Origin of the sequence: Shewanella sp. HL-SH5, assembly GCF_051163755.1 — a bacterium.
GTDB lineage: Bacteria > Pseudomonadota > Gammaproteobacteria > Enterobacterales > Shewanellaceae > Shewanella > Shewanella glacialimarina.
Genome location: NZ_CP195038.1, coordinates 3,048,751 through 3,106,421, shown reverse-complemented (window position 1 = coordinate 3,106,421; position 57,671 = coordinate 3,048,751). Strand labels below are relative to the sequence as shown.

Here is a 57,671-nt window from a genome sequence, read left to right as displayed (position 1 = left end):
TATTTCAAGGTTAAATTATTTGATGGATAATGGAGGGTACTTACCTACAACTTTATTATTAGACACGCCAGGTCAAAACATTGGTAGATATGTAAGAGAAGGTATTACAGAGGATAACCTTTCAGACCCCTCTATTTATGAACAAATATATCAATCACTTAAAGATCTAAAAATAAAATCTAAAGGAAATCATTATCAAATAATTGTTGTTGATAATGATTTAGCTAACTGCCTAAATGAGGGCGATTACCATTTAGTGAAAAGGTTCGATAAAACAGAGCAGTATGGAGATAAAGGGCTTATTAGCGATGCTGTTATTCTACATACCTGATGACCACACATTAACGTACAGGAAAGATTGATTTAAAAGTTTTGAGTTGGTTTATCTGAACCAGAAACAATAAACCAACTCTAGTCAAGCGATTGTCACTGACTGACTGTTATTGTAGAGGATGAGTTAATTTGGCCACTAGTTTAGAATTTTTGCCAAATATAAAGTAATCCTTCAAGCGCTAATCAAGCAAAGCCAGTAACTCATTTTTGTCCAAAAACGAGTTAACTTTTGTTCTGATTTAGCTTTTACTACAATCACAAATGAAGCTAAATCGAAGAGATATAAATGCGGGTGCAAATGAGCCAGCGAGTATCCAAAACAAGGATGTTTTTGTTAAGCCCACATGGAGGTGCTTGCGGCGTCTCGCTGGATTATCTGCACTTGTAGTCAACCTTTGACGCCAATGAAAATTTAACTGAGTTTTAAAATTTAGTCTGGTTAGGGCAAACTTTTATAAAAACAAATCTTCCAACCCTGCTTTTGTTCAGTTCCGAGTTAGCTCTTGTGTTACCACAGCCATCAATGAAGCTAAATCGAAGAGATAATAATGCGGGTGCAGATGAGCCAGCGAGTATCCAAAACAGGACGTTTTGGTTAAGCCCACATGGACGTGCTGCGGCGTCTCGCTGGATCATTTGTACATGGAGTTACATTTAAACCAATTTTGTCCAAAAACGAGTTAACTCTTGTTCTGATTTAGCTTTTACTACAATCACAAATGAAGCTAAATCGAAGAAATAATAATTCGGGTGCAGATGAGCCAGCGAGTATCCAAAACAGGGCGAAGTTTCACTAAGTGAAACATTTCTGAGCGAGAGGCATGGATGCCGAACTGGCTGTTTAACATGGATGTTATTGGTTTTGTTAAGCCCACATGGATGTGCTTGTGGCGTCTCGCTGGATTATCTGCACATAAGCCTGCGGCAGGCAATAAGTACCCATGAAGTATTGGACTAGTTACGCTCACCAGAGTGATTGCAGCTTATGAATTTAGTCTGGTCAGGACAAACTTTTATAAAAACAAATATTCCAACCCGCTTTTGTTCAAAAACCAGTTAACTCCTGCTCTGCAGTCAGCAATTAACCACTTTGATTAATCTGATATGAAAAGTCTGTTTTCAGGCTTTATCAGGTGTTTTTGTATCTAAAGTAAGATTTTATGACATGCTACAGGATATAATCTCCCTCCTTTGAGCATTCGGGGTCAGTTATCGGATCGGCTCAAAATAATAAAAACATTAATTAACCCTACACCCAAGGTAACGAGTTCTATGCTAGAAAAACTATTTAAACTAAAACAAAACAATACCTCGTTAAAGCAAGAAGTGGTTGCGGGTTTAACGACCTTTTTAACCATGGCTTATATCATTTTTGTTAACCCAATGATGCTTGCAGATGCAGGGATGGATCATGGTGCAGTATTCGTCGCAACCTGTTTGGCTGCTGCAATTGGTTGTTTAATCATGGGGTTGTTAGCCAATTATCCTATCGCGCTAGCACCGGGGATGGGGCTAAATGCCTTCTTCACTTACACTGTGGTCGGTGAGATGGGATACAGTTGGGAAACCGCACTAGGCGCTGTGTTTATGTCAGGTGTCTGTTTCTTGGTGTTGTCTCTAGTCAAAATTCGTGAGTGGATTGTTAACAGTATTCCAATGTCGTTACGGTTTGGTATTGCCGCGGGTATAGGGTTGTTTTTAGCCTTAATCGGCTTAAAAAGCGCCGGCATTGTGGTGGCAAGCCCTGCTACCTTAGTGACCATGGGCGATATCACTTCGTTTCCGGCTGTGATGGCATCACTTGGGTTCTTTCTGATCATTGCTATGGTGCACCGTGGCTGGAAAGCGGCGGTTATTCTCAGCATTATGATAGTGACTGTATTAGGGTTGCTATTTGGTGATGTGCAATACAATGGCTTAGTGTCTGTACCTCCTTCTATTATGCCGACATTCATGAAAATGGATATTTCTAGCGTATTAGAAATTAGCATGATTTCAGTGATTTTTGCCTTCTTGTTTGTCGATTTATTCGATACCTCAGGCACCTTGGTTGCTGTGGCTCAACGGGGTGGTTTCTTAGATGACAAAGGCCGTTTACCACGAGTAAAACGCGCCTTAACGGCGGACAGTGTTGCCACCATTACCGGTGCCATGTTAGGTACTTCTACTACTACTAGTTATATTGAAAGTACTGCGGGTGTGAGTGCCGGTGGTCGTACAGGCTTAACCGCTGTGGTCGTCGGCATTTTATTTTTAGCGGCATTATTTATTTCGCCATTAGCGGGTATGGTGCCAGCCTACGCTACATCTGGTGCGTTATTTTATGTCGCTATTTTGATGATGTCTGGTCTTGTTAATGTTGATTGGGATGACTTAACTGAAGCAGCTCCGGTAGTGGTAACCTGTTTATTAATGCCGCTGACGTTCTCTATTGCGAATGCTATTGGTTTTGGGTTTATCTCTTATTTAGTGATAAAGCTATTAACAGGTCGATTTAAAGACTTAAATGCCGGTGTGATATTTATAGCCATTTTATTTCTGGTGAAATTTATTTACGGTTAGTGTTGTGTAAGTAGAGTGATGTTAATTAAGGGTTATGCAATGCATAGCCCTTTTTTATTGCTTATCTCGAATTAAATTCATTTAAGCCGATTCAAATGCAGCTTTATCTAGGAATTTTGTAGCGAATTGGGTATAAAAATAGCTCGTACTATTTATCAATCAAATTTGAGAGAAGCTTAAATGGGTTATCGCCGCGTGGTAGTGAAGTTAGGCACCAGTGTACTGACTTCTGGCAGCAAAAAATTAGATAAAGCACATATGGTTGAGTTGGCCAGACAAATGGCTTATTTAATGAAATCGGGTGTTGAAGTGGTGTTATGTACTTCAGGCGCTATTGCTGCGGGGCGTGAACATCTGCAATACCCCATTTTGCCCGATACCATGGCGCATAAACAGCTGCTTGCCGCGGTAGGGCAAAGCCAGTTAATTCTCGCCTGGTCACAACTGTTTAGTTTGTACGGTTTACACGTGGGGCAATTGCTGCTGACACGGGCCGATCTGCAAGACCGCGAACGCTATTTGAATGCCCGCGATACCTTAAATGCGTTACTCGATAACAATATTATTCCGATCATTAATGAGAATGATGCGGTAGCAACCAATGAAATTAAGGTCGGCGATAATGATAATTTATCGGCGCGCGCCGCATTACTTTGCGATGCTGATTTATTGATTTTGCTGACCGATCAAAAAGGTCTGTTTGATGCCGACCCACGTACTAACCCTAACGCACAATTAATAAAACAAGTGGTGAATATAGACGACAGTTTACGCTTGTTAGCGGGCGGTTCGGTTTCCGGTTTAGGCACGGGCGGTATGGCAACAAAACTTGAAGCTGCTGATATTGCCAGACGTGCGGGAATTGAGGTGGTTATCGCTTCAGGCCATCATCCTGATGTGATCAATAAAGTGGCTATGCGAGAGTCTGTAGGGACACATTTTAGTGCCATAGATACGCCACTTGAAAGCCGTAAACAGTGGATTTTGGCCGGCCCGGCTAGCCAGGGGAAACTGTATATTGATCAGGGCGCTGCTACTGCTGTTATTGAAAGTGGTCGCAGCTTATTGTCTAAAGGCATTGCTCGTATTGAAGGTGATTTTGAGCGTGGCGCAACCGTGTTAATTGTCAATGCTCAGGCAAAAGTACTGGGTAAAGGGATCAGTCGATATTGCGCCGCCGATTTACGTAAAATTTGCGGTAAGCATTCAAATGAGATCGAAGCTATTTTAGGTTATGACTATGGTGATGCCGCGGTTCATCGCAATGATATGGTGGTATTAGAAAACAAGGAAACAGTACATGTCAGCTAATCAAGCGTCAGTAAAACAAGATCAAGTTAATGAGTATCTGGTTAATTTAGGTCAGCAAGCTAAAGCCGCCAGTTTTATCCTGGCCACTTTATCGGCTAAACAAAAAAATCACCTTTTACAAACCATTAGCCAAAGCTTAGCTGAGCATGCAGAGGTTATTTTAGCCGCCAATGCTAAAGATGTTATCGCCGCTAAAGCTAATGGTTTAACTGATGCGATGATCGATCGCTTAATGCTTGATGAAGGTCGCTTAGCGGGCATTATTGGCGATATTGATAATGTGATTGCGTTAGCCGACCCAATAGGAAAAGAAGCTGCAAGTCAGTTGCTTGATAATGGATTGCGACTGACTCAGCGCAGTGTACCTTTAGGTGTGGTGGGAGTCATTTATGAAGCCCGTCCTAATGTGACTGTCGATATTGCTGTGCTTGCTTTAAAAACCGGTAATGCGGTTATTTTACGTGGTGGTAAAGAAACCATTGAATCAAATAAAGTATTGAGTGAAGTGATCCGCGGTGCATTAACTAGCTTGAACTTGCCTGAAGGCGCGGTTCAGCTAATTGATTCGCCAGAGCGGGCCATTGTTAGCGGCCTACTGCGCCTAGATAAATATGTCGATATGATCATTCCTCGCGGTGGTCATACTTTACAGCGTTTATGCGCTGAGCAGTCAAGTATTCCAGTTATTCTTGGCGGTATTGGTATTTGTCATTTATTGGTAGATAAAAGTGCTGATTTAAGTCGTGCTATAGATGTTATCGCTAACGCGAAAGTGCAACGGCCAACCGTGTGTAACGCCCTTGATACCTTATTAGTTGACCAAGCGATTGCCAGTGATTTTGTGCCTAAAATAGCAGCCCATTTACACAGTCTTGGGGTGAGGTTTTACGCTTGCGATCAAGCTCAAGGCTATTTAGAGGGGTTAGGTTTTGATGTCAGCTTTGCTGATGATGAGTCGTTTTCAACTGAGTGGTTATCATTAACCTTGGGTATTCGAGTCGTTGATAATATTGATGGGGCCATTAGCCATATTCGTCAATATTCAAGCGGGCATTCTGAAGCCATTTTAACCGACGATATTCATGCTGCCAGTTACTTTATGAATCAAGTCGATTCAGCGGCTGTGTATGTTAACGCCAGTACCCGTTTTACCGATGGTTCACAATTCGGTTTAGGCGCCGAAGTGGCAGTCAGTACCCAAAAACTGCATGCCCGTGGGCCTATGGCGTTAGATGCGTTAACTACGTATAAGTGGCTAGCGTGGGGCGATTATACCAGCCGTAAATAACTCACTTCAGTTCGGTATAAAGTATAGATGAAAAAAAGCTTACTCAATTGAGTAAGCTTTTTTATAAAGCAGTTGTTCTGTTCTAGAATGCGTAGCTTACAGACGCAAGGAAAGTGTCTTTAGTTTTGAATATACCATCATCAACAGCATAATCGCCGTCTAGATCTGTCATTAAATAAGCCAGTGACAGTCCAAACCCTGCCACTTCAGTCGATACGCCGACAGAGTAATCAGAGTAGCTATCAAAACCTTCGCCATCATCTAAAGCATCACCAAAGTTATAACCGTAATGAGCATCTAAGCTCCAGTTTTCAGTGAATTCCCAGCCGTAGTTTAGCTCCATGTAATGTAAGTCTAAATCACTGCCACCGTAATCATTGGTATACCAATAAGCTGCTCTAAAACCGCTAAAATCTACACCTACAGTGGCTTCTAAATAGTCGAGTTCACTATCACCTGGATAGTTGTAACGGTAAAGTGTGACGTCCCAGCTAGTATTGTCATCAATTTCACCGTAGTAACCGGCATAGATATCTAACTCGATATCTGGGCCATTATAACCTTCTTCATCAAAGTCGACGTTACTTGCCCATGCGCCTACGAAGAAGCCGTTTTCAGCACTCCAATCTACGCCTGCTTGCAGGGCTGGGTCGCCAGCAGTTTGTGACACTCCGCGAAAGCGATAGTCATTTGTAAGTGACACTTCACCTGAAAATTCAGCCATTACAGAACCTGAAAGTACGGAAGCAGAAAGGGTAAGGCCGGCTAATAGCGCTAGTCTGGTTTTTGTGAATGTTTTAGACACGATATCTTCTCCATTTATAGTTATATACTCAGTTTTGTAGGGCAAAACTGGTGGTGCCAACTTTACCAAAAACACATGTTTTGGTTTTATACTCCGTGGCAGGTGTTACAGGTAAATCATCATCTTAGTCTGGTATTTTTATGACCGTAGTCGGGTATTATTTGTGAATCATTTTAACATTTTTTGCAAGATATATTTTACAGGGTTAGCTATGCTAACCCTGAATCGGTGCTTATTGTGCTTCAAAGATGACATACACTTTTTTACACTGGCCAATCACCTCCCAAGTCCCAATGAAACCTGCTGGAATAACAAACTTATCGCCGACAGTAACCGTCAATTTGGCGCCATTAGCATCAGTAATTACGCTAGTGCCTTCAAGAATGTCACAGTATTCATGTTCGGTATATTGCACATTCCAACATCCAGCTTCGCTTTGCCATATGCCAACATTGAATTGCGAACAAGGACTGGCATAATGGTTTTGCACGCTCTGTAATGGGTTGCCTTGCAGTCTTTTTTCATCAGCAAGATGATATTTATCTATTCCTGCCGAAGAGGTCGCAAAGCTTTGTATATCGTTAATCAATTTAGTCATTTAAACTCACCAATTCTTAGTTCATCGTTGGCATAATAAAGGCCGAACCTTCACTAACCACAGCGGCTTTTGGCCATCTTGCGGTAATGGCTTTACGTTTAGTGTAAAAACGAACTCCATCAGGTCCATGCATATGCAGAGGGCCAAACAGTGAACGCTTCCAGCCACCAAAACTATGAAATGCCATTGGCACAGGAATAGGCACGTTAACCCCAACCATACCGACTTCAACATGGTGGCAGAAGTGTCTTGCCACTTCACCGTTTTGAGTAAAGATGGCGGTGCCATTACCAAACTCGTGTTTGTTAATCAGATTAAGCGCCTGCGCATAATCTTTTACGCGAACAATCGCTAAAACAGGGCCAAAAATTTCTTGTTGATATATGGTCATCTCTGGGGTGACGTTATCGAACAAGCACGCACCTAAAAAGTAACCCTGTTGCTGATCTTTTACCGATAAACTTCTGCCATCGGCAATCAGTGTTGCCCCTTCAGCAACGCCTTGTTCAACATAGTCGCGTACTTTTTGTAGGTGCTGAGCTGAAATTAATGGCCCCATATCCATTTCAGGCGTTAAACCGTTACCAATTTTTAGCTTTTCAATTTGAGGGAGCAGGGCTTCAACTAATTTGTCGCCGCTATTGCCAACCGCTAATACGACTGAAATGGCCATGCAGCGTTCCCCCGCACTGCCATAAGCGGCCCCCATAAGGGCTTTAACCGCTTGGTCTAAATCGGCATCTGGCATTAATAGCATATGGTTTTTAGCGCCGCCAAGGGCTTGTACGCGTTTACCGTGCGCTGATGCAGTGCTGTAAATGTATTCGGCGATGGGGGTCGAGCCGACAAAACTTATCGCTTGAACATCTGGATGAGTCAGTAGGGTATCAACGGCTTCTTTATCGCCATTTACTACGTTAAATACCCCATCAGGTAAGCCTGCTTCGGTAAGTAATTCAGCCATACGCAGCACAGAACTTGGATCTTTCTCAGATGGTTTCATGATGAAAGTATTACCGCAAGCAATGGCAATAGGGAACATCCACATCGGTACCATCACGGGAAAGTTAAACGGCGCAATACCGGCAACCACACCTAAAGACTGGTTAACTGTCCATGCATCAACGCCGCCACCCACTTGTTGGGTATGTTCGCCTTTGAGTAAATGCGGAATACCACAGGCAAATTCGACGACTTCTAGTCCGCGAACTAACTCGCCTTTAGCATCATCTAGCACTTTGCCATGTTCACGGGTAATTAACTCGGCCAGTTCGTCAATGTTTTGCTCCATTAACGCTTTGAACTTGAACAATACCCGGGCGCGATTGAGCGGGGTAACCTGTGACCAGGTTTGATACGCCTGTTTTGCTATTTGAATGGCATCGCTGACTTCTTGCTCACACGCTAATGATACATGGCCACGTAATTCACCATTAGCAGGTTCAAAAATCGGCTGTTGGCGTTTGCTTGCTTGTGTGTGCTTGCCATTGACATAATGAGATAGAGTGAGCATAAAAAACCTTTTACATTAATAGATTAAAGTGAATATTGAATTTAAATAAGTTACTGAATTAGCATTTTTTGTTGATAGCGCATGGATTGCTAGTGTTAAATTTAACTAACCTACCGCATGTATCGCATCAGTCAGGCTGTTTACCATGTCATCAATTTGAGATTTTTCGACAATTAACGGAGGTGATAAGGCTAAGATATCGCCCGTCGCCCTGATTAACGTGCCTTGTCTAAAACAGCGATCAAAAATTTCATAACCGCGCTTCCCTATGCCTTTCTCACTGGGGGAAAACTGGATCCCAGCGACGAGCCCAATATTGCGTATGTCGATAATATTAGGCAGGCCTTTTAAGCTGTGTACCGCATCTTCAAAATACTGGCTTAAGTCTTTAGCGCGCTGAAAAAGATTTTCTTGTTGGTAAATATCTAGTGTTGCTAAAGCGGATGCCGCCGCAACAGGATGGCCTGAATAGGTGTAACCATGGAAAAATTCGATCATATTGTCAGGACCTTGCATGCAAGTGTCATGAAGGGTGTTACTGACAATGACAGCACCCATTGGAATAGCGCCGTTATTAATAGCTTTAGCAGTAGTAATGATGTCGGGTGTGACCTGCCAAAATTGACTGGCAAAAGCAGCCCCTAGTCGGCCAAATCCGGTGATTACTTCATCAAAAATTAATAGAATTCCGTGCTTTTGAGTAATTTCTCGTAGACGTTTTAAATAACCCTCTGGCGGTAAAATAACCCCAGCCGATCCAGACATGGGCTCAACAATCACTGCGGCAATATTTTCTGCACCGTGTAAGGTGACAAGCTGCTCTAAAACTTCCGCTTTTTCGATACCATGTTTAGGCAGACCTCGAGAAAACGCATTATTGTGGATGTCTAAGGTATGGGGCAGGTGATCTACACCTTGCAATAACTGACCACTAAAGGTTTTACGATTATTGCCAATACCACCAACAGAAATACCGCCAAAACCGACACCGTGATAACCGAGTTCTCGGCCGATAAAGCGAGTGCGTGAAGGCTGGCCATTTGCGCGGTGATAACACAAAGCCATTTTTAAAGCGGTATCTACTGACTCAGAACCTGAATTAGTAAAAAAGACTTTATCTAGCCCAACAGGACTTAACTCTGCAATTTTGTTCGCCAGTTCAAATGCTAAAGGATGACTTACCTGAAATGAGGGGGCGTAATCCATTTGAGTTATTTGTTTGCTGACCGCTTCGGATATTTTTTTGCGCCCGTGACCGGCGTTGCAACACCATAACCCCGCAGTACCATCGAGTATGGCTTGACCATGATCGTCGGTGTAATACATTCCTTCAGCATGAGTCAATATTCTTGGATTGGCTTTAAACTGCTTATTGGCAGTAAAAGGCATCCAGTAGTTGGCCATTTCTGGTGTTGATGTTTGAGCATTCATTGATTGAGGCGACGTTTGTTGCATTACTAAATCCTTGTGCTTGAGCACTCCATATGACTCATTAGGAGGCCTTTGTATATGATCAATAAATCTACAGGTGGTCAATATTTGCTACGGTATATCAAATATAACGAACACGGAAGCGTTTTTAGTAAAAAATTAAAGTAAATTGGACATTTTTGTAAAATATATTGAAATCTTTTGCGGTTAAGCATAATTTGAAGCATCGATTACAGCGTGTAATTAAAGTTAGGTTGTTTGGCAACTTTTTTATGTAATTTAGCTAAACATGCATATATAGGATGACGAGGTAACAATGAGCTCTCCAACAAATCGTAGCGAATGGGAACAACTCGCAAAAAGTATCACTATTAATGGCAAAGCCATGATTAATGGTGAGTACCAAGCAGCGCATTCAGATGAAACATTTGATTGTATTAGCCCAATTGATGGTCGATTGTTAGCTAAAGTGGCTAGTTGTGATTATATTGACGCGAATAAAGCGGTTGCTAATGGCAAAGCTGTTTTTGAAGCCGGTACATGGTCACAATTAGCGCCAGTAAAACGTAAAGCCATTATGATCCGTTTTGCCGACTTATTAGAGCAAAATGCTGATGAGTTAGCGCTGTTAGAAACCTTAGATATGGGTAAGCCAATTCAGTTTGCTAAATCGGTTGATGTTGCGGGCGCTGCCCGTGCGATCCGCTGGTGTGGTGAAGCCATCGACAAAATTTATGATGAAATTGCCCCCACAGCCCATAATGAAATAGGCATGATTACCCGTGAGCCCGTTGGCGTTGTTGCTGCTATTGTGCCTTGGAATTTCCCAATGATTATGGCGTGCTGGAAACTAGGCCCTGCGTTAGCAACGGGCAACAGTGTCATATTAAAGCCCTCAGAAAAATCTCCGTTAACAGCAATCAAGATGGCACAACTAGCGTTAGATGCAGGTATTCCTAAAGGCGTGTTAAACGTGTTGCCAGGCTTAGGACACACTGTTGGTACAGCATTAGCTTTACATATGGATGTTGATACTTTGGTGTTCACCGGTTCAACTAAAATTGCTAAACAACTGATGATTTACGCAGGGCAATCAAACATGAAACGCGTTTGGTTAGAAGCGGGTGGCAAAAGTCCTAACATAGTATTTAATGATGCGCCGGATTTAAAAGCCGCAGCACAAGCTGCTGCATCGGCCATTGCCTTTAACCAAGGTGAAGTATGTACCGCGGGATCGCGTTTATTGGTTGAGTCAGGTATTAAAGATGAACTGATAAAATTGATCGCCGAAGAGTTAAAATCTTGGCAGCCTGGTCATCCGTTAGATCCTGAAACCGTTACTGGCGCCATGGTTGATGAACAGCAAATGAACAATGTGTTGGATTACATTAAAGCGGGTGAAGATGAAGGTGCCACCTTAGTGCAAGGTGGTAAGCAGGTTATGGCAGAAACGGGCGGCGTGTATGTGCAGCCGACTATTTTTTCTGGTGTAAATAATAAAATGACGATTGCCAGTGAAGAGATTTTTGGGCCTGTGCTGTCAGTGATTGAGTTTGACGGCATGGAACAAGCGATTGAAATTGCCAATGACACCATTTATGGTTTAGCCGCGGGTGTATGGACATCGAATCTTTCTAAAGCGCATAAAACCGCCAAAGCATTACGTAGCGGTATGGTGTGGATTAACCATTATGATGGTGGTGATATGACCGCGCCATTTGGCGGTTATAAACAGTCGGGTAATGGCCGCGATAAGTCATTACACGCATTTGATAAATATACTGAAATCAAAGCAACTTGGATTGTTTTATAATCAACGTGATAAGTCCTGAGCAAACTTAGTTGCGACAAAGCCCTATGATAATCAGTCATAGGGCTTTTTTATTAAGTGAAATTCATCAAAAAGTATCGTAAGAATATCTTAAAAGTATATTAGGATGGCATTGAACAACACACAGGAAGTGACGCTAATGCTTAAACAACGTTTTTATCTTTTAGCTACTATAACCATGGCTACATTTTTAGGATTCATTATTTGGGTCATATACTTAGCTAACACTGGTGGCAGCAGTATTTTCTTCGACATCGTCAAACATATTCCCTATGGCGATAAAGTTGGTCATTGTTTACTATTTGGGGTATTAACCTATCTAGCCAATCTCACCTTACAATTTAAGACCATTCGATTAGGTTCGTTATCGCTTTATCTTGGCAGCTGCTTAGTCGCATTATTCGTGCTGGTGGAGGAAATAAGTCAGGGTTTTATTCCCCGTCGGACATTAGACATAGCCGATTTAGCGGCTGATGGCGTAGGCATAATGGTATTTAGCTACTTTACCTGGTTAACGCATAAATATGTGCAATCTTTGTATCAAGGAGAAAATAATGAGTAATTCAACTGTTTCAACAGCCTGGTTAGTTGAGCATCTAGATGATAAGAACGTTATTTTGCTTGATGCCAGTATGGCGGTGGTATTAGGTAAAGAGCCGTTAATATATGACAGGTTAACGTGCATACCGAACGCGATTAATATGGGTCTAGAGCAAGACTTCTTTAATCACGACTCACAGATGTCCCATGCTATGCCAACCGCAGAACAATTCACCCACGCAGCACGTAAGTTAGGCATTAATCAGGACAGTACCGTGGTGATTTATGACAACCAAGGCATTTATTCTTCGCCGCGGGCCTGGTGGACTTTTAAGGTGATGGGGTTTGATAAGGTATTTGTGCTTGATGGTGGCTTACCACAATGGATGGCTGAAAACCTACCGACAGCCAATCAGTACTTAACCGCCAGCTTAGTCGGTAATGTAAAAGCTCAGCAACACACTGAGTTGGTATGTGACTCTGCTAGCTTGCTGGCTATTGTTAGTGAGTATCCAGTGGCTCAAAGTGGCTCGCTGGTGTTTGATGCCAGGGCAGCATCTCGTTTCGATGGCACAGCGCCAGAGCCTAGGGCGGGTGTACGAAGTGGCCATATACCTTGTTCGGTCAATCTGCCTTTTGCGCAGGTGCTTGATGGAATAAAATTAAAGCCTTCGACAGAGCTGCAAATGATTTTTAATCAGCTTGATGAAAATCACGCCCAGCAGCGTATTTTTAGCTGCGGTTCAGGTATTACGGCTTGTATTTTGATACTTGCATCTACGGTGGCAGGTCATCAACAGTCGATATTGTATGACGGCTCGTGGGCTGAATGGGGGGCAAGTGATCATTTACCCGTAGCGTAATACATAAGCATTTTATATAAAGATCGTAAAAATAATGTCATAAAGAAGTGAAGGCTATGTCTGATGTATTGATCGTGGTGGGTGTTACTTTACTAGCAGGGTTGGCTATGCCACTTGGTGCGGTTATCGCTCAGATGGAGCACATCAAGTCTGATTGGTTGCAACAGGAGTTTCGCCATGGCGTGATGGCCTTTGGTGGCGGTGCGCTGTTATCTGCAGTCGGTTTGGTGTTAGTGCCTGAAAGTGTTGAGGTATTATCACTCCCATTGGCAGTTCTGTTTTTTGGGCTAGGCGCTTTAGCGTTCATGTTGTTAGATATTTTACTGGTTAAAATCAATACCCCAGCCAGTCAATTAAGTGCCATGCTGGCGGATTTTATTCCTGAATCTATTGCTTTAGGCGCTGCATTGGCTACCGGCAGTAAAACGGCCTTTTTATTAGCAGCATTAATTGGATTACAAAATTTACCAGAAGGGTTTAATGCTTATCGAGAGTTAAACCAACATAATCGTTTTAAGCCTAGGTTATTGATAGGTATTTTTGCACTAATTGCTTTGTTTGGGCCTATTGCAGGCATTATTGGTTATGTTTGGTTAGCGGACCAACCTGAGGTTATTGGAGTAATAATGATATTTGCCTCAGGCGGTATTCTTTATTCAGTATTTCAAGATATTGCTCCCCAAGTAAAGTTAGAGCAACATTGGTTTCCACCCTGCGGAGCAGTACTAGGTTTTGGGCTGGGTATGGTCGGTTATATCATGACGCAATAGCCGTCTATGCTAGGTTATGGGCTGTTGATTAGGATAAATCAACAGCCCTAATTCATATTAGAAAATATCTTTAAAGCGATGATATAGCATACCTGCAGCTAACATAGGTGAGCGAAAATGTGGCCCGCCTGGGAATGTCATGTGTTTTATCTTATCAAAAATATCAAACCGTTCGGCTTGCTCAGTGATTGCTTCGGCGATGAGTTTTGCTGCCATATGAGTAGCATTGACGCCATGTCCTGAATAAGCTTGGGCATAGAAAATATTTTTAGCATCAGGCAAACGCCCTATTTGCGGCATTCTGTTAGCACCAATACCTATCATCCCCCCCATTGGTAATCAATTTTAACCCCTTTAAGTTGCGGGAATACATGTTCTAAATTGGGCCGCAGTGCTGCTTCAATATTGCTGGGATCTTTTCCTGAGTAAGTGCATAAACCGCCAAACAATAACCGATTATCAGCGGATAAATGAAAGTAGTCTAAGGCTACTCGCATATCTGCAAATGCCATATTCTTTGGAATAATCGCTTGGCATTGCGCTGCAGTTAATGGCTCTGTTGCCAGTAAGTAACTGCCTGCGGGAAGTACCTTTCCGCCGACATAATCATTCAGTTTATGACCAATGTACGCATTACCGGCCAGCACTAAAAATTGACAATTAACTTCACCTTTAGCGGTTTTAACCACTGGTTTATCGCCTTTGTATATATGTTCTGCTGGGCTGTACTCAAAAATCTGTACCCCCAATTCACGGGCAACTCTTGCTTCACCCAGCACTAAGTTCAGCGGGTGTAAGTGGCCACTGCCCATGTCGACTAACGCACCTTGATAGAAATCCGATTGGATAACGTCACTGATGTGTGCTTTATCAAGTAATTGAATATCATGCTGATAGCCCGCTTGTTTTAAGTCGGTAAACTCTTGCTCTAACTCATGCATGTGCCGAGGTTTTACGGCTAAGTCACAATAACCCATTTGTAAGTCACATTGGATGTTGTGCTGTTGTACGCGTTGCTTAACAATTTCAACCGCTTCAAAGCCCATTTGCGTGATGGCGTTGACGCCCTCAGTGCCGATGACATTGTTAAATTGGCTGGCATCATGCCCAATACCACGAATTAGCTCTCCGCCGTTGCGCCCTGACGCTCCCCAACCGATGCGTTTCGCTTCTAAAACCGCCACACTAAAGCCTTTTTGAGCCAGTTCTATTGCAGTATTAATACCCGTAAACCCCCCACCAACAATACAAACATCGACAGAGATAGATTCTGTTAGTTGTGGATGGTCGAATAGTTCTTTCGCACTGTGGAAGTAAAAAGAATCTGGGTATTTATCGCTATGGATCGGTGAGGGCTGTGACATAGCGTCTCCAATATAAAGGCTAATGATTAATGAGTTGTAGGGTCTATCTATCGGTAATTTTTAATCGACAGATTGTGCATTTTATTTAACACTGAATTAAGCTAGAATACAATTCCTTTCACGTTAGTAAATACAATGATAAATTGCTGTGACATATTCGATGTCATCTAGTGTCATTCGAAACGGCTATTATTTTTCAGGAGTCAGAAATTGGATATAGGGGCAAGCTTAAAAGCTGTTCGGAAAATGCGCGGTCTTTCCCAGCGCGAGTTAGCTAAGCGTGCAGGCGTGACCAATAGTACTATTTCAATGATTGAAAAAAACAGTGTTAGTCCTTCTATTAGTTCCTTAAAGAAGGTTCTCGCTGGGATCCCTATGTCATTGGTTGAGTTCTTTTCTATTGAGGAGGGCACTGTCGGTGAGCAAAAAGTCGTTTATCGCTCTGAAGAGTTACTCGATATTGGTACCGGTGATTTAGTTTATAAGCTTATTGGTAGAGACTTTCCAAATCGTGCAATGTCACTGATGTATGAAACTTATCCACCCAAAACAAGTACAGGTGATGAGATGCTACAACATCGTGGTGAAGAAGGGGCTTATATTCTAGAAGGTAAAATTGAACTTACCGTTGCCGATGAGACCTTTGTGCTGCATAAAGGCGATAGCTATTACTTTAATAGTGAACTGCCACATAAGTTCGCAAATCCCTTTGAAGAGCCATGCCGCTTGGTCAGTGCAACCACACCGGGTGATTTTTAGTATTTTCTGACTGATTGCAAAGTAGTGCGCATTACTTTGCAAACCTTTTAAGTCTGTTTTTGGGCTATAAATACGCTGCAATCTAATCCTGCAATGTAAATAATATTAAGCATAATATTGTTCTCTATATGAAACTTTGTTTTTAAAAAGCATCCAAATCCATATTGAAATTGATTGTGCCAAGATATTTTTATTCTGGTTTACAACTGTTTATTCCTGTTTTTACTGCGCTTGCTTGACTAGGTGATGCTGGAACTATAAAAATTTATCCAGTTGTATTATTGCTATTGCCTAGTGTTAAAATTAAGTGTAGTGTGTGAAAAAACGAACACAAATTATTAGTTAATTAAATAGATTATATATTGTGGAAATATCACAATTTTGAGTGTTTAATGATCAATACTTTCCAAGTGTTTGAAAGAAATGCTGCATATTTGCAGTTCAACAGTGTAGGTGTGATATGTCTTTGTCAAAAGTCCCAATGATTGGGGTAGTGGCATGTAATCAACAAATAGGATTACACCCATTTAATATTGTGGGTGAAAAATACCTACTCAGTGTCGTTAACGGTGCGAAAGGCTTTCCTTTAGTTATCCCCTCTTTGGGGGTAGCCGTACCCACCGCAGAATTACTTTCTCGCCTAGATGGTATTTTATTTACCGGTTCACCATCTAATGTGGAGCCACATCATTTTCAAGGCCCTGCTAGTGCAGAAGGCACTCACCATGATCCTAAGCGCGATGCGACTACATTACCCCTAATTAAAGCAGCCATAGATGCGGGCGTGCCTGTGTTCGGAATTTGTCGTGGTTTTCAAGAGATGAATGTGGTTTATGGTGGCAGCTTGCACCAAAAACTGCATGAAGTTGGCCAATTTATTGAACACAGAGAAGATAAAACGGCTCCAGTAGATGTGCAGTATGGCTTGTCACATGCTATTGATATAGTGCCTGGTGGTTTACTCCATCAAGCGTGGGGTAGTGAACAGGCTGAAGTGAATTCAGTGCATACTCAAGGCGTCGACAGATTAGGCTCGGGATTAACACCAGAGGCGCATTCGCCAGACGGGTTAGTTGAAGCATTTTCTGTAAAAGGTGCTAAGGCTTTTGCGTTAGGTGTGCAATGGCACCCAGAATGGAAAGTGCAAGATAATCAGTTTTATTCATCAATTTTTGATGCATTCGGCAATGCGTGCCGTTTGCATGCAGCTAAACGAGAGAAATAACCAATGGATAAGTTAATTACGTTCCTAAAAGATAGAAAAATTACCGAAGTTGAATGTGTTATCAGTGACATGACAGGTATCGCTCGAGGCAAAATTGCCCCAGTAGATAAGTTTATTGATGAGAAAGGCATGCGTTTACCTGAAAGCGTATTGCTGCAAACGGTGACGGGTGATTTTATCGATGACGGTATTTTCTATTCATTACTTGATAAAGCCGATATCGATTTTGTGTGTGTGCCGGATGAGAATGCAGTATTCATGCTACCTTGGACTGTAGAAGCTACCGCGCAAGTTATTCACGATTGTTATGATCGTATGGGTAATCCAATTGAATTATCACCACGTAATGTGCTTAAAAAAGTACTTAAACTTTATGAAGATAAAGGTTGGGAACCCGTTATTGCACCAGAAATGGAGTTTTATTTAACTCAACGTAGTGATGACCATGACTTACCGCTTAAGCCTCCTATTGGTCGCTCTGGCCGTCCTGAAGCTGGTCGTCAATCATTTTCAATCGACGCCGCAAATGAATTCGATCCACTGTTTGAAGATATGTACGATTGGTGTGAGCTTCAAGGTTTAGATATTGATACCCTAATCCATGAAGATGGTCCTGCGCAGATGGAGATTAACTTCAGCCATGGCAATCCATTATCATTAGCGGATCAAGTATTTATATTTAAACGTACACTTAAAGAAGCGGCATTAAAGCATAATGTGTGTGCTACTTTTATGGCTATGCCGGTTACTGATGAGCCAGGCAGTGCGATGCACATCCACCAAAGTGTGATTGATAAAAAAACCGGTAAAAACATTTTTACTAAAGAAGATGGTACTCAAAGCCAGTTGTTTTTAAATTATATTGCTGGCTTACAAACCTATATTCCTGAATTATTACCATTAATGGCACCAAGTGTTAACTCTTTCCGTCGTTTCCTTCCGGGTACTTCTGCACCTGTAAACCTAGAGTGGGGCGTAGAGAACCGCACATGTGGTCTACGTATTCCAGAATCATCACCAGAGAACCGTCGTATTGAAAACCGTATTCCAGGTGCTGATGCAAACTGTTACTTAACCATTGCAGCGAGTTTATTGGCTGGTTTCATTGGTATGGAAAAAGGCTTACGTCCTTCAAATCCTGTGACAGGTCGTTCAAATGAAAGTCGCACCAGTAACGAATACTGTTTACCGCTGACCCTAGAAGAAGCCTTGATTGCAATGCAAGAAAGTGAAGCGTGTATTGAATATTTAGGTCAGTCTTTCACCACAGGTTTTGTGGCGGTTAAGCAAGCTGAACTTGAAAACTTCCGCCGCGTAGTGAGTTCTTGGGAGCGTGAGTTCCTGTTACTGACCGTTTAGTTTTAACGGTTAAGTGAGCATCTGATTAAGTTGCGAGTTTAGTTTGTTCGCAACTTAGTTTGAACTCTTGCTAGCCACTCATAGCTAAAAAGAGTGGCTCATTACGTTCAGTCGAAGAGTTCATAATATTTTCAGATGATTACATAACAGCAGTCAGGACTGGTAAGTTGTCATTTTTGCCAGCTTAAAGGAACATGTATGACAAATTTAGCCTCTTTACAGCAAGCAGATAAAGCACATTTTATTCATCCATTTACAGACTCTAAAGCCCTTGGCGAGAAAGGCACTCGTGTGATTGAGCGCGCCGAAGGTGTCTATATATGGGATGTCCAAGGTCATAAATTATTAGACGCAATGGCAGGGCTTTGGTGTGTAAATGTGGGTTATGGCCGACAATCAATTGTCGATGCCGCTTGTCAGCAGATGCAAAAACTTCCTTTCTACAACAGCTTTTTTCAATGTACTCACCCACCAGCTATTGAGTTAGCAAAAACCATTGCCGAACTAGCCCCTAAACACATGAATAGTGTGTTCTTTACCGGTTCTGGATCTGAATCAAACGACACAAACTTACGCATGGTGCGACGCTATTGGGATTTAAAAGGTCAACCCAATAAAAAAACCATTATAAGCCGACACAATGCTTACCATGGTTCTACAGTAGCGGGTGCAAGTTTAGGCGGTATGTCTGGCATGCACGAACAAGGGGATTTACCTATCCCCAAAGTAGTGCATATCGCACAACCCTATTGGTATGCCGAAGGGGGGACTTAACGCCCGAAGCATTTGGTCTACAAGCTGCCCAAGCACTAGAAACTAAAATATTAGAGCTAGGTGAAGATAATGTTGCGGCATTTATTGCCGAACCTTTTCAAGGTGCTGGTGGCGTAATTATTCCTCCATCCACATACTGGCCTGAAATTAAACGTATTTTAGCTAAATATGACGTGTTACTTATTTTGGATGAAGTGATTAGTGGTTTTGGCAGAACGGGGCATTGGTTTGCCGCTGAATACTTTGACCTACAACCTGATTTTATTTCAATAGCAAAAGGCATGACATCTGGTTACGTGCCTATGGGTGGCGTAATAATTGCAGACCGTGTCGCGGATGTGATTAAACAGCAATGTGGTGAATTTACCCACGGTTTTACCTACTCAGGTCATCCGGTTGCTGCGGCTGCTGCATTAGAAAATATCAATATTATCAAACGAGAAAAATTAGTTGAAAAAGTGGCTACAGAAACGGCACCGTATTTTCAACAACGCTTACAACAATTAGCTGAGCATCCATTAGTGGGTGAGGTAAGAGGCTTAGGTTTGGTTGCTGCGATTGAGCTAGTGCAAGATAAAGCGAAACGCCAGCGTTTTTCAGCCAAGATTGGTGTGGGAACTTGGTGTCGAGATTTTTGTATCGAGCATGGTTTGGTGATGCGGTCAGTGGGCGATACTATGATTATTTCTCCGCCACTGGTTATTACCAAGGCAGAGATCGATGAGTTGGTTGATAAGGCTTTAATGGCCCTAAATGACACCTACACTAAATGTTTAGCCAGTAAGGCATATTGATAGCAATGATATTGACTTTAAAAGTACCTTTGCACGCTTAATAAAGCTTGTTGCATGTTTATGAATGATTAGTGGTTTTTTAAGCAACTAGATTGTTACTATCTAGTAATTAAAAAGGTTTTTGATAGAATCCAAAAAAATTATAGCATTTGCATTTTGCTGTGATGTTACCGATGCAGAAATATGATGTAGCATTGGATAATTTCCTTTTTATAAGGGAATGATAATAACGCTTTAAAAGCGAATAACTGTCAGCACAGTCCTGACCATTATCCAAGTAAGGGAGAACATATGAAGCTACTTAACAAACTGTCTACCATAGCGCTTATTTCAGCGTCGGTATTTGCCAGCACTTCGCTGCATGCTGAAGAAGTTGTCAAGATGTACAATTGGTCTGACTATATCGCAGAAGATACCTTAGCAAACTTTGAAAAAGAGACTGGCATTCGCGTTATTTATGACGTGTTCGACAGTAACGAAGTGCTAGAAGCTAAATTGCTTTCTGGTCGCAGTGGTTATGACATAGTGGTTCCATCAAATCACTTTTTGGCTAAGCAAATTAAAGCGGGTGCCTTTCAAAAGCTAGATCGTACTAAGTTGACTAACTATGCCAACTTAAAACCGGACTTAATGAAGCAGCTTGAGAAAGCCGATCCTGCTAATGAACATGCCGTACCTTACTTATGGGGCACTAATGGTATTGGCTATAACATTGATAAAGTTAAAGCTGTGTTAGGTGAAGATGCGCCATTTGATTCATTAGAGCTTATTTTTAATCCTAAATACGCAGAAAAAATCGCATCATGTGGTTTTTCAATGCTAGATTCTGCTGACGACATGCTGCCGCAAGCGCTTATTTATCTTGGTTTAGATCCAAACAGTAAAAATGCCGCTGATTATGAAAAAGCCGCTGAAGTTCTTGCCAAAGTTCGTCCGTATATCACCTACTTCCATTCATCGCGTTATATTTCAGATCTCGCTAATGGCGATATTTGTGTCGCATATGGTTTCTCTGGCGATGTATTCCAGGCTGCAGCTCGAGCAGATGAAGCGGGTAACGGTAACAAAATTGGTTATTCTATTCCTAAAGAAGGTGCCAACCTTTGGTTTGATATGTTAGCGATTCCACAAGATGCCACAAACGTTGATAACGCCCATAAGTTAATTAACTATTTATTGCGTCCTGAGGTAATAGCACCTATCAGTAACTATGTTGCTTATGCTAACCCTAATACTCCTGCACAGGCGCTAGTTGATGATGCAATCAAAAATGATCCAGCAATTTATCCACCACAAAGCGTAATCGACAAGCTGTACATTGGTGATATTCGCCCAATGAAAATTCAACGAGTTGTGACACGTGCTTGGACTAAAGTGAAATCTGGTCAGTAGTCAGATCCACATATTAGGGCAAGGTAACTTGCCCTAAATACTTAGCCCTTTCATCAATCAGATTTTAATGTTCTTTGTAACCCCAAATAATAATCAATGTTACAGAACACATACTCCAACTAGGCGGAGCAGTATCATGGAAAACACCTCGGGCGTCACTAATAAACCAACCACAAAGACGCAAGATAAAGTACTCCTTAAAATTGATCGAATTAGTAAACTATTTGATGATGTCCGCGCAGTCGACAATGTGTCACTGACCATTAATCAAGGTGAAATTTTCGCATTATTAGGTGGCTCAGGCTCAGGAAAATCAACCCTATTACGTATATTGGCCGGTTTTGAAAAGCCGACTGAAGGTCGCATTTTTCTGGACGGTGTCGATATTACCGACATGCCTCCCTATGAACGCCCTATCAATATGATGTTCCAATCCTATGCATTATTTCCACATATGACGGTAGAACAAAATATTGCCTTTGGCTTAAAACAAGACAAAATGCCCAAAGCTGATATTGCTCAACGCGTTGAGGAAATGCTCAAGTTGGTGCACATGGAAACATATGCTAAGCGTAAACCACACCAATTATCGGGTGGTCAGCGTCAACGTGTCGCCTTGGCTCGTTCATTAGCTAAAAGACCTAAACTATTACTACTTGATGAGCCTATGGGCGCATTGGACAAAAAGCTGCGTACTCAAATGCAGTTAGAAGTGGTCGATATTCTTGAAGCCGTAGGCGTGACCTGTGTCATGGTAACTCACGATCAAGAAGAGGCCATGACGATGGCAGGGCGTATTTCTATTATGAATGAAGGCTGGATTGCACAAACTGGCAGCCCAACAGACATTTATGAGGCGCCGAATAGCCGTATGGTTGCTGAGTTTATTGGCACAGTAAATTTATTTAAAGGCGATATTATTGCCGATGAAGCCGATCACGCCATTATTAAATCACACACTTTAAAACAACCTTTTTATATTGGACACGGTATTTCTACCAGTTTAGATAATAAGACTGTGATGCTTGCTGTGCGCCCTGAAAAAACCATCATTACCCGTGAACAGCCTGAAGGTGAGTATAACTGGGCCAGAGGCGTAGTACATGATATTGCCTATTTAGGTGGCGTTTCAGTCTTTTATATTAAGCTAAGAAACAAGCAAATTGTTCAGTGCTCAATGATTAACCGTGAACGCCGATCGGATCACCCAACATGGGAAGAAGAAGTCTTTATCAGTTGGGAAGACACCAGCGGGGTTGTATTGCAATCATGATGAATCCATTTAAACGCCTAAAAGGCCGACATTTGACCATGGGTATCCCTTACCTATGGTTATTGATGTTCTTTGCACTGCCTTTCGCCATTGTGTTGAAGCTGAGTTTTTCAACTGCTGCGATTGCTATTCCTCCCTACGAGGCAACCTTTAGCTTTATTGATGAGACATTATCCATCTTTTTGAATTTTGGTAACTATTTACTATTGTTACAGGATTCAATGTACTACGTTGCCTATTTAACTTCACTTAAAATGGCACTCATAGCCACCTTAGGTTGTTTGTTATTAGGCTTCCCTATGGCTTATGCCATTGCTAGAGCGCCAACCCGATTTCAACCTGTGTTATTACTGTTAGTGATGCTGCCATCATGGACATCATTTTTGATCCGTATTTATGCCTGGATGGGTATTTTAAGTAATACTGGTTTAGTGAATAACTTCTTAATCTGGCTTGGGGTGATTTCTGAGCCTATTCAAATGCTCAATACTAACTTTGCCGTGTATATTGGTATTATTTATGGCTACCTGCCATTTATGATTTTGCCCTTATATGCCACTTTAGTGAAATTGGATATGAGTTTAATTGAAGCCGCATCTGACTTAGGTTCTAGTAGTCTCAATACCTTCTGGAAAATTACGCTGCCTTTATCAATGGGGGGAGTGGTAGCAGGCTCAATGCTAGTGTTTATTCCAGCTGTTGGTGAGTTTGTTATTCCTGAGCTACTAGGTGGCCCTGATTCATTGATGATTGGTAAAGTATTGTGGCAAGAGTTCTTTAATAACCGTGATTGGCCTGTGGCTTCATCATTGGCTATTGTCATGTTAGCACTGTTAATTGTGCCAATTACCTTGTTCCATCGCTATCAGTCACGTGATATGGAGAACGATGCATGAAAAACTTAAGTTTCTCTAAAATCATGTTGTGGTTCGGCTTACTTTTTCTGTATGCCCCGATGCTTATTTTGGTTATTTATTCTTTTAATGAATCAAAACTGGTCACGGTTTGGAGCGGGTTTTCACCAAAATGGTACGGTGAACTGTTTCAAGATGAGCAGATTTTAAGTGCCGTGTGGGTGAGTTTACGTATCGCATTTTACAGTGCAACTATGGCGGTCATTATTGGCACTATGGCGGCGTTTGTCATGACACGTTTTCGTCGCTCATGGGCTAAATTAACCTTATCTAACATGATCACCGCACCATTGGTTATGCCTGAAGTCATTACCGGTTTATCTTTACTGTTACTGTTTGTGCAAATGGCTGATACTTTTGGTTGGCCAACTGAACGCGGAATGCTAACAGTGTGGATAGCACACTCAACATTTTGTGCCGCTTACGTAGCCGTTGTGGTGTCGTCAAGATTGCGCGAGCTAGACAGATCAATTGAAGAAGCCGCGATGGATTTAGGGGCTACGCCACTAAAAACCTTCTTCTTGATTACGGTTCCTATGATATCGCCAGCGTTAATTGCTGGTTGGTTATTATCATTTAGTTTGTCATTAGATGACTTAGTGATAGCCAGCTTTGCTTCTGGTCCGGGTTCTACAACCTTGCCTATGGTGGTGTTTTCATCAGTGCGCTTAGGGGTGTCGCCTAAGATTAATGCGTTAGCGACCATCATTATTTTTGCAGTGTCTCTTGTTGCATTCCTGTCCTGGTACTTTACTCGACGGGCAGAAAAGAAAGCGCAAAAAGCGATGGAGTCATAGGGTATTACCTTGAAATAATAGAAGCGCGTCATGATGATATTTCGATTCATCAACGCGCTTTTTTATTATCTATAATAAGTCATCACTCGAGTCTTAATCTGGATTAAACGTCTTTAATTGGCTCTCGAGTAATTGATCTTTGATGGGCTTTTTTGTGGATCACTTGTCGGTTTAACTAGACCACCATGGCTGAGATACCAAAATGTAAATAACCCAAATTTAGATAACCCAAACTCTTCAAAATAAGCTGTATTCATACCTATTAGTCATGCTAATAATAGTGCAGGATTATGGTTTTAGAGTGTTTAATATTTTCAACAAACTGTAAATAATTATACCTTTTCGGCTAGTTTTTATGATGACCTAGGTGTAGGATGAGACAGTTATATTTTGCAATGTACATATAAAGGAAGTGCTATGTCTGCTACACCTCATACTAGTTCATATTACGCCGCATCGGCCAACGATAAAGTTGAACGCCCTCGTCTAGAATCTGTTATAGAAACAGATGTTTGTATTGTTGGCGCAGGTTATACAGGCTTATCAGCGGGGCTTCATCTTTTAGAAAGTGGCATGAGGGTAGTTATCCTTGAGGCCGCCAGAATTGGCTGGGGTGCATCAGGTCGAAATGGCGGTCAAATTGTTAACTCTTTTAGCCGTGACATAGACAGTATTGAAAAAGTGGTTGGCAAAGAGCAAGGCAAACTTTTTGGTGAAATGGCATTTGAAGGTGGGCGTATCATTCGTGAACGCATTGCCAAATATAATATTGATTGTGATTTAAAGAATGGTGGCGTTTTCGCGGCTATGAATAAAAAACAAATGGGCCATTTACGGTCACAAAAAGACTTGTGGGAAGCCCATGGACATAATCAACAACTTGAAATTTTAGATCATGATGCTATTCGTAAAGTGGTTGATTCGGACCTATACGTTGGCGGCTTATTAGATAAAAGTGGCGGCCATATTCACCCTTTGAATTTAGCATTAGGTGAAGCCCGTGCGGTTGAATCTTTAGGTGGATTAATTTTTGAAGACTCTGCTGTTATTAATATTGACGATGGTGCATCACCGGTTGTGCATACAGCGCAAGGTCAAGTTAAATGTAAGTTCGTAGTTGTTGCTGGTAATGCCTATTTAGGTAAGTTGCTGCCTGAATTACACGCTAAGTCTATGCCATGTGGTACTCAAGTAGTGACTACAGCGCCCTTATCTGATGAGATGGCTGCCAGTATTTTACCGCAGGATTATTGTGTCGAAGATTGTAACTATTTACTCGACTACTACCGTTTAACCGGAGATAAACGTCTAATATTCGGTGGTGGCGTGGTATATGGCGCGCGTGATCCCGCCAATATCAAAGCGCTTATAGAACCTAAGCTGCTGAAAACATTCCCCCAACTTAAAGGGATTAAAATTGATTATGCTTGGACAGGTAATTTCTTAATGACCTTGTCGCGTTTGCCACAAGTTGGCCGTATTGGCCACAATATTTATTACTCTCAAGGCTGTAGCGGCCATGGTGTGACATACACACATCTTGCGGGAAAATTGATCGCAGAAATGCTAAATGGCCAAGCAACTCGCTTTGATGCATTTGCGGCATTACCTCATTATCCGTTCCCTGGTGGACACGCCTTAAGAGTGCCTTTTAGTGCTATTGGTGCCTGGTATTACACTATGCGCGATAAGTTTGGCGTATAAGTTTTGGTATTTAGATTAAGGAGATCATCATGGTATTGAATGACCCAAGTTTATTACAACAGCAATGCTATATCGATGGCCAATGGGTCAGTGCAAACTCTGGTGATACCATTGCGATAGCAAACCCGGCCAATCACGACATTATCGGCCATGTACCTGTAATGGGCGCGGCCGAGACATCGGCTGCCATCGATGCGGCAAATAAAGCATTACCTGCCTGGCGTGCACTAACGGCTAAAGAGCGCAGCAGCAAATTGCGTCGTTGGTTTGAGTTATTAATTGAAAACGCTGATGATCTTGCGTTGCTGATGACAACCGAGCAGGGCAAGCCGTTAGCCGAAGCAAAAGGCGAAGTTACTTATGCAGCGTCATTTATTGAATGGTTTGCTGAAGAAGCTAAGCGCATTTATGGTGATACTATTCCTGGCCATCAAGCTGATAAAAGACTGACAGTTATCAAGCAACCTGTGGGTGTAACTGCGGCAATTACGCCTTGGAATTTCCCCGCTGCTATGATTACCCGAAAGGCAGCACCGGCATTAGCTGCTGGTTGTACTATGGTGGTTAAACCTGCGGAGCAAACTCCCTTTACGGCATTAGCATTAGCTGAACTAAGCCGCCGGGCCGGTATTCCTGCTGGGGTATTTAGTGTGGTGACAGGCAATGCTATTGAAATTGGCAATACCCTGTGTGAAAGCCCTATTGTGCGAAAATTATCATTTACAGGTTCAACTGGGGTTGGCATCAAGCTTATGGCGCAATGTGCGCCTACGCTTAAAAAGTTATCATTAGAATTAGGCGGTAATGCGCCATTTATTGTGTTTGATGATGCCGACATAGATGCCGCAGTCGAAGGTGCAATGATTGCTAAATATCGCAATGCTGGCCAAACCTGTGTGTGTGCTAACCGTATCTATGTGCAAGCGGGAGTGTATGACACTTTCATCCAAAAGTTTGCCGATGCTGTCGCCAAATTGAAAGTAGGTCATGGCACTGAACAAGGTGTCACCATTGGACCACTGATTAATGCCAATGCTGTAGCAAAAGTGCAAAGTCATTTAGATGATGCGTTAGCAAAAGGTGCCAGTGTGGTTACCGGTGGCAACCCCCACGCATTAGGCGGTTTCTTTTTTGAGCCCACTATAGTGCGTGATGTCAATAAAACCATGTTAGTTGCCCGCGAAGAAACCTTTGGTCCTTTAGCGCCAATCTTCAAGTTTGATAGTGTAGACGATGTAATTAATCAGGCCAACGATACTGAGTTTGGTTTAGCAGCCTATTTTTATGGCCGTGATATTTCATTGGTTTATAAAGTGGCAGAAGCACTAGAGTACGGCATGGTTGGTGTTAATACTGGACTTATTTCGACAGAAGTTGCGCCATTTGGCGGAATAAAATCTTCAGGTTTAGGCCGTGAAGGGTCAAAATTTGGCATCGAGGAATACCTCGAAATGAAATATATCTGTATGTCTTTGTAAGGGTATAGGCAATGAATAAAACAAATGAACAATTAATGGCTCGTCGCCAGGCAGCTGTTGCGCAAGGCGTAAGTCAAATTCATCCGCTTTTCATAGAGCGCGCTGAAAATGCTACCGTTTGGGATGTTGAAGGGCGTGAATATATCGATTTTGCAGGCGGTATTGCGGTGCTTAACACTGGCCACTTACACCCAAAAGTAAAAGCAGCGGTTCAAGCGCAGTTAGATGATTTTTCCCATACTTGTTTTATGGTGCTAGCGTATGAAAGCTACGTAGAAGTGTGTGAGAAATTAAATCAGTTAGTGCCAGGTGACTTTGCTAAAAAAACAGCGTTATTTACTAGCGGCTCTGAAGCGGTCGAAAACGCGGTTAAAGTTGCCCGCGCTTACACAAAGCGTGCAGGCGTTATTGCTTTTACCTCAGGTTATCATGGCCGTACCATCGCGGCATTGGCATTGACCGGTAAAGTAGCCCCTTACAGCAAAGGCATGGGACTGATGTCTGCTAACGTGTTTAGGGCTGAGTTTCCGTGTGAGTTACATGGTGTGTCTGAAGATGCCGCAATGGCTTCAATTGAGCGTATTTTTAAAAATGATGCTGAGCCGAGTGACATTGCCGCCATTATTTTAGAGCCTGTACAAGGTGAGGGTGGCTTTTATGCCGCCACGCCAAGCTTTATGAAGCGTTTACGTGAATTGTGCGATACCCACGGCATAATGCTTATTGCTGATGAAGTGCAAACTGGTGCTGGTCGTACCGGAACCTTTTTTGCCATGGAGCAAATGGGTGTAGCTGCTGACATTACCACTTTTGCTAAATCGATAGCGGGTGGCTTCCCGCTATCTGGTATCACTGGCCGCGCTGAAGTGATGGACGCTATTACTGCCGGTGGCTTAGGCGGTACTTATGGTGGCAGCCCACTGGCTTGTGCAGCAGCTTTGGCGGTGATTGAAGTATTTGAGCAAGAAAAGCTACTTGAGCGAGCCAACACTTTAGGCAAACACATTAAAGCCTCAATAACCACTATGCAAAGTAAGTACAACCAAATTGCTGAAGTGCGTGGCTTAGGTGCGATGATTGCCATTGAATTGATGGAAAATGGTCAGCCCGCACCACAATACTGTCCCAAAGTGCTATTGGAAGCGCGTAACCGCGGATTAATTTTACTATCTTGCGGCACCTACGGAAATGTCCTGCGAGTATTAGTGCCTTTAACGGCGCCTGATGCACAAGTTGATGCGGGTTTAGCGATTATGGATGAAGTCTTTAACGTTGTTTTTAATGGCTAAATATAATTAACGTCCCAATACGTTAAGTACAAAGTGAGCCCTATTGAGAAATAGGGCTTTTTGTTAGCTTTTATCGGCATTTTTACTATTTTTTCGTCCTATTATTAGAATCTCGACTAAACTTAAAGTCGTATGTGAAATTTTTGACATACCTATAAAGACATAATAAGAAAGTGGAGTAACAATATGAAGGCATTGCCTGTCAAAACGAAATTACTTTGGATCACATCAGGGTTGTTTTTGCTTATCGTGCTGACATTATCACTAAGCTTATGGTGGGGATTAAGCGACAAAAATAAAATTTTAGCGCAAGAGATGGATACCACGTTACAACAAGAAATAAATCAAAAGCTATCCGCTAGGGCCGCTGAATATGGTCAACAAATTGCTGGGTTTATAAATGAGGCTTACCGTATCCCTTATTCTTTTTCTGGAATGGTTGAATATACGTCTGTTCAGGATCCCCTTGCTCGTTCAAAGTTGGCAGACTTGCTGATAGCTAATTTACGCAAAAATGCTCAAATATCATCTATGTATGCTCAATTTGAATCCAATGGTTATGATGGACGTGATAGTGAATATTTAAATGGCTTTAGTCATAGCGTTCCTGACAATGGTAGCTTAGAACTTTATTACACTCGCAATGATGATGGCACGGTTGAACATCAACAAGTTGAAGATGCTGCCGAAAAGTATGTCGCGACATTAAATGAATTTGGGATCAGGGAAGCAGAATGGTATCTGTGTGTTAAAGATACTAAAAAGCCTTGTTTGATGGAGCCTTACCTGTATGAGATATCTCCAGGTAATAATGCGTTAATGACTTCCCTTACCGTTCCTGTTGTAGTGAATAATCAATTTAAAGGTATGGTTGGAGTAGATGTTAATTTACCTATATTTCAAAAGCTTATTGAAAAATTGTCTCAAAGCCTTTATCAGGGTACTGCAAAAGTCACCTTATTAAGTGAGCGAGGACTTGTGGTTGCAGCAAGTCATTATAATAAAATGGCTCGGCCTTTTGCTGAATCAGTCTCTCCTCAAAAAGCGTCTGAATTAATGGAACTTCATAAAAATAATAAAATTTATAGTGATGATGACATCATCGCAGTGGCATTCCCCATTTTAATTCCACTCGCCAATGCCACCTGGTCATTGGTTATTGAAGTGCCAAAAGAACAAGCCTTTGCTGCTATCACTAAAATGGATACAGCCATGGATGACATGGCGACTTCATTAGGCAGTTTATTGTTAGTTTTAGGCGTAATTGTGTCAGTAGTCGCAATCGGTGTAATTAGTATTGTTATCCGCAGCATTATTTCACCACTGAATATGATCCAGCAAAGGGTAGAGAATTTAGGCAGTGCAGAAGGGGATTTAACTCAATCACTTCATGTAGATTCTCATGCTGAGCTGATAGCACTAGCCAAAGGTTTTAACTTATTTATTACCAAATTGAGGGATTTGATTATTGGTCTTAAAGGTTTGGCCGATCGTTCGCAATCAGAAAGTCAAAAATCAGCCAAGATTGCTCAATTAACCCGTGAGAGTGTAAATCGCCAATATGCGGAAATTGACAGTGTTGTTACGGCAGTAAACCAGATGAGTGCCGCAGCATTAGAAGTGGCCAAAGCCTCTGAACAAACTGCGCATGAAACTGAGTCGATGACCAAAAATGTCAAAGAAGGCGAGAAGCGCTTAACTCAAGCCATGGGTTATGTAAATGACATGTCTATAGAATCTGCTCAAGCACAAAAGGCCGTAGAGTTAGTCTCTCAAAGCAGTGGCAACATTAGCGGTATTTTAGAGGTGATTAGCTCTATTGCAGATCAAACTAATTTACTGGCGTTAAATGCGGCTATTGAGGCAGCAAGGGCGGGTGAGCAAGGGCGAGGTTTTGCCGTTGTAGCCGATGAGGTCAGAGCATTAGCATCTAAAACCCAAAATTCAACCAATCAAATCACTAAATTGATTGATGCACTTCAATCAGAAGTGGTCAACGCTTCAAAAATTATCGATAAGGGGGCTAAAGGCGCTCAGTTAGCCGTTGAGCAAACTGAAATGGCATTATCATCGCTTAATGCCATAGTGGTTCAAATTAATGAGGTGTCGTCCCAGGTGACCCATATTGCCACTGCAGCAGAAGAGCAAAGTATGGTCACAGAAGAAGTGAGCCGCAATATTACTGGCATATCTGATTCCGCAGCAGAATTATCACAGCTTGCTGATCAAGCGCAGCAAAGCAGTCATTCGCTTGCTGAGTTAGTACAACAACAGCACACCGAACTTGGTCGATTGAAAACGTAAACGATGACACCTATTGTCGGTTATAAGTTTTATGTTGTCATTATGGATAGAAGATTGAGCGCAAATATCTGATTTTCTATAAATGACACCAGCCTGAATATGTCACTCGTTTAAGCCCCAAAGCTTGTTAGCTTTGAGGCTTTTTTTCTAAGAAAAATCTAAATTATTCTTATACTTAAAAGCACTCAATGATTAATTCAATATAATCTATTACCTGCTGATGATTTTTACACATCAATACTTAAGACTCGCTGTGAACCTATTCATGGAGTCAAGATGAAAATGTCCTCAGTCAACAAAAATGTGAATAGTTTGACTTTAGGTGGCTAAGAAAAGATGAGAAGCCAATAATAAATGTATTGCCTAGTGCATGACATTGAAAAGTTAAGATAAAGCAGGTGTTAATATACTATTCGGAGTCATTCATGGCTGGATTTCCCTCAGCAAATGTTTTAAAGGTCGTCATACTTACTAAAATTCATCGCGAAAGGTATTGTTAATAAAATAGAGGTTTTAATTGAATAATTTAACAAAGTCAGTTAATTTATTTTTAAATAAATTTTTTTAAAAAAAACATCTACTTATATCAATTGGTTGGTTTAATGAACACCTTATACCCGTTGAGAATGAACACAGTAATATTTTAACTACAACTACGGAAGTACAAGACTATGATAACCTTAAAGATAAAGGGAAAACTTACCGCTACGATATTTTCGGCGTTGCTTGCATTCAATGTTTTTGCTGTCCAACCAACTGCGTTTGAACCATCTGTTGGCCAACTTCACGCCTACAAAGCTTACCACCATGCAGAATACTTGAAAGCAACCGCTATGCAAGCGGGTGGCACGAACACCTTGTTGCACACTCGCCAATTGCCCACTGAAGGCGCAGACCCCGTGGTTACGCCCAGCTTAGACCACCTTTACACCAAAGCAGTTATCGATACAACTAAGGGCCCTGTGTACTTAGACATGCCAGTTGTTGAAGGGCGTTACTTCTCGATGGAAATTCATGATCAGGAACACTACGCCACATTCTACAAGTTGCGTCCATCCGGTAAATTTGTGTTTGCTCATTATAAAGACACAACAGAATTCCCAGCTGATGTCACTGTCATCAGAAATCGCGGTCATTACCCACACCTATTTATTCGCACCCAATTGTTTGATACCGCCGATTTGCCAACTAATCACGCCATTCAAGATCAAATAAAACTTACCGGCCTTGTTGGTAAAGTTGACTACGACAATGCAATCAAGTGGACTTTGGCGACGCATGATGTATACCCACAGAACAAGGGCGTGATGGATGACCAATTGACCTATAACGCTGAAACACATACCAAAATGTTCAAATATATCTCTGATTATTCTGCGTCCGTAAAAAGTAGCGCAGGCATGTTTGAGGCAATTGACGACCCTGATGGTTCAAATGATCCAAAGGTCCGTGCTTCGGGTATTATCGGGCACCTTGGATTACCAATCAAAATAGCTGTGTACGGCGCTAGCTTTGTTGATTGTGAGAACACGCCACTTAATGGCGATAAAGACTTCACCATCACCATGAACTACACACCTGAAGTGAGCGAATTCTGGTCAGTCACCCGATATAGCGGTTTGACGCGCAACACGATTGCCGATCACAACGACATCTTCAACGCTTATAACACTAAGCCTGATGGCAATGGCAACATCACCATCACGTTCTCACCTAAAGAGCCTAAAAACTTACCCGTGGGTCATTACTGGATGTACGTTAATGCGGGTGAGCCTTACTACTTTGTTAGCCGTTACTACCACCCAACAGTTGATGCAGACACCCTGTTAAAACACAACGATTTGTGTAAGAAATAAACAATTTGATGCAGGCCGCCTAGGATAGGCGGCCTGTTTTATTTTTGAGTTATCTATTAAACAGCAATAAGCAAATTTACAAGCCCAACGCATACTAAAGGGTACGACGATGAAAACTACAAAGACAAAAAGTAAGCTGGCCACCACGATATTTTCTGGGCTATTTGCAGCCATTATGGCTTCAAGTGTTTATGCACAGGATTTTCATCAAGGTTATCCTGCAAACACTAAATCAGTTCAGAACCTCTATGACGAAATGGACATGCAGCGAGCAACACAGGCTTATATGTGGTCATTCCCTGCTGTGTCCTTCCAGTCTATGTATGAGGGTTCTAAAGCGGAAGGTCTCAATTACGGCGATATGATCATCGCCGATGATTATGCCAATTCCAACAGCCTGTTTCTTACCGCTAATACCACCACCATTTACGCGCAGTCCAACTTCACGCTAAAGGATGGTCCTGTTGTTATTGATGTACCCAACGCACGCTTCGTAGGGATGGTTGATGACTACTGGCAACGGTCATTGACCGATATTGGTTTGGCTGGACCGGACAAAGGCAAGGGTGCGAAATATTTTTTTGTGCCGCCAGCTTATACCGGTGAAATTCCGAGTGAAGGTTACATCGTTATCAAGGCAACCCAAAATAGCCACAATTTCATGATTCGTGGTTTGGTGGATAATGGTGATGTTGCTGCTGCAGTAGCGTCGATGAAAAAAACAAAAGTTTATCCTTATGCTGAACGCGCAAATCCAAAGCCCAATAGTTTCGTCTCGCTAACCGATGCAAAAATCGATACGCTCCCACATGTTGGCCTTGAGTATTGGCAACGTCTGTCGAACTTCATCAATGACAACCCTGTTGAAGAACGCGATCGTTTCTTTATGGCATCATTGAAATTTCTCGGCATTGAAAAGGGTAAACCTTTCAACCCAGATGCAAGACAGAAAAAGATTTTGATGGAAGGTGCACAACTTGGCGATGCTATGGCACGTGCCACCCTGTTTGCACCTCGTATTGAAGGTGCTCAAGTTTGGGAAGGCCGTTCATGGAAGTGGGCTGTGTTACTCAAACCTGATCAGCGCGGTGAAAACTACGAACAGATTGATGAGCGTTTGCATTGGTTCTATGGCGCAATATATATGACGCCAGCGATGGCCTTGCGTGGGCCAGGCCCTGGTTCGCAATACATCCAGACCTTTGTTGACAGTAAACACAACTGGTTGGATGGTGCGAATAACTACAAGCTGACTATTCCAGCGAATGTACCAGCCAAAGATTTTTGGTCGATTACGTTGTACGATTCTGAAACTCGCTCGCTGGTTCAAAACAAGAGTACCCAACCGGCAGTTTCATCTTATGACAAACTGAAGGTCAATGCAGACGGTTCAGTTGACTTGTACTTTGCCCCCAAGGCGCCAAAAGGTTTTGAAAGCAACTGGATTGAAACACTGCCTAAAAAAGGGTTCTTTGTCTGGCTCCGTGCTTATCATCCGACCGAAGGTCTCTTTGACGGTTCATGGAAGTTATCAGATGTAGAAAGGGTAAAATAAGTATATTGCGATTAGCAAGCAGTTGCAGCGGACGGGGTTCACGCCCCGCCACTGAACCGGACCGTTAGGCTTACAGCCAACAACTGAAGAAGTAAAGTGATGAAAATGAAAAATAAAGCTATTTTTGCATTCGCTACGTTTAGTGTTACGCAAACTTTATGCTTACCGGCTTTTGCCGATGAGGCTGATGATTTAGCTAAAAAACTCGCCAATCCAGTGGCGGCATTAATCAGTGTACCGATCCAAGCCAATTTTGATGAAAATATTGGCGCCAATGAACAGGGCTCAGTGTTGCGCATCAACATTCAACCTGTGATCCCGGTATCAATAAGTGAAGACTGGAATCTTATCTCTCGTACTATTTTGCCGGTCATTAAACAGAGCGATATTCCTGTTGCAGGGGCGGGGGAATCCGGTCTGGGCGATGTATTGCAAAGCGTTTTCTTCTCACCCAAACAGCCATCTGCCAGTGGTTTAATCTGGGGTGTTGGACCGGTACTGCTGTTAGATACCGCGTCTGACGCTGCATTAGGCGGCGAAAAGTGGGGCGCTGGGCCAACTGGTGTGGTACTTAAGCAGGATGGAGCTTGGACTTATGGGGTGTTGGCTAACCATGTAACCTCCTTTGCTGGAGAAGATAGCCGTAGTGATATAAATGCAACCTATGTGAATCCCTTTGTTAGTTTTATTACGCAGAGCAAAACGACCTACGGATTCAATATTGAGCACACCTATGACTGGGAAGCTAAAGAGCCCACCACGCTGGTGAACTTGACAGCCAACCAGTTATTTAAAGTGGGCGATCAGCTATTACAGGTAGGTGGTGGTTTTCGTTACTGGACGGCGACGCCAGATAACGGCCCGCATGACTTAGGGTTTCGCCTACAATTAACGCTGCTATTTCCAAAGTAGTATATAAAATGTATATTTTTAAGCCGTAAAAAAGCCTATTCCTATAGCATAAAGCATATCATTTAATCTGGGCTCGGCACTTGCCAAGCCCAGCAAGCAGTGCATTGCACAAATACTTAAATGTTATTTTGCCAAAAAACCATAGTGAACTATGCTCGGACTGTACTATTCTGTGTCGATATTTTTATTCAAATAGTTTTTAATTCATCTGCTTATTTGTTGTAGTTCGAGCCATAAGGTCCATCAAAAAAGCTCAAGCGTAACAAGAGCCGTTGGTTAAACTCGACTTTGCTACACACTTAACCCACTATGCTTTTCTGCTTCTATTGACGCTTATCTTGTCACTATAGTGAGCAAAATATGAGTACAGAGTGTTAACACCTTGTCGCCTAGCCATTTCTGTTTCCAAATGAGTTAACTGACGCCTAAAGTACCTCTTTGGGCTGTGGAGACAATCCTAATTTAATTGCTATCATGATAATTAAATTAGCCTTATGGTCAGCATTTGTTTATGCTCCTTTTTTGCCTCATGCTTTGCTTGTTATGACTGAATTCATTGCCCCACCTTGTCTTGATAACATTGAAATACTGTTTCAAGATGAACACCTATTATTAATTAATAAACCTTCAGGTTTATTAAGTTTGTCTGGTAAAAATCCGCTTAATATCGACTCGGTTCACTATCGTTTAGTGAAAGACTATCCAGGTTGTACTTTGGTGCATCGTTTGGATTTTGGTACCTCAGGTATCATGCTGGTGGCATTAAATAAACAGATTAATGGACTGTTAACTCAGCAATTTCAAAACGGTTTAGTCGATAAAACCTATACAGCGTTATTATTGGGAGAGATGCCGAGTCATCAAGGGGATATTAAGCTGCCGATCGCCAAAGATGATTTTCCATTAATGAAAATTTGCCATGTAAGTGGAAAAGCGGCTCATAGTCACTATCAAGTTATTGACTCTGAACACATAACTGGTGGTCAGCAAGTGACAAAAGTGACTTTTACACCAATAACAGGTCGAACCCATCAACTGCGCATACACAGTCAGCAAATAGGGCATCCAATTATTGGCTGCGATCTCTACCCTATTGGTCAATCACAATCTTTGGCTAGTAGGCTAATGTTACATGCTACCTCGCTTTCTTTCATCCACCCAGTCAGTGGCGAGCGAATGAATACTCAATGTATTAGCCCTTTTTAACCCTTTTGCTTTAATTGAACTCAACTCCCGTTTTATTACTGATTCAAGAGGGTTTCTATTGCATCTTGGTACTAAATAATTATTCAAGCAGAAATAAAACTGGTGCATAATAAACGCTCAAATAAAAAATGTTTGATTCTGAGTTGCATAGGGAAAGTATATGATTGGTTCGCCGCTAGATTATTTAGCGTTATTCACTTTTTTGATTAGCTGGATTGGTTACACTCGATTTTCAAAACATAAAGCTAAAACCGCCAATTGTATCGCCAGAGTGATGCATCAACAGCGTATTCATTGGATGACGCAAGTGATTGCAAAGGAGATTCGGGTGGGGGAAGCATCGTTATTAGCTAACCTGGAGCGCAACATAGCCTTTTTTGCTTCGACGACATTGCTTATTCTTGCCGGTGTATTAACGCTATTTTCGCAAGTTGAAAAGCTTGAAATGGTAATTGGTTCTATTCCTTTTTCTGTTTCGCCTAATCATGCTTTGGTGCAAGTTAAGCTTGCCTTACTTGCGGGTATTTTCGTGTTGGCATTTTTCCAGTTTACCTGGTCGATGCGCCAGTATGGTTTTGTTAACGTAATGATTGGCGCTGCACCATTGGATAAAACGGGGACTGATATCAACATGCTCGGTTATGCAAGGCAAATGGCAGTGGTACAAGATCAAGCAGCCCATTCGTACAACTACGGCCTACGGTCTTACTATTTCGCTATGGCGGCTTTGTGTTGGTTCCTGCATCCGTTAGCGTTTATTTTTGCTAATTTATTTGTGGTTTATACCCTTTATCAACGTGAGTTTAATTCCCGCGCGGTTCAAGCTATTACCCTTGCTCAAGCACATTTAGAAAAAGACCCTGCATATAGAATGAATGAATAAAGCTAAGTGATAACCCTTTTAACACACAAAAGCCCATTTCAAATGGGCTTTTTATATTCTATTGATGGTAATTAAACAGGTATTAAATTGAGTTTAAGATTAAATCTTCCAAGCATTATCAGGTTTCCATTCATTTATCCATGCAGGAATATCTTCAGCAGGCATAGGCCGTGCAATACCATAACCTTGGGCTAAATCACAACCTAGCTTCAACAGGGCAGTACCATGTTCTATCGATTCAACTCCTTCTGCAATGACTTCACGTTTGAACGATTTAGCTAAGGTTATCACCCCTTCCACAATAGCCAAATCATCCGCATTGTGTAACATGTCCCGTATAAAGCTTTGGTCGATCTTAATTAATTTTGCGGGTAATCGTCTAAGATAAGTGAGGGATGAATAGCCTGTTCCAAAATCATCTAGGGCAAAATTTACCCCTAGTGCTATACACGCTTGCATGGTTGAGGATACATGATTAACATCATCTAGGGCGCTCGTTTCCAGCACTTCTAGCTCTAAATAACGGGGCTCAACATCTGGGTGGCCAGCTAATAGCGCAGCGAGTCTCTGGGTGAAGTCTTTTTGCTGTAATTGAACCGCAGCAATGTTTACACTGGTGCTAACAGTGAGATTAAGGTTCATTTTTTGCCATTGGCCTATTTGTGTTAATGCACTATCTATAACCCATTCGCCCATTTCGATACTCATAGGATTATTTTCTATGGCGGGTAAGAACTCAATTGGGCTTAATAATCCTCGTTCAGGATGACGCCAGCGAATAAGTGCCTCAACGCCAATCACAGTACCAGTTTTCATATTCACTTTAGGCTGATAATAAAGTATAAATTGATGATTATCTAAGGCGTAACGAATAGCATCAAGGTTTATTTTTTGCAATTTAATCGCATCATCTTGGGCTGTATCAAAGAAATGGTAGCGATTACGCCCTGACTCTTTAGCCGCGTACATGGCATGATCAGCATGACGCATTAGTAAATCAGCATCAGTATTATCTTGTGGGTATAGGGTGACGCCGATACTGGCTGAGACATTGAAAATAATATCACCAATCGTGGCAGGCTCAGAGGCCGCTAATAACAGTCGATCTAATACTGGCTTGCAATCTTCAACTATCGCTAAATCTGTTAATACAGCTACAAATTCATCCCCACCAATGCGGGCTAAGCTATCACTTTCGCGTAATGCATCTTTCATCCGCAAAGATAGTGCAATGAGTAACTCATCACCCACATCATGCCCATAGGCATCATTGACGGCTTTAAAACCATCTAAATCAAGAAATACTACCGCAAGTGACTTCCCATCACGCTTACAATGCAACATAGCTTGACCTAAGCGATCTGCCAGTAATACCCGGTTCGGTAAGTCAGTTAGTAAATCATAGTGGGCAATATGTTCCAATTGGTCTTGATATTGTTTCATTGGGGTAATGTCGTTACCTAAAGCAAGATAATGGGTCGTATTATCGTCTTTATCACGCACGGCACTAATTGTTTTACTTTCAATATAGACTTCACCATTTTTACGTTTGTTCCAAAGTTCTCCTGACCAGTAACCTTCATTTAATATTGCTTTCCACATATCAGTATAAAAACTGGCAGATTGCCGACCAGAGTGAAGAATGCGAGAGTTTTGACCTATTGCTTCTTCACGGCTATAGCCCGTCATCCGTGTAAAAGCCTTATTGACGTCAAGAATAAGTCCATCGGTATCTGTGATGGAGATTGACTCTTTGGCGTATGTAAAGACGCTGGCTGCTAGTTGAAGCTTTTCCTGTGAGATGCGCCTAGCTGTAATATCTTCATAGATACCTACCATGCCGATAACAGCATTATTTTTATCGTGAATGGGTGCTTTAGACTTATTTATCCAAAAAAACTCACCGGTAGGACTGATATAACTTTCTTCGTAGCTCAATTTTGGCACGCCAGAGCTTATGACCTGTTGATCATTTAATTGGTATATAGCCGCTTGTTCGCCCCAGGCCAGTTCACTGTCAAATTTATCTATTATTTCATCAGCGCTTTTCACTCCAGCATTTATCGCAAATTGCGTGTTACAGCCTAAATAACGTGATTGAGAGTCTTTCCAACAGATACTCATTGGAATGGCTTCAATTATGGTACTGAGTAAATTACGCGATTTAGACAGCTCTTCATAAGGCTTTACTATGTTACTGATGAAGAAGCTTTTATAAACCATGCCATAGGCAAGAACTTTATAGATATGCCCTAACAAAGCATTGCTGTCGTTCATTTCGGCATATAGCGTAAAGTAAATTTGGCTCATTGACATTAAGCAGACGGCTATAAATAAATTTACTACATCATAGGACTGTTGCTTACGCATTGAATAAAAAAGTTTAATTGAAACAAGTAAGTAAACAGCGGCTGAAAAATATTCGCTGATAATTTTAAATGAGGTTAACCCTTGACCTTCAACAAAGGTACTTGGGAGCAATGAAGGATAAATTAGGCCAATGGTGATGAGTATGCTGAGCAATAGCAAAACAATAGTCAATATTATCCAGTGCATGATTCGTGTGGCAAGGGTACGCCAAGACAACACGGAAACTACAATTAAACTCAAGGCCGATAGGTAGCGGGCCATTAACCAAAAGTTTATCGTTTTCTCTGGACTACTTGGGGTAATGAGGTCTGGCATTCCAGGAAAAGAGAGTACATGTAATAAATCCAGAACTGCAACACCGAGGAAGGAGCAAGCCAGAATAAGATGATTTCGACTGTTTTTTTTGTTAGGTATATTGGCCCAAAAAATACCAAAAATCATTGCAGAGACTATGATCGACAATAATTCCAAAAAAGTGTGTAGTGGTATGTAATTGGCAATAGTTGCCAATAATGGAATAGGGGCTAATAACCAATTGATTACCAGAATAAGGGCAAAGCAAAGCACTACCCACAAGGCAGACTTTATTGGTCGTTGATAATTCGTATGTATTTTCATCATTCAACCAGTATAGGATCTAGTTTCAATAATTAACAATTAAATAATAGTATTTATTTATCGTTAAATCATACTCTTAATCGCTAATTAAGATCCAATAAGGTGGTTTTTTGCCTTTTAAATTGTGCAATAACCTTTTCGCTCGATAGACCCTCACAATAGGAAAGCAACAAGCCGGTTCTCAGGCTAAATGGTCAAACTAGATCGATTATTGCTGAACACTATAGTGATACTTAAGGAGGGAACAATTGACCTGGTTATTGTTTCATCTAATGAGGTGGACATATTGAGACATTGGATTTAACAGGTATTAAAGCAACTTTGAGTTGCCTTTGATGCTTGGTATCGGTTGCAAGATCTAAGTGAGTGTCGATCAAATTATCATCAAGAGCTCGATCAGATAGGAATAATTATTTTGCTGTTTTTGTCACGTTTCTGTGTGTCTTTTAATCTAGGCTAGTTTCGACGACAAGGACATCATATTACATTCTGATTATCTCTGATAAGGCCTTTAGCTGAAAATTATAGATACCAGGCGAACATTATTTTGAGTATGTCAGACTGACTCACTCTAGCTCATGCTTGATGATTAACTAGCTGGTTTTATATGATTTTATAGATGGGCATGAGTAGTAATGTCCTGACTATAATTCATATGGCAATTTTGTGGGTTAATTCTTGCTAATACTTCGCTGAGATTAATCAGCTAGTAGTATTACCGGATATGGACCGGCCCTTAAACGAAAAAGACCCATGAATTTCTTCATGGGTCTTATCTGAATTGGTGGCCCCTCCCAGACTCGAACTGGGGACCTGACGATTATGAGTCGTATGCTCTAACCAACTGAGCTAAGGGGCCGACTTAAGATAGTCGTCACTATCGAAAGCGGGGGGAATTATACGAAGTTTATTCTTGCTTGTCACCCGTGATCTGCATTGAATTATAATATCTTGTTCTAATTGGTTATCTGTTAATCAATATGACTGATTTGACAGATAAAAAAACCTGCCGAAGCAGGTTTTTTCTAAATTATTTCTGACAATTACTCGTCTAGGAATGACTTTAAGATTTCTGAGCGAGAAGGGTGGCGTAATTTACGTAACGCTTTCGCTTCAATTTGACGAATACGCTCACGCGTTACATCAAACTGCTTGCCCACTTCTTCTAACGTGTGGTCGGTATTCATGTCGATACCAAAACGCATACGCAGTACTTTTGCTTCACGGGCTGTTAAGCCAGCTAACACTTCGTGGGTTGCGTTTTTCAGACTTTCGCTAGTCGCAGAGTCTAAAGGTAATTCGAGGGTAGTATCCTCGATAAAATCACCTAAATGCGAATCTTCATCGTCACCGATTGGGGTTTCCATTGAGATTGGCTCTTTAGCGATTTTCAGTACCTTACGGATCTTATCTTCAGGCATCATCATACGTTCAGCTAATTCTTCAGGAGACGGCTCGCGGCCCATTTCTTGAAGCATTTGACGTGAAATACGGTTTAGCTTGTTGATCGTTTCAATCATGTGTACTGGAATACGAATAGTACGCGCTTGGTCAGCAATTGAACGAGTAATCGCCTGACGGATCCACCAGGTTGCATAAGTTGAGAACTTATAACCACGACGATATTCAAATTTATCAACCGCTTTCATCAAGCCGATATTACCTTCTTGGATCAAGTCCAAGAATTGTAAACCACGGTTGGTATACTTTTTAGCAATAGAGATAACCAGACGTAAGTTAGCCTCAACCATTTCTTTTTTCGCTCGGCGGGCTTTCGCTTCACCGATTGACATACGACGGTTAATATCTTTAATACCAGCAATAGTTAAGTCTGTTTCTTTTTCAATGACGTCAAGTTTATGAACACAACGATTAACATCATCTTCTACCATACGTAAACCTTCTGCGTATGGCTTGCTGCTGCCGACTTCTTTGATAAACCAATCAAGATTGGTTTCTTTACCTGTGAAGGCCTTAACAAAGTTCTTTTTCGGCATCTTAGCTTGTTCAACAACAAGTTTAAGAATTAGACGTTCTTGAATACGTACGCGATCCATCATGGTGCGCATGCTTTTTACTAAGCGATCAAACTGCTTAGGTACTAGGCGGAATTCTTTAAATAGCTCACCGATGACAAAGAGTGAACCAATAGCTTCAGGGTGATCACGCCCTTTTTCAGCAATAATAGCTAGGCTTTTTTCATAAGCTTCGCGTAATTGAGTGAATTTTTCTTTAGCTTCTTCAGGGTCCGGGCCTTTTGGACCTTCTTCTTCATCTTCATCGTCGTCGCTATCGTCATCATCGTCATCATCGTCATCATCACTATCAGGGACTTCAGAACCAATGTTAGTGGCGGTAGGGGCGACATCGTCATCGTCAGGGTTTACAAATCCAGAGATAATATCAGACAAGCGAATTTCGTCAGCTTCATACTGGTCGAATTGCTCTAAGATCATTGCAATAGCTTGTGGGTATTCACTTACAGAGCATTGAACGGTATTAATACCTTCTTCAATACGCTTTGCAATTACAATTTCGCCTTCGCGAGTTAAAAGCTCAACTGTACCCATTTCGCGCATGTACATGCGCACAGGGTCGGTTGTACGGCCTAATTCACTTTCAACTGTGGCTAAAGCGGCCGCGGCTTCTTCCGCTGCATCTTCGTCTGTGTTGTCTTCCGACATCATCATGTCATCGGCGTCCGGTGCTTCTTCAAACACTCGAATACCCATGTCATTTATCATCTGGATAATATCTTCAATCTGATCGGAATCGACCATGTCTGCAGGTAAGTGGTCGTTCACTTCTGCATAGGTTAAATAACCTTGCTCTTTACCTTTAGCGAGCAACAGTTTAAGTTGCGACTGCGGAGTGTGATCCATAGATATCATCCAAGTTTGGGGAACTGAAATAACGACGGGACACTTAGCCTAGCTTAGTGTCGCGCAAATCGTCAATTATAGCTGCGTGGACTCATCTTAGCTAGTCCATGGCGTGGTTTTAACCGCTAAAGTTTGTTTACTTTAGGGTTACTTCTCAACACCTTTCATTATTGAAATCAGCTTACTTAGCTGTACTTTCTCAGCTTTTGTTAAAGTTTGTTTTAGACTAAGTTCCTGATAGCGTTGTTCTATATATTGGTTAGTCAACCATATCAGGGTTTGTTTAAACTCGGTCAGCACATTTTCATCCGCCACTTGATGATCCCATTGGGCCAACTTAATCAGAGTGCTCTTATGCTGATGCTCTCTATGTATTTCAAGTAGTTGTGCGCTATTAAATTGCTGAGTTCGAGTTATTTCAAGCAAATGGTTAAGCAATTCAATGCCAGCCATTTGAATTTTATTTAATGCAGGCTGTGGTGCTAGTCCAAAACCTAAACTGGGTTTTTGTATTAACAAAGCGATGGCTAACCTCAGAGGTGTACCGCGACCTTGTAACCCTTTTGCATTAAGCGGCTGCGGTTTTTTTACCGCAAAGCCTAATTTTTTCTTTAAGTCATCGCTGCTGTTCATGCCCAGTTTATGGGATAAACTTTCCAGCAATAAATTTTGTAATACGCTGTCTTGCACTTTTTCAATCAACGCTAGGGCTTGTTTAGCCAAGGCGCCTTTATCTGTGCCGTGTGCATGACTTAATGTTTCAAATAAAAAGTCAGGTAACTGCATGGCTTGTTGCATTAAAGCTTCAAATGCGTCTTTACCTATTTTTCGCACCATGGTGTCAGGGTCTTCACCTTGTGGTAAAAACATAAATTTTACCAAATCGCCCGGTTTCAATAATGGTAACGCCGTTTCTAATGCTCGCCATGCCGCTTCGCGACCAGCTCTATCACCGTCATAGCAGCATATGACCTCTTTAGCACTACGGACCAAAAGCTGAAATTGTTCAGCTGTGGTTGAGGTGCCGAGTGAGGCGACGGCATAATCAACTTCAAATTGTGCTAGTGCCACTACGTCCATGTAACCTTCAACAATTAATATTTGCTGTGGATCGCGGTGTCGTTGCTTTAATTCGTATAAACCGTAAAGTTCATTACCCTTATGAAATATGGGCGTTTCTGGAGAATTCAAGTATTTAGGGGTACCTTCACCTAAAACTCTTCCACCAAAGCCGATAACTCGGCCACGTCTATCGCGAATGGGGAACATTAACCTGTCGCGAAAACGGTCATATCGTTTACCGCTGTCATTTTCTATTAACATGCCAGCAGTAAGTAGTTTATCCAGTGATGTCTGATTTTGACGGTAGCGGCTTAATAATCCGTCCCAGCCGTCAGGGGCAAAGCCAATGCCGAAGTGTTTAATAACATCTTCAGAAAGCCCTCTAAAATCAAGGTAGTCTAATACTTTTTGTTTGTCTTGATGCTGTCTCAGTTGGCTTTGGTAGAACAAGCTTGCTTCTTCCATTAACTGATATAAATCTCGACTGAGTCCATGATCCTGGCGTTTTGCATTGCCATTTTCCTGTGGAACATCTAATCCGAGTTGACCCGCTAGTTCTTCAATAGCATCAACAAATTCTAAGCGATCATATTCCATTATAAAATCAATTGCATTGCCATGGGCACCGCAACCAAAACAATGGTAAAACTGTTTATCTCTGCTGACAGTAAAAGACGGTGATTTCTCACTATGAAAAGGACAACAAGCTGAATGGTTTTTACCAGCTTTTTTCAATGGTACTTTTCGATCGATCAGATCGACAATATCTGTGCGAGCAATAAGTTCATTGATAAAATCACGGGGGATCGCCATTGATTGCTATATATTCTCGAAGTCACTTTATCAATTGATGTAAACAAACAAGCCGTGCAGGTGCACGGCTTATTCAACATTAACGCCTGATTTACTTCAATTTTGTACGGATTAAAGCACCGATGGCACTCATATCAGCACGGCCTTGAACTTCAGATTTTAATGCTCCCATTACTTTGCCCATATCCGCCATGTTAGTAGCACCTACTTTTACGATAGTTGCGTCGATAATCGCCGCAATTTCCGTTTCAGTTAATGGTGTGGGTAAGAAAGTTTCAATTACTTGAATTTCATCCGCTTCTACTTGTGCAAGCTCTGGGCGATTCGCTGCTTCATATTGAGACATTGAATCACGACGTTGCTTGACCATTTTGGTTAAGATAGCTATCACCTGTTCATCATTCAAGGTTTCGCGGGTATCCACTTCAACTTGTTTGATGGCAGCGAGTGCCATACGAATAGTACCTAAACGCACCTTTTCTTTGGCACGCATAGCATCTTTCATCTGCTCTTTTAGCTGATCGATTAGGCTCATAATGAGATTAATATAAACGTACGCGACGTGCGTTTTCGCGAGAAAGCTTTTTAGCTAGACGTTTAACTGCAGCAGCTTTTGCACGCTTACGAGCAGTAGTTGGCTTCTCGTAGAATTCACGAGCACGCACATCCGCTAAGATACCAGCTTTTTCACAAGAGCGCTTGAAACGACGTAGAGCTACGTCGAATGGTTCGTTTTCACGTACTTTAATAATTGGCATACGCCATCACCCCTTAGGTGTAGTTGAGTTGGATATTAAATGTTTTAGTTTTTTAACTTAAACTTTTAAATAGCCAAAGGCTAATTAAAATGGTGCGGAATTTTACACCGAGGCAAGGGTCTTTGTAAACCCCTTGTTCTGATTGTCTGCACATCATCGGGCCTAATGACAATAACTGGTTGTTTTTGTGATTAGATCGGCGATCAAAAATGATCGGCGCGTATACCACTAAAGACGATACAGATTTTATCTGGAGAAAAATCGCTTCAAGCGCTAGAATTGGCCGCCTTATTTATTGAAAACGAGACATTATGCGCATTATTGGTATTGAAACATCATGTGATGAGACTGGCATCGCGATTTATGATGATCAGCAAGGATTACTTTCTCACGTATTGTATAGCCAAGTAAAGCTTCATGCAGACTATGGTGGCGTTGTCCCCGAATTGGCGTCTCGTGACCATGTGCGTAAAATCGTTCCGTTAATTAAGCAAGCTTTAGCTGAAGCTAACTCGTCTGTTAATGATATTGATGGGGTTGCTTTTACTAAAGGACCAGGCCTAATTGGTGCTTTGTTAGTGGGTGCTTGTGTTGGGCGTTCGCTGGCTTATGCCTGGGATAAACCCGCGGTTGGTGTCCATCATATGGAAGGGCATTTACTTGCTCCTATGCTAGAGGATGATGCTCCCGAGTTTCCGTTTGTGGCTTTGCTGGTGTCGGGGGGACATTCAATGCTGGTGCAGGTTGAAGGAATTGGCCAATACCAAGTGTTGGGTGAGTCTGTTGATGATGCAGCTGGTGAAGCATTTGATAAAACGGCAAAGTTATTAGGTTTGGATTACCCAGGTGGGCCGCGTTTAGCTAAATTAGCCGCTAAAGGGCTCGATGTGGGTTATCGTTTCCCACGTCCAATGACCGATCGCCCCGGGCTTGATTTCAGTTTTTCTGGCCTAAAAACTTTTGCGGCTAATACCATTGCTGCTGAGCCAAGTGATGAACAAACACATGCCAATATCGCTAGAGCATTTGAAGAGGCTGTGGTTGATACGCTGGCTATTAAATGTAAACGTGCATTAAAATTGACCGGTTATCAACGATTAGTCATTGCTGGCGGTGTGAGCGCTAATACGCGCCTAAGGGAGTCATTAGCAAAAATGATGCAGGATATGGGCGGAAAGGTATATTATCCTCGTGGCGAGTTTTGTACTGATAATGGTGCCATGATTGCCTATGCCGGTATGCAGCGCTTAAAGGCCGGCCAAATTGAAGATTTAGCGGTTAAAGGTGTGCCTCGTTGGCCGCTTGATACCTTACCTGCGGTGTAATCTACGGGTAATCTTGTATTGTTTATGTTATCAGAAAAGCTTAGCGTGTTTTAAACCGTTAAGCTTTTTTATTGCTTCTTTTACGGGTGAGCTTACTTTCTTCACCAATACGTAAACGCTCAATATTATCTTTATGTCGAATTAATATCAGTGTTGATAACATTGCCACAGGAAGTACAAAACGCTCGTCTAATAGCCAAGTGTAAACCGGTGCCAGTAAAGCAGCTGCCATGGCCGATACAGATGAATAACGGGTAATAATAACCAATACTATCCATGTCGCGACTAAACACAGAGCAAGATCATGACCAATGGGGGCCATTGCACCAAAGGCTGTAGCAACACCTTTACCGCCTTTAAATTGAAAAAAGATAGGGTAGATATGACCTAAGCATGCTGCTACGGCAATAAAGCCTAGAGAGGCTGCATCTAATCCCATTAGGTAACTTAAATAAGATGGGATAGCGCCTTTAAGCATATCGAAAAATAACACTAATATTGCAGAACTTGCCCCACCAATGCGTAACACATTTGTAGCGCCAGGGTTGCCAGAACCTTGCTCTCTTGGATCAGGTAAACCTCTCATTTTACAAACCAGTATCGCACTCGAGATAGAACCTGCTAAATAAGCGATTATTATCATCAAAATGGTCAAAGCTATGGTGTTCAAATTGGTTTCCTTACTCGTCTTAGGGTATTATCGCGCATAATTTTTTAATGCGCTGTTGCAAATAATTTTGCAAAAATCAAAAACGGTTCCTTGGTATGAATTAAATTCGTTACCTTTGTTTTTGTATTTGCTTATCCTACTGCTTTAAGCGTGCTGGCAAAAGACCAGATGGTGAGAATATCACTGTTTATCTGGAATTAATTTTGAACAAGGTCTCTTAAGGCTATTTTATGGAGCTTCAGATGGATAAAGTGCTTATTAGGCAGTTAAAAATTGATACTGTGATAGGGATTTATGAATGGGAAAAAAGATCCATCAAACCCTATTGATTGATTTAGATATGGCTTGGGACAATCGTTTAGCTGCGGCCAGTGACAATTATCAACACGCCTTGTGTTATGAAACCGTTTCAAATCATTTAACTGCGCTGATCATTGAAAAACCTATTGAGTTAATTGAAACCGTTGCGGAGATGATTGCCCAGTGTTTACTGAGTGAATTTAACGTACCTTGGGTCAAGGTTGTGGTTATGAAGCCTGGCGCAGTGCAACATGCCGATTCTGTTGGTGTTGTTATTGAGCGTGGCAGCATTTAATTTTAGCTCATGACGAGTCACTTTTTAACATAGCGTGGACGAATAAACTTAATGGCGAAGATTTATATCAGTTTAGGAACAAATATTGAACCTGAACAACACCTTAAAGCTGGTCTGTTAGATTTGCAACAGCATTTTGGCCAACTATCTTTATCACGAGTTTATGAAAGTGAGTCTGTGGGTTTTAAAGGGACTAACTTTTTAAATATGGTAGCCAGTGCTGACACTGATATGTCTATTGCAGAGGTTGTGGCTGTGTTTAAGATGATTGAGCAAACCAATGGTCGTATTCGCAGTGAGAAAAAGTTTAGCCCGCGTAGTTTAGACATTGATTTGTTACTCTATGACGACAAAGTGACTGTTCAGCCCGTTGAGTTACCCCGTGGTGAAATTTTATTTAATGCTTTTGTACTTTGGCCGTTGGCGGAGTTAGCACCTAATGTTTTACATCCTACTGTGGGTCTTTCGTATGAAACGCTTTGGCAGCAGTATGACAAACAGCAACAACAGTTATGGCCTGTTAATTTTGTTTTCCCAGCCCAGTTACACCATAAAATTGCTTAAGCCTGAGTCTATGTGCACATGATGGCTATTCAATTACTGCCGTGATTTAAGTGTATGTAAAGTTTTTAAGCGTATGTAAATATTAGCAAAATTAAAAAATGTAATCTAAACAAGGACAAGTATGGAATCGCTACAAGTTATATTTTTAGCTTTAATTCAAGGGTTAACTGAGTTTTTACCTATATCAAGTTCGGGACATTTAATTCTTCCTGCCCAATTATTTGGATGGGAAGATCAAGGTCTCTCTTTTGATGTGGCGGTTAACACAGGTTCACTCTTTGCTGTAATTATTTACTTTCGTCTTGAAATTGTGTCGCTTACACAGGCGTGGACCAAGAGTTTGGTGACAAAGACTCAAACCCAGGAAAGTAAATTATCCTGGTGGATTGTGTTAGCCACAATACCTGCGGTCATAGTGGGTTTTTTAGCAAAAGATTTTATTGAAACACACTTACGCAATACGCTCGTTATTGCGATAACGACCATCTTTTTTGGGCTGTTGTTATGGGTTGCTGATCGCATGTCAAAGGCGCAATTAAATGAATTTCAGATGGGTTGGAAAAAAGCGCTATTAATTGGTATTGCGCAAGCGATGGCATTAATACCTGGTACATCTCGCTCTGGTGCGACGATGACAGCGGCGCTAATGCTAGGGCTGACCCGTGAAGCCGCGGCGCGTTTTTCATTTTTAATGTCGATACCGGTTAGCTGCGGCGCAGCTATTTTAGTCATTAAAGATCTTGCCCAAAGCCCGCTACCAATTGACTATCAAGCACTAACTTTAGGCTTAGTGGTATCATTTGCTGCAGCTTATGTCTGTATTCACTATTTTTTAAAGTATATTAGTCAAATAGGTATGACCCCTTTTGTGATTTACCGACTAATATTAGGTAGCATACTGCTTGGTCTATTGTACCTTTAGTCGATTATGTTAGTGAATAATGAACTAAACGGGTAAATTTACCCGTTTTTTATTGCTAGTTTTTATCTTCCCCATTAAAAGTTTATTTAAAATATGATGACCCTACCTTTAGTTTGCCCGACCTGTTCTCAACCATTGCATCAACATGAAGCTTCTAAAGGCTTTTATTGCGAAGCTAAACATCATTTCGACCGCCTTGAGCAGGGCTACTACCCTTTAGTTAAAGTGAAGGCGAAAACACCGCAATCATCGATTTCACGCCAACAAATGCGCGCGCGTCAATTCTTATTACAAAGTGGGGTTTTTCAGCCCTTAGTCGATGCGTTGCAACAACAGATGTTGGCATTAACAGCAACTGCTGAAAATGGGTTCAATTGGCTTGATTATCAGTGCGGTGATGGGTTTTATTTAACGCAAATACATCAATATTTAATGACACATGGGATAACCCAACCTATGTCAGTTTGGGGCGTGTCAGACGCCGAGAATGCGTTATTTGCAGCGTCAAAAGGTAACACGCCAGCAAGCTTGATTTTCTGCTCTACCAAGGTGCTGCCATTTACCAATCAAAGTATGGACGTGGTGACCTTATTTGATGCACCTATCAAAGGGCAAGAATGCCTTCGGGTGTTAAAAGATGCGGGTCGTATAGTGTTAGTACAGCCCAGTAACCAGCATTTATGGCAAATTAAACAACATGTTTATCCAGATTTAGTCGAGAAGCCATCACAACTTAATATCCCTAAACGTTTGCTCATTGAGTCGCTGCAACAAGTCTCTTTTGAAATTGATGTTACAGGTGATCAAGCGGTTAATTTATTAGATAGCTCGTTGTTTGCTTGGCGGGCTAATGATGAAATTCGCCACCAAATTAAGTCATCACCAATCAGTGGCTTAAAATGTGAGTTTGAAGTAATAGTGCTAAAAAAGATCTAGGGTGCTAATCATGTTTACGGGCTGGCTGTAACGGGACTTTTTCTAAGTGTTTTGCTCTTGATAAAAAGTAAACACTGTTCTGCTAGTTCGCTGTTAAGTGAGGCTTGGTGTTAATGGATATTGTGTTACAAATGACGTAAGAGAAAATAGGGAGAGAGTTAAATAGGTAAAACTACTATTGCTGATAGGGCCTTGTTTAGTATGAGCTGACAATTTCGCCTAAATCTATACCTTATAATATCTAAGTTTTCTAAAGCCTAAGTGTTCTAAAACCTAAATCTTCTAAAGTCTGAATCCTTCTAAAATCTAAGTCCTTCTAAACCGCAGAAACAATTAAGGCTTGAAGTTGGTTCAAACTGTATAACAGTTGAACTACATTCAAGCCCTAATAATCAACCTATGTATATAAGCTAATTCTGTATAGCAATTCTTACTTTTTGTAAGAAGAAGCCATGTTGTCTAAACGGTCATTAGCACGTTTAGCTTCAGCTTGAGCGTCCATAGATGCAGCTTTAGCGCCTTTAACATCAGCAGATAATTTGCTTTGCTCAGACTTTAAAGAACCAACTTCTGCAGATAGTTGATCAACTTTGTTACCTAAGTTTGCAACGCTTTCTTCTAAAGCAGTAGTGTTAGCACAGCCACCTAGTAAAGCAGTCATAGCAACACCAGCAATCATCAGTACTTTCTTGTTCATGGGTAAATCCTTTAAAATATAGGTTGTAGTTTGGGCGCAAAAGCCTATGCCTTTGCAGCGGCGTAATTATGTCACACATTTTATTTTATGCTATAGGCAAAAAGAAAAATGTTCCTCTAAAGTAGCTAAATAAATGAAAAATGCAAGTATTTAGGTGTTTATTAGGTATTTTCGTGCACATTATCGATGTCAATAGTGAAATGTCCTAAAAATGTTGTAATAAAAACAGCTTTATCCTATTTTTGTTATTGTTTTTTATAAGCATTATATGTCGATTCTTCAGGTTTGAGCTTGCTTAAACTCACTGACCACCTCAATCCGCTTAAGTTGTAACTGTTGTTTAATTTCGGCGCCGGTAAATCCTGCAGATATAATCTGTTGTACATCAATATTACTGGCCACTTTAAAGCATGCGGCTAGATAGTGCTGTTGGGGATAATCTGCATGTTCAAAGCCAGTTCTGCCACGCATATCAGCGTAACAGCAAAGCAAAAGCTGCTTTAATCTGTGTGGTTTACGCCAGAAGTCGGCTTTATCGAATACTTTGATAATGGTTTCGGCGCGTAATTCTGCTGCATTGTGAATATTTTGATGCTGGTCGCTGACTAGCATGGCTAAATCACAATGCTCATTTGGCACGCGCAAACGTTGACATAGTCGTTTGATAATAGGCACACCTTTTTGACCATGGCCATGATGTTTGGGTAAGGTTTCTTTTGGGCTAACAGCTTTACCTACATCATGGGTTAATGCCGCAAATCGAACCGCTTTGTCGGTTGTCAGCAAGCTAGCTTGCTCCAGTACCATTAAAGTGTGAATACCTGTATCAATTTCAGGGTGCCACTTCTCTGGTTGTGGGATGCCAAACAAAATATCAATTTCAGGTAAAATAACTTTTAGGGCGCCGCAGTCACGCAATGTTTTGAAAAATATTTCTGGGTTATCGCCACTAAGTACTTTATCTATTTCTTGCCACACGCGCTCAGGCGTTAAATGTGCTAGTTCGCCTGAGTCTGAAATGTGCTGCATTAAGGTTTTGGTTTCTGGGGCAATAGTAAAACCAAGGTGATGAAAGCGCGCTGCAAAACGTGCTACTCGCAATACTCTTAGCGGGTCCTCAATAAACGCATCCGACACATGACGCAGTACTCTGCTCTTAATATCATTCACTCCGCCATAAGGGTCAAACAATTTGCCTGATGTATCTTCTGCAACGGCATTAATGGTTAAATCTCTACGAAGCAAATCCTGTTCTAATGTCACATCGTTAGAAGTATCGCAGCTAAAACCTTGATAACCAGTACCCGTTTTGCGTTCTGTTCTGGCAAGGGCATATTCTTGTTGGGTTTTAGGGTGCAAAAAAACCGGGAAGTCTTTACCGACTTGTTGATAACCTTGTGCCCGCATTTCGTCAATATGACTGCCAACCACCACAAAGTCCTTATCTTTGATGGCAAGGCCAAGTAATTTATCGCGCACAGCGCCACCGACTAAAAAGATCTTCATTTGACATCACTTTTAACTAATTGATGGGTTAAAGCTTACCAGAGTTAGATTTTTGCGGCTAACTTTTGACAAGCTCCCTCGCAAGCATTAACTTGAGCCGTCAGTTTTTGTTAAGGGTGCTAAGTAGTATGTATAAAGCTTTTTATGGATTAAATGATAATCCATTTTCCATTGCTCCTAATCCGCATTACATGTTCTTAAGTGATCGTCATCGAGAGGCTTTGGTTCACTTAACTTACGGCTTAGGCGAAACCGGTGGTTTTGTATTGTTAACAGGTGAGGTAGGTACCGGAAAAACCACGGTATCAAGGTGTTTATTACAACAAATACCTGATAATACCGATACCGCTTTTATTCTTAATCCCTCGTTAACTGAGCAAGAGTTATTAGCGACTTTATGTGATGAACTGGGAATTACCTATGCTGATAATCCGAGTATAAAAAAACTGACTGATTTATTAAGTCAGTATTTATTGAATAATCATAAAAATGGCCGCAATACAGTATTGATTATTGATGAAGCACAGCATTTACGTTCTGAGGTATTAGAGCAGCTCAGATTACTGACTAACCTTGAAACTGATACCAAAAAATTATTACAGGTTATTTTGATTGGCCAGCCTGAATTACAACAATTACTGAAACGCCAAGACTTACGCCAACTGGCACAGCGGATCACCGCGCGCTACCATCTTTTGCCCTTAGATGGGGCTGAGTTAGCTCTTTATATTCAGCATCGTTTACAAGTGGCTGGACGACATGAGCCTTTGTTTACCGCTAAATCTATCCGAAGATTACATCACTATAGTGGTGGTATTCCACGCTTAACTAACCTGTTGTGTGAAAGGGCATTAATGGCGGGTTACGGCCAATCAAAAGTGCCGATTGATCATAAAATGGTTGATCAAGCCGCTAAGGAAGTTTTAGGTGATATAGAAGAAAGTCATAATAAGCTTTGGTATGGTGTAATTGCAGCAGCTGCATTAGTGTCTTTTGCGGGGGCTTTTTATCTATTTAATCAAAGTAGTCAAGATATAAGTGTTGCCTCAGAGGTGACAACCTCAGCGGTTAATACGCCCGCACTTCAAAACCAAGCTCAGCAGGCATTGGCTGAATTACCGACTTCAGAGACTGCACAAGTATCGCCTCCAGTTGTGCCAACCAATACAGGTGCATTGAATGCAGAACAACGGGTGATGCAGCAAGCTATGATGCAAAGCCAAAATATTGATGTGGCATTTGCGGCATTATTTGGTTTATGGGGTATGCAGCCTATCAGTGAATTATCGCCGTGCCAGGCTGCGCTGCAACAAGGATTAACGTGTTACCAGCAACAAGGTAATTGGAATAGCATTATGCGTCTTAATTACCCTGCGGTCGTTTATTTGCAAGATTCAAAAATCACGCCTTTTTATGGCGTGATTGTTGAGCGCCAATATGAGCAAATTTTACTGCAATTGGGCGAGCAACAGTTTTGGGTTGGTAAGGATTGGTTTGATCGCCACTTTAGTGGCACGTTTGAAATACTGTGGCAGTCGGAGCAAGCGATGCCAAGAGAAATAGGTCAAAGCTCACCCATAGCGCAAGTGCAGTGGTTAGAAAATAGCTTGGCGATGATTGAACAGCGCCCTGCACGTTTAATCAATCAGTTTGATAGTCAGCTTGAGCAGCACATAATGTCGTTTCAACGTTTGCATGGTTTAAAGTCCGATGGCATAGCAGGTAGTCAAACATTAGTCCAAATCAACTTATATTTAAGCCAAACTGGACCAAGATTGACCGCGGCGGAGCGCCGATAATGTCAATACTATTAGATGCTGTTAGCAAGCAAAAACAACAATCAACGGGTGTGCATGACGCTATAATGACGCCGCGTCCGGTTTTGCCATCGGTTAAACCCAAGCGACCAATGATTATGAAGTTAACTCTGCTTGGCGTTGCAGTGTCGGCGGCCATTATGGGGGCTTGGGCTTTAGATACTTTGTTGGATGCATCTCATAAGCGGCCTCAAATAGTTAGCGAGAACACTCAACAAGCTGCTATCCTGCCTGCTACTGCGCAACAAAAATCCGCTCCGCAAGTTGTTGTTTCACAAGCTTTGGAAGTGATGCCCGAGGCCAATGTTAGTGAAGAGTTTAGTTTAGCGGGTAAGGTCGCATTACCTATGGCTAAGCCTCTATTGGCAGCTGTAGCAATTGAAGACTCGCAACCTAGCTTGATGTATCAAGCATCAACTAACTCATTTAATGATAGCTCCCAGCAAGGGACTAATATGGATGATAAGCAGTTGTCGTTAACTCAATTACAACAACTGAGTCAGCAGTACGATCAACAATTACAGCAGGCTTATCAGCAGTCTAATGTGATTCAAAACAATGATATTGAAGAGATTGAGCCAATTATTTTAGGGGCTAATGCTAATCAGCGCGGATTAAAAGAATTAGAAGCGTTGAAGTTACAAGTTAATATGGCTGCCAATGAAGTGGATTTTAAATCTGTGCGTCAATCTGAGAGTAATCGCGATGCCAGCCGTGATAGTAACCTAGCAAGTGCTTTTGCAGCGGCATTGAAAGATGTTGAATATGAGCAATCAGCTAATAAGGATGTCACTGAAGCCAAGTTAGATCCAATTCCTCACACAAAGCCACAAGGTATTCCGAAATACGGGGATCTGCCTGCCAGTGTGCAGCTTAGCGTGCCTGAATTTAATATTGTTGCTCATGTGTATTCAAGCGACCCCAATAATCGCTGGCTAAATGTTGATGGTAAAGAGTTACAACAGGGCGATATGATCCAGGGTAAATTAACTATTATAGAAATTCGCCCAAGGGATATTATTTTAGAGATTAATGGCCAAGAGTTTAAAGTGCCGGCGATATAGGTATTAATGTGATAAGAAAAAAGGCGCTATTAGCGCCTTTTTGATCTTAACTCAGCTGATTTTACTGAAGCATAGCTGAGTTATTTATGTTGTGATTAGCCATGTAGATGATTAGCTAAAAATAACGTCAGTGAATATCCGACGCAATAACACAGTAATAATGCGGGAACGTATTTTAAGTAGCTGACAAAAGTCAGTTCTTGTACCTTACTCATCGCAATGATACCCGCCGCTGAACCTATTACTAATAACGACCCACCCACGCCCACAGAGTAAGTTAGTCCTAGCCACTGTGAGGTTGTTAATACAGGATCCGCTTTTAGTAAAGCAGCCGTTAGCGGCACGTTATCTAGCACTGCTGAACCTACGCCAGCAAAAAAGTTAGAAATACTTGGGTCATACATTGAATAGACTTCAGTCAATAATTGCAATGTACCAATTTCTTTAAGCATACCGACCAGTAATAAAATACCAAGGAAGAATAACAGAGTATCGAATTCGACCTGACGAATGTATTCTAAAATCTGTACTTCTTCATCTTTAGATTTACTGCTGCGGCCCACTAAAAACATCACAGATAAACCGGCTAAGAAAGTCAGTACCGGCGGAATGCCAAATAGCACGTTCAACACCATAGTTAACACAATTGTGGTTAAAAAGATTAACCCTATGATAATGTCAATGGTTTGGTATGTTTGTGCGACGGGTGTGGTGCTAACAGAGCCTTCTGCTTTTAAAGAGAATAATACCGCCAAGAGCAATACGCTTACAGAAGCAGGAATTAACAGCACTAGCAGCTCTGAAATATGCACTTTACCGGCGAGGAAAATCATCAAGGTAGTTACATCGCCCGTAATAAGTGCCACACCACCCGAGTTAACTGCAAAAATAATTAACACGGCCATACGACGACGCATTTGGCTGTCTAAGTTAAAGGTTGTTAATAAGCCTAATGACACTAAGGTCGCGGTGACGTTGTCACAAAATGTTGAGAGTATGAGTGAGAAAAAACCCACTTGTACCATTAGCACTCGAACAGAAACCTGCTGCGGGAATATTTTTTGCACTACCATTTGGATCATGCCTTTGGCATTCAGATAGGCCACAAAAGTCATTGTTGACATTAAAAAGAGCCATAAGGTGGCAATTTCTAATATGTTTTCATTTAATTCTGTTGAGATAATAGCTGTTTTCTCAGGGGTCTGAGCTGCAATAAATAAGGTTATCCAGGAAATACAGCCTAAAAACAAGGTTGTCTTGGCTTTATTGATATGGGTAACTTCTTCAAGCACGATACTTAACAATGCAAGTACCGCAAGTGAGATAAGAAATGTGTGTAGCATGACTGCAATTCCAACTTTTGTGTTGTAGGTAATCAACATCATTACC

The 57,671-nt window shown here is 41.6% G+C and carries 45 protein-coding genes, 1 tRNA gene and 2 pseudogenes (1 of these 48 running past the window's edge); 33 read left to right on the top strand and 15 right to left on the bottom strand.

Annotated elements, in window-relative coordinates:
- The 4 genes from ACRWQM_RS13575 to ACRWQM_RS13560 form a co-directional block, all read left to right on the top strand.
- Positions 1 to 331: the 3' end of a hypothetical protein gene (locus ACRWQM_RS13575; protein WP_434930314.1), read on the top strand. Its footprint begins 1,598 nt before the window's first position; the window shows 331 of its 1,929 coding nt (coding positions 1,599-1,929); its start codon lies off the left edge, out of view; its stop codon occupies positions 329 to 331.
- A gap of 1,274 nt (positions 332 to 1,605) precedes the next feature.
- Positions 1,606 to 2,895 carry an NCS2 family permease gene (locus ACRWQM_RS13570; protein WP_434928504.1) on the top strand — a complete coding sequence of 430 codons (1,290 nt, stop codon included), beginning with the start codon at positions 1,606 to 1,608 and terminating at the stop codon, positions 2,893 to 2,895.
- A 180-nt stretch (positions 2,896 to 3,075) separates the two neighbouring features.
- Entirely contained in the window at positions 3,076 to 4,206 is a 1,131-nt protein-coding gene (gene proB, locus ACRWQM_RS13565; protein WP_434930313.1) for a glutamate 5-kinase, read from the top strand.
- A complete protein-coding gene (locus ACRWQM_RS13560; protein WP_434930312.1) occupies positions 4,196 to 5,494 on the top strand; it encodes a glutamate-5-semialdehyde dehydrogenase in 1,299 nt (432 codons plus the stop codon). The genes proB and ACRWQM_RS13560 overlap by 11 nt, the downstream gene beginning before the upstream one ends.
- An 82-nt stretch (positions 5,495 to 5,576) precedes the next feature.
- On the opposite strand, the gene ACRWQM_RS13555 is transcribed toward ACRWQM_RS13560, so the two are convergent.
- The 4 genes from ACRWQM_RS13555 to ACRWQM_RS13540 form a co-directional block, all read right to left on the bottom strand.
- On the bottom strand, positions 5,577 to 6,299 hold the full coding sequence (locus ACRWQM_RS13555) for a TorF family putative porin (RefSeq protein WP_434930311.1): 723 nt from the start codon (positions 6,297 to 6,299) through the stop codon (positions 5,577 to 5,579).
- Between the two features lie 232 nt (positions 6,300 to 6,531).
- A complete protein-coding gene (locus ACRWQM_RS13550; RefSeq protein WP_434928508.1) occupies positions 6,532 to 6,897 on the bottom strand; it encodes a cupin domain-containing protein in 366 nt (121 codons plus the stop codon).
- A gap of 16 nt (positions 6,898 to 6,913) precedes the next feature.
- The gene (locus ACRWQM_RS13545; RefSeq protein WP_434928509.1) at positions 6,914 to 8,410 is read right to left on the bottom strand and encodes a CoA-acylating methylmalonate-semialdehyde dehydrogenase; all 1,497 of its coding nucleotides are present in this window, start codon (positions 8,408 to 8,410) and stop codon (positions 6,914 to 6,916) included.
- 105 nt (positions 8,411 to 8,515) lie between these two features.
- Positions 8,516 to 9,865 (bottom strand): aspartate aminotransferase family protein, encoded by a 1,350-nt coding sequence (locus tag ACRWQM_RS13540; RefSeq protein ID WP_434930310.1) that lies wholly within the window; start codon positions 9,863 to 9,865, stop codon positions 8,516 to 8,518.
- A gap of 292 nt (positions 9,866 to 10,157) precedes the next feature.
- Here ACRWQM_RS13540 and ACRWQM_RS13535 point away from each other — a divergent pair, with 292 nt between their 5' ends.
- From ACRWQM_RS13535 to ACRWQM_RS13520, 4 genes are all read left to right on the top strand, one after another.
- Positions 10,158 to 11,654 carry an aldehyde dehydrogenase gene (locus ACRWQM_RS13535; protein WP_434930309.1) on the top strand — a complete coding sequence of 499 codons (1,497 nt, stop codon included), beginning with the start codon at positions 10,158 to 10,160 and terminating at the stop codon, positions 11,652 to 11,654.
- Positions 11,655 to 11,784: 130 nt separating this feature from the next.
- The gene (locus ACRWQM_RS13530; RefSeq protein ID WP_434928512.1) at positions 11,785 to 12,234 is read left to right on the top strand and encodes a VanZ family protein; all 450 of its coding nucleotides are present in this window, start codon (positions 11,785 to 11,787) and stop codon (positions 12,232 to 12,234) included.
- The gene (locus ACRWQM_RS13525) at positions 12,227 to 13,075 is read left to right on the top strand and encodes a sulfurtransferase (protein ID WP_434930308.1); all 849 of its coding nucleotides are present in this window, start codon (positions 12,227 to 12,229) and stop codon (positions 13,073 to 13,075) included. Before ACRWQM_RS13530 ends, ACRWQM_RS13525 begins: the two co-directional genes overlap by 8 nt.
- Before the next feature lie 56 nt (positions 13,076 to 13,131).
- A complete protein-coding gene (locus ACRWQM_RS13520) occupies positions 13,132 to 13,845 on the top strand; it encodes a ZIP family metal transporter (protein ID WP_434928514.1) in 714 nt (237 codons plus the stop codon).
- 57 nt (positions 13,846 to 13,902) lie between these two features.
- On the opposite strand, the pseudogene ACRWQM_RS13515 reads toward ACRWQM_RS13520, so the two are convergent.
- Positions 13,903 to 15,209, bottom strand: a pseudogene (locus tag ACRWQM_RS13515) (NAD(P)/FAD-dependent oxidoreductase).
- A 210-nt stretch (positions 15,210 to 15,419) separates the two neighbouring features.
- Here ACRWQM_RS13515 and ACRWQM_RS13510 point away from each other — a divergent pair.
- The 18 genes from ACRWQM_RS13510 (at position 15,420) to ACRWQM_RS13425 (ending at position 37,683) form a co-directional block, all read left to right on the top strand.
- Positions 15,420 to 15,968: a cupin domain-containing protein gene (locus tag ACRWQM_RS13510; protein WP_434928516.1), complete on the top strand. Its 549-nt coding sequence runs from the start codon at positions 15,420 to 15,422 to the stop codon at positions 15,966 to 15,968.
- 460 nt (positions 15,969 to 16,428) lie between these two features.
- A complete protein-coding gene (locus ACRWQM_RS13505; RefSeq protein WP_434928517.1) occupies positions 16,429 to 17,193 on the top strand; it encodes a gamma-glutamyl-gamma-aminobutyrate hydrolase family protein in 765 nt (254 codons plus the stop codon).
- Between the two features lie 3 nt (positions 17,194 to 17,196).
- A complete protein-coding gene (locus ACRWQM_RS13500) occupies positions 17,197 to 18,552 on the top strand; it encodes a glutamine synthetase family protein (protein WP_226410773.1) in 1,356 nt (451 codons plus the stop codon).
- A gap of 198 nt (positions 18,553 to 18,750) precedes the next feature.
- The gene (locus ACRWQM_RS13495; protein WP_434930307.1) at positions 18,751 to 19,326 is read left to right on the top strand and encodes an aminotransferase class III-fold pyridoxal phosphate-dependent enzyme; all 576 of its coding nucleotides are present in this window, start codon (positions 18,751 to 18,753) and stop codon (positions 19,324 to 19,326) included.
- Positions 19,302 to 20,120, top strand: coding sequence for an aminotransferase class III-fold pyridoxal phosphate-dependent enzyme (locus ACRWQM_RS13490; protein ID WP_434930306.1), 819 nt, complete (start codon positions 19,302 to 19,304; stop codon positions 20,118 to 20,120). The genes ACRWQM_RS13495 and ACRWQM_RS13490 overlap by 25 nt, the downstream gene beginning before the upstream one ends.
- 291 nt (positions 20,121 to 20,411) lie before the next feature.
- Positions 20,412 to 21,512: a polyamine ABC transporter substrate-binding protein gene (locus ACRWQM_RS13485; protein WP_434928520.1), complete on the top strand. Its 1,101-nt coding sequence runs from the start codon at positions 20,412 to 20,414 to the stop codon at positions 21,510 to 21,512.
- 136 nt (positions 21,513 to 21,648) lie between these two features.
- Complete coding sequence (gene potA, locus ACRWQM_RS13480; RefSeq protein WP_434928521.1) at positions 21,649 to 22,785, top strand: polyamine ABC transporter ATP-binding protein; 1,137 nt, start codon at positions 21,649 to 21,651, stop codon at positions 22,783 to 22,785.
- Positions 22,785 to 23,681, top strand: a complete 897-nt coding sequence (locus ACRWQM_RS13475; RefSeq protein WP_404830062.1) for an ABC transporter permease subunit — start codon at positions 22,785 to 22,787, stop codon at positions 23,679 to 23,681. The genes potA and ACRWQM_RS13475 overlap by 1 nt, the downstream gene beginning before the upstream one ends.
- Positions 23,678 to 24,496 (top strand): ABC transporter permease subunit, encoded by an 819-nt coding sequence (locus ACRWQM_RS13470; protein ID WP_434928523.1) that lies wholly within the window; start codon positions 23,678 to 23,680, stop codon positions 24,494 to 24,496. The genes ACRWQM_RS13475 and ACRWQM_RS13470 overlap by 4 nt, the downstream gene beginning before the upstream one ends.
- 417 nt (positions 24,497 to 24,913) lie before the next feature.
- On the top strand, positions 24,914 to 26,200 hold the full coding sequence (locus tag ACRWQM_RS13465; protein ID WP_434928524.1) for an NAD(P)/FAD-dependent oxidoreductase: 1,287 nt from the start codon (positions 24,914 to 24,916) through the stop codon (positions 26,198 to 26,200).
- 29 nt (positions 26,201 to 26,229) lie between these two features.
- Complete coding sequence (gabD, locus tag ACRWQM_RS13460; protein ID WP_434930305.1) at positions 26,230 to 27,678, top strand: NADP-dependent succinate-semialdehyde dehydrogenase; 1,449 nt, start codon at positions 26,230 to 26,232, stop codon at positions 27,676 to 27,678.
- Positions 27,679 to 27,689: 11 nt separating this feature from the next.
- The gene (gabT, locus tag ACRWQM_RS13455; protein ID WP_434930304.1) at positions 27,690 to 28,967 is read left to right on the top strand and encodes a 4-aminobutyrate--2-oxoglutarate transaminase; all 1,278 of its coding nucleotides are present in this window, start codon (positions 27,690 to 27,692) and stop codon (positions 28,965 to 28,967) included.
- 186 nt (positions 28,968 to 29,153) lie between these two features.
- Complete coding sequence (locus ACRWQM_RS13450) at positions 29,154 to 31,271, top strand: methyl-accepting chemotaxis protein (RefSeq protein WP_434930303.1); 2,118 nt, start codon at positions 29,154 to 29,156, stop codon at positions 31,269 to 31,271.
- A gap of 671 nt (positions 31,272 to 31,942) precedes the next feature.
- The gene (locus ACRWQM_RS13445; protein WP_434930302.1) at positions 31,943 to 33,127 is read left to right on the top strand and encodes a DUF1254 domain-containing protein; all 1,185 of its coding nucleotides are present in this window, start codon (positions 31,943 to 31,945) and stop codon (positions 33,125 to 33,127) included.
- A gap of 109 nt (positions 33,128 to 33,236) precedes the next feature.
- Complete coding sequence (locus tag ACRWQM_RS13440) at positions 33,237 to 34,682, top strand: DUF1254 domain-containing protein (protein ID WP_434930301.1); 1,446 nt, start codon at positions 33,237 to 33,239, stop codon at positions 34,680 to 34,682.
- 105 nt (positions 34,683 to 34,787) lie between these two features.
- Positions 34,788 to 35,594, top strand: a complete 807-nt coding sequence (locus tag ACRWQM_RS13435; RefSeq protein ID WP_434930300.1) for a transporter — start codon at positions 34,788 to 34,790, stop codon at positions 35,592 to 35,594.
- A gap of 543 nt (positions 35,595 to 36,137) precedes the next feature.
- Positions 36,138 to 36,800 carry an RluA family pseudouridine synthase gene (locus tag ACRWQM_RS13430; protein WP_434930299.1) on the top strand — a complete coding sequence of 221 codons (663 nt, stop codon included), beginning with the start codon at positions 36,138 to 36,140 and terminating at the stop codon, positions 36,798 to 36,800.
- A 160-nt stretch (positions 36,801 to 36,960) separates the two neighbouring features.
- Positions 36,961 to 37,683, top strand: a complete 723-nt coding sequence (locus ACRWQM_RS13425) for a DUF599 domain-containing protein (protein WP_434928528.1) — start codon at positions 36,961 to 36,963, stop codon at positions 37,681 to 37,683.
- A gap of 99 nt (positions 37,684 to 37,782) precedes the next feature.
- Here the strand turns inward: ACRWQM_RS13425 and ACRWQM_RS13420 are convergent, their stop codons facing one another.
- The 6 genes from ACRWQM_RS13420 to rpsU form a co-directional block, all read right to left on the bottom strand.
- A complete protein-coding gene (locus tag ACRWQM_RS13420) occupies positions 37,783 to 40,671 on the bottom strand; it encodes a bifunctional diguanylate cyclase/phosphodiesterase (protein WP_434930298.1) in 2,889 nt (962 codons plus the stop codon).
- A 782-nt stretch (positions 40,672 to 41,453) separates the two neighbouring features.
- Positions 41,454 to 41,530: transfer RNA gene (locus ACRWQM_RS13415), tRNA-Ile, on the bottom strand.
- A 184-nt stretch (positions 41,531 to 41,714) separates the two neighbouring features.
- Positions 41,715 to 43,553, bottom strand: coding sequence for an RNA polymerase sigma factor RpoD (rpoD, locus tag ACRWQM_RS13410; protein WP_434928530.1), 1,839 nt, complete (start codon positions 43,551 to 43,553; stop codon positions 41,715 to 41,717).
- Between the two features lie 147 nt (positions 43,554 to 43,700).
- Positions 43,701 to 45,428 (bottom strand): DNA primase, encoded by a 1,728-nt coding sequence (gene dnaG / locus ACRWQM_RS13405; RefSeq protein WP_434928531.1) that lies wholly within the window; start codon positions 45,426 to 45,428, stop codon positions 43,701 to 43,703.
- 91 nt (positions 45,429 to 45,519) lie between these two features.
- Positions 45,520 to 45,963 carry a GatB/YqeY domain-containing protein gene (locus ACRWQM_RS13400; protein ID WP_226410753.1) on the bottom strand — a complete coding sequence of 148 codons (444 nt, stop codon included), beginning with the start codon at positions 45,961 to 45,963 and terminating at the stop codon, positions 45,520 to 45,522.
- Between the two features lie 7 nt (positions 45,964 to 45,970).
- Positions 45,971 to 46,186, bottom strand: a complete 216-nt coding sequence (gene rpsU / locus ACRWQM_RS13395) for a 30S ribosomal protein S21 (protein ID WP_006080725.1) — start codon at positions 46,184 to 46,186, stop codon at positions 45,971 to 45,973.
- Between the two features lie 311 nt (positions 46,187 to 46,497).
- Here rpsU and tsaD point away from each other — a divergent pair, with 311 nt between their 5' ends.
- Entirely contained in the window at positions 46,498 to 47,511 is a 1,014-nt protein-coding gene (gene tsaD / locus ACRWQM_RS13390) for a tRNA (adenosine(37)-N6)-threonylcarbamoyltransferase complex transferase subunit TsaD (protein WP_434928532.1), read from the top strand.
- A 58-nt stretch (positions 47,512 to 47,569) separates the two neighbouring features.
- Here tsaD and plsY read toward each other — a convergent pair whose 3' ends face one another.
- Positions 47,570 to 48,181 carry a glycerol-3-phosphate 1-O-acyltransferase PlsY gene (plsY, locus tag ACRWQM_RS13385; RefSeq protein ID WP_226410751.1) on the bottom strand — a complete coding sequence of 204 codons (612 nt, stop codon included), beginning with the start codon at positions 48,179 to 48,181 and terminating at the stop codon, positions 47,570 to 47,572.
- Between the two features lie 242 nt (positions 48,182 to 48,423).
- Between plsY and folB the strand changes: the two are divergent.
- The 4 genes and pseudogenes from folB to ACRWQM_RS13365 all read left to right on the top strand — a co-directional run bounded on the left by folB (position 48,424) and on the right by ACRWQM_RS13365 (position 51,198).
- Positions 48,424 to 48,776, top strand: a pseudogene (folB, locus tag ACRWQM_RS13380) (dihydroneopterin aldolase).
- 51 nt (positions 48,777 to 48,827) lie between these two features.
- Entirely contained in the window at positions 48,828 to 49,340 is a 513-nt protein-coding gene (folK, locus tag ACRWQM_RS13375) for a 2-amino-4-hydroxy-6-hydroxymethyldihydropteridine diphosphokinase (protein ID WP_434928533.1), read from the top strand.
- 121 nt (positions 49,341 to 49,461) lie between these two features.
- Positions 49,462 to 50,262 carry an undecaprenyl-diphosphate phosphatase gene (locus ACRWQM_RS13370; RefSeq protein WP_226410748.1) on the top strand — a complete coding sequence of 267 codons (801 nt, stop codon included), beginning with the start codon at positions 49,462 to 49,464 and terminating at the stop codon, positions 50,260 to 50,262.
- A gap of 93 nt (positions 50,263 to 50,355) precedes the next feature.
- Positions 50,356 to 51,198: a putative RNA methyltransferase gene (locus ACRWQM_RS13365; protein ID WP_434928534.1), complete on the top strand. Its 843-nt coding sequence runs from the start codon at positions 50,356 to 50,358 to the stop codon at positions 51,196 to 51,198.
- Positions 51,199 to 51,628: 430 nt separating this feature from the next.
- On the opposite strand, the gene ACRWQM_RS13360 is transcribed toward ACRWQM_RS13365, so the two are convergent.
- Positions 51,629 to 51,895, bottom strand: coding sequence for an Lpp/OprI family alanine-zipper lipoprotein (locus ACRWQM_RS13360; RefSeq protein WP_124017059.1), 267 nt, complete (start codon positions 51,893 to 51,895; stop codon positions 51,629 to 51,631).
- Between the two features lie 279 nt (positions 51,896 to 52,174).
- A complete protein-coding gene (locus ACRWQM_RS13355; RefSeq protein ID WP_434930297.1) occupies positions 52,175 to 53,401 on the bottom strand; it encodes a multifunctional CCA addition/repair protein in 1,227 nt (408 codons plus the stop codon).
- A gap of 128 nt (positions 53,402 to 53,529) precedes the next feature.
- Between ACRWQM_RS13355 and ACRWQM_RS13350 the strand changes: the two genes are divergently transcribed.
- On the top strand, positions 53,530 to 55,200 hold the full coding sequence (locus ACRWQM_RS13350) for an AAA family ATPase (RefSeq protein WP_434930296.1): 1,671 nt from the start codon (positions 53,530 to 53,532) through the stop codon (positions 55,198 to 55,200).
- Complete coding sequence (locus tag ACRWQM_RS13345) at positions 55,200 to 56,282, top strand: general secretion pathway protein GspB (RefSeq protein WP_434930295.1); 1,083 nt, start codon at positions 55,200 to 55,202, stop codon at positions 56,280 to 56,282. The genes ACRWQM_RS13350 and ACRWQM_RS13345 overlap by 1 nt, the downstream gene beginning before the upstream one ends.
- A gap of 95 nt (positions 56,283 to 56,377) precedes the next feature.
- On the opposite strand, the gene nhaD is transcribed toward ACRWQM_RS13345, so the two are convergent.
- Complete coding sequence (gene nhaD / locus ACRWQM_RS13340; RefSeq protein WP_434928538.1) at positions 56,378 to 57,625, bottom strand: sodium:proton antiporter NhaD; 1,248 nt, start codon at positions 57,623 to 57,625, stop codon at positions 56,378 to 56,380.
- Positions 57,626 to 57,671: the final 46 nt, after the last annotated feature.

Bases quoted from the DNA above. Each gene is read 5' to 3' on its own strand.
- ACRWQM_RS13570 (WP_434928504.1), top strand. From the start codon at position 1,606: ATGCTAGAAAAACTATTTAAACTAAAACAAAACAATACCTCGTTAAAG.
- proB (WP_434930313.1), top strand. From the start codon at position 3,076: ATGGGTTATCGCCGCGTGGTAGTGAAGTTAGGCACCAGTGTACTGACT.
- ACRWQM_RS13560 (WP_434930312.1), top strand. From the start codon at position 4,196: ATGTCAGCTAATCAAGCGTCAGTAAAACAAGATCAAGTTAATGAGTAT.
- ACRWQM_RS13550 (WP_434928508.1), bottom strand. From the start codon at position 6,897: ATGACTAAATTGATTAACGATATACAAAGCTTTGCGACCTCTTCGGCA.
- ACRWQM_RS13545 (WP_434928509.1), bottom strand. From the start codon at position 8,410: ATGCTCACTCTATCTCATTATGTCAATGGCAAGCACACACAAGCAAGC.
- ACRWQM_RS13540 (WP_434930310.1), bottom strand. From the start codon at position 9,865: ATGCAACAAACGTCGCCTCAATCAATGAATGCTCAAACATCAACACCA.
- ACRWQM_RS13535 (WP_434930309.1), top strand. From the start codon at position 10,158: ATGAGCTCTCCAACAAATCGTAGCGAATGGGAACAACTCGCAAAAAGT.
- ACRWQM_RS13525 (WP_434930308.1), top strand. From the start codon at position 12,227: ATGAGTAATTCAACTGTTTCAACAGCCTGGTTAGTTGAGCATCTAGAT.
- ACRWQM_RS13520 (WP_434928514.1), top strand. From the start codon at position 13,132: ATGTCTGATGTATTGATCGTGGTGGGTGTTACTTTACTAGCAGGGTTG.
- ACRWQM_RS13505 (WP_434928517.1), top strand. From the start codon at position 16,429: ATGTCTTTGTCAAAAGTCCCAATGATTGGGGTAGTGGCATGTAATCAA.
- ACRWQM_RS13500 (WP_226410773.1), top strand. From the start codon at position 17,197: ATGGATAAGTTAATTACGTTCCTAAAAGATAGAAAAATTACCGAAGTT.
- ACRWQM_RS13495 (WP_434930307.1), top strand. From the start codon at position 18,751: ATGACAAATTTAGCCTCTTTACAGCAAGCAGATAAAGCACATTTTATT.
- ACRWQM_RS13485 (WP_434928520.1), top strand. From the start codon at position 20,412: ATGAAGCTACTTAACAAACTGTCTACCATAGCGCTTATTTCAGCGTCG.
- potA (WP_434928521.1), top strand. From the start codon at position 21,649: ATGGAAAACACCTCGGGCGTCACTAATAAACCAACCACAAAGACGCAA.
- ACRWQM_RS13475 (WP_404830062.1), top strand. From the start codon at position 22,785: ATGAATCCATTTAAACGCCTAAAAGGCCGACATTTGACCATGGGTATC.
- ACRWQM_RS13470 (WP_434928523.1), top strand. From the start codon at position 23,678: ATGAAAAACTTAAGTTTCTCTAAAATCATGTTGTGGTTCGGCTTACTT.
- ACRWQM_RS13465 (WP_434928524.1), top strand. From the start codon at position 24,914: ATGTCTGCTACACCTCATACTAGTTCATATTACGCCGCATCGGCCAAC.
- gabD (WP_434930305.1), top strand. From the start codon at position 26,230: ATGGTATTGAATGACCCAAGTTTATTACAACAGCAATGCTATATCGAT.
- gabT (WP_434930304.1), top strand. From the start codon at position 27,690: ATGAATAAAACAAATGAACAATTAATGGCTCGTCGCCAGGCAGCTGTT.
- ACRWQM_RS13450 (WP_434930303.1), top strand. From the start codon at position 29,154: ATGAAGGCATTGCCTGTCAAAACGAAATTACTTTGGATCACATCAGGG.
- ACRWQM_RS13445 (WP_434930302.1), top strand. From the start codon at position 31,943: ATGATAACCTTAAAGATAAAGGGAAAACTTACCGCTACGATATTTTCG.
- ACRWQM_RS13440 (WP_434930301.1), top strand. From the start codon at position 33,237: ATGAAAACTACAAAGACAAAAAGTAAGCTGGCCACCACGATATTTTCT.
- ACRWQM_RS13435 (WP_434930300.1), top strand. From the start codon at position 34,788: ATGAAAAATAAAGCTATTTTTGCATTCGCTACGTTTAGTGTTACGCAA.
- ACRWQM_RS13430 (WP_434930299.1), top strand. From the start codon at position 36,138: ATGACTGAATTCATTGCCCCACCTTGTCTTGATAACATTGAAATACTG.
- ACRWQM_RS13425 (WP_434928528.1), top strand. From the start codon at position 36,961: ATGATTGGTTCGCCGCTAGATTATTTAGCGTTATTCACTTTTTTGATT.
- ACRWQM_RS13420 (WP_434930298.1), bottom strand. From the start codon at position 40,671: ATGAAAATACATACGAATTATCAACGACCAATAAAGTCTGCCTTGTGG.
- rpoD (WP_434928530.1), bottom strand. From the start codon at position 43,553: ATGGATCACACTCCGCAGTCGCAACTTAAACTGTTGCTCGCTAAAGGT.
- dnaG (WP_434928531.1), bottom strand. From the start codon at position 45,428: ATGGCGATCCCCCGTGATTTTATCAATGAACTTATTGCTCGCACAGAT.
- ACRWQM_RS13400 (WP_226410753.1), bottom strand. From the start codon at position 45,963: ATGAGCCTAATCGATCAGCTAAAAGAGCAGATGAAAGATGCTATGCGT.
- rpsU (WP_006080725.1), bottom strand. From the start codon at position 46,186: ATGCCAATTATTAAAGTACGTGAAAACGAACCATTCGACGTAGCTCTA.
- tsaD (WP_434928532.1), top strand. From the start codon at position 46,498: ATGCGCATTATTGGTATTGAAACATCATGTGATGAGACTGGCATCGCG.
- folK (WP_434928533.1), top strand. From the start codon at position 48,828: ATGGCGAAGATTTATATCAGTTTAGGAACAAATATTGAACCTGAACAA.
- ACRWQM_RS13370 (WP_226410748.1), top strand. From the start codon at position 49,462: ATGGAATCGCTACAAGTTATATTTTTAGCTTTAATTCAAGGGTTAACT.
- ACRWQM_RS13365 (WP_434928534.1), top strand. From the start codon at position 50,356: ATGATGACCCTACCTTTAGTTTGCCCGACCTGTTCTCAACCATTGCAT.
- ACRWQM_RS13360 (WP_124017059.1), bottom strand. From the start codon at position 51,895: ATGAACAAGAAAGTACTGATGATTGCTGGTGTTGCTATGACTGCTTTA.
- ACRWQM_RS13355 (WP_434930297.1), bottom strand. From the start codon at position 53,401: ATGAAGATCTTTTTAGTCGGTGGCGCTGTGCGCGATAAATTACTTGGC.
- ACRWQM_RS13350 (WP_434930296.1), top strand. From the start codon at position 53,530: ATGTATAAAGCTTTTTATGGATTAAATGATAATCCATTTTCCATTGCT.
- ACRWQM_RS13345 (WP_434930295.1), top strand. From the start codon at position 55,200: ATGTCAATACTATTAGATGCTGTTAGCAAGCAAAAACAACAATCAACG.
- nhaD (WP_434928538.1), bottom strand. From the start codon at position 57,625: ATGCTACACACATTTCTTATCTCACTTGCGGTACTTGCATTGTTAAGT.